This is a genomic window from Pseudoalteromonas sp., from assembly GCF_018402495.1.
Taxonomy (GTDB): domain Bacteria; phylum Pseudomonadota; class Gammaproteobacteria; order Enterobacterales; family Alteromonadaceae; genus Pseudoalteromonas.
Genome location: NZ_JAGYIU010000004.1, coordinates 230,687 through 288,357 on the forward strand (window position 1 = coordinate 230,687; position 57,671 = coordinate 288,357).

The following is a 57,671-nucleotide window of genomic DNA, read 5'->3' on the forward strand; positions in this document are numbered from 1 at the left end:
CACTGGGTTTGCCATGCTTGAGCTGGCAGCAAATAGTGTACTTATTGTTAGCGCAACAGCGCCTTTTTTAAATAAATTATTAGAAGTCATAATTACCCTTAGTTTTATTATTATTTGTGAAAACTCACAAAGCGGGTACAAAGGTAAATGATCTGTTAACTATTTTGAAATATTAAATATATATGTACCTCTTTCATTTAGTTATAACCGCGTATTTAGTGTGTTTACAGTGATATTTTAATTGTTTTGTATTTACTTTTTTGTTTTTAACCACCTTAATGGGTTGTTTTTTTTGGGTTGTTGTTTTTCTATTATTTAATCTTTATTGAAAAATTAAAAACAATTAAGTAGCTATCTTGTTGTTATTGAAACTTTGTTATAATTGGCAAAAGTTTTAAAGAGATAACTAAATGACTCACGTTGATGTGATAGTGATCGGTGCCGGGGCGGCTGGTTTAATGTGTGCAGCGCAAGCAGGGTATCGTGGCCGAAGCGTAACAGTTCTTGATATGGGGAAAAAACCAGGGCGCAAGATTTTAATTAGTGGTGGCGGACGTTGTAATTTTACCAACGAAAACGCAAGCCCTAGTAATTATTTATGTTCGAACCCTCATTTTGTAAAATCGTGCTTAAGTCGTTATACGCAGCATGACTTTGTAGAGCTTGTAGAACGACATGGTTTGGCGTATCACCATAAAACATTGGGGCAATTATTTTGTGATAATAGCGCACAAGACATTGTAGATATTTTACTAACTGAGTGTGAGTGGGCAGGCGTTACTATTAAACTGCGCAATGAAGTGTTAAATGTCGCTAAAACAGCCACCGGCTATAGTGTCACAACAGAACAAGAAACATTTACTTGTGAGTCGCTTGTGGTTGCATCGGGTGGGTTAACCATGCCTAAACTTGGCGCTACGCCAATAGGTTATAAAATTGCAGAGCAATTTGGTTTAAAAGTATTGCCGACGATGGCTGCTTTGGTTCCCTTTACCTTACATCAGCACGATAAAGACCGTTTTGAAGGGCTTTCGGGTATTAGTATTCCTTGTGAAGTGACCAGCGAAGATGGCACTGTATTTAAAGAAAATATTTTATTTACCCATCGAGGGCTATCTGGGCCTGCTATATTGCAAATAAGCTCATTTTGGCGAGCAGGTCAGGTAGTCACAATCAATTTATTGCCTGAACTAGATTTAAAGCAACAGCTGGCTGATTGGCGAGAAACGCAAGCGCAAAAATCGTTGAAAAATAGCCTCGCGACTATTCTTCCTAAGCGCTTTGTAGAAATACTTCACGCCAGTAACGCCATTCCCGATTGTAATATTAATCAACTTACGCATGGTCAAATAGATGCACTGGCTGATTATATTCATGCGTGGCAAATTAAACCCAATGGTACTGAAGGTTATAGAACCGCAGAGGTTACTCTAGGCGGAGTCGATACCGACGAGTTAAGCTCAAAAACATTTGAGGCTAAAAAAGCCAAAGGCCTCTATTTTATTGGCGAAGTAACCGATGTAACAGGTTGGTTAGGAGGCTATAATTTTCAATACGCGTGGAGCTGTGGATTTGCCGCAGGGCAGTATGTTTAATGTTGTGTATTAACACCAATTCGCAGTGATACTTAATCATTTTAAGGGGATAAATCAGCCGCTGGCTGCGTTAAAAATTGCTCATTTAGAACAACTAAATAACGACATTTTTACTTTGCTATTGGCACAATTTTCCTTCCTTAAAATAGCTCACTTAATTGAGCGAATTGCTATAAATAAAAATTATTGAGCTATTTATCCACAATGAAAAATGATCACTCCTTAGCTATATAGAAGCTAGGGAGGTATTACTAATGCAATTATTATCATTAACAAAAACGGCATTTCGACCGCTATTTTTAGCTCTGTATAGCGCCTGATCGACTCTCTCTAAGTTGTTTGTAACTGAGTCGCTTGGGTTGATAACTGTTACCCCTATACTTATGCTTAATTTAATATTTGTGACAGGGTGGGTAAAAATATACTCTCTTAATTTATTTGCTTGCGTTATTGCCTCCGTTAACGAGGTATTTGGTAAAATAACCGTAAACTCTTCTCCCCCCCAACGTGCAATTAATGAGTGGTTGGGCATGCTACTTTTAATCAGTTTAGCAAACTCAGCTAACACTTTATCACCGACTAAATGACCATAGGCGTCGTTTATTTTCTTAAAGTGATCAATATCACAAATAAATAAGCAGTTTGTGGTTTTTGTTTCTTTGCTGCTGGTAATGACTTGCGACAATGCATAATCAAATTTTTGCCTATTATAAAGCCCTGTGAGTTTATCTGTTTCAGCGAGATGTTGAATCTCTATATTACGGGTTGTTAAATGCGCATATGCAGAAAAACGTGTTTTTTCATAAAATCTGAAAATTAAGATATGGGCAATGCTGACCTCAATGATGTTAAATAAAGAGCCCAGCCCTATAGTGACGGTTAGCTGTTGTTGCTTATAAGTTAGGTAAGCACAAATACAAAAAGCAATGGCGCTAAAAATGCTCCCCCAATTTCTACCCACTAAAAAAAACGCAAAAGGGGGAATAAGTGTTGCCCAAAATAAAGAGTGAGCAAGGCCACCTACAGAGATAACAAATGTCATTATTAAACTAACGACCATAAATGTAACTGCCCATGCCGCAGCACTGACATTTGCAGTTTTACTAAACCAGCCATAAATAGCTAATGATATAACTAAGCCTAATGCATCAATGGCGGCAATATCGTAACTGTGAAAGTAGAACAGGTTGAGCAGGGTTAAAACTAAAAAGTAGCAGGTTGCCGTTAATAATGAATGAGCAATTAAGCGTGTGCGCCAAAAGTCTTTATGATCTTTTGGATACTGTGGTAGTCCTTTGTACCAAAAATCTAGCATGCTCTACTTCTCTTAGACTGTGTCTTTTTTATTGACTGATTATTACTCATAACCCGCTCATATAAAAGTACCGAGTAAATAACTACAAAAATAAAGGGTTATCTAGCTTGCGCTATTTTTGTGTTCAAACGGCAGCTCAATGTTTGCTATGAAGATTTTGGTTTAAGTTGTGGTTGGTAAATTATTTGATGTTAAAAGCTAAAAACCCCATAGCCTATCAGTGTATAGGGTTTTTAGCTTCAAGAGAGGAGTTATTCTTCTACAAACGCTTCGCCCTCAGTGATCCACTTAGCGGCCGGTTTGCCTTTTAGATGATGATCAAAGTACTGCATCATGCGCACGGAGAAGTCCACTTGATTTGGGAATTGCTTTAAGTGATGCGGTTCACCTTCATATTGTAAAAAGGTGGCATCTTTACCTGCACGGCGCAATGCTAAATAGTACTGAACGCCTTCGTGCCATGGCACCGCATCATCTTTGTCGCCAAACATAATTAAGATAGGCGTGTTTACTTTATCTGCAAAAAATACTGGCGAGTTTTCAATATACAGCTCAGGGGCTTCAAATAAATTTTTACCAATACGGCTTTGCCCTGTTTCATACTGAAATTGGCGTGCAAGCCCAGATTTTAAGCGAATGCCACTGTAAGCACTGGTCATGTTAGACACTGGCGCGCCCGATACCACTGCTTTAAACATATCAGTTTGGGTGATCATAAATGCACTTTGATAACCCGCCCAAGAGTGGCCTTGTAAGCCTATTTTATTAGCATCGGCAATGCCTAAATCAATTAGCTTTTGGGTGGCGTTGATCATGGTTTGAGTTGAAGACTTACCAGGGTGACCTATTTCAAAGCGAATGTCAGGTAAAAAAATGGCGTAGCCATTTGAGGTAAACATCGGGAAATTAGGGCGATGATTTAATTCCATTTTTGGAAAGTCATACATGCGCTGGCTCATGTAGCGGTAAAAGTACACTACAACAGGCACTTTATCGCCTTTTTTATAACCGGCAGGCTTGATTAATACCCCTTGTAAATCTTCACCATCAAAGCCTTTATAGCTAATGAGTTCAGGTGCTTGTCCCCAAGCAAAGTTGCTTATCTGAGGGTTAAGGTTAGTTACGCGTTGTGGTTGTTTAAAGCTAAAGTCTGTTTGGTAAATATCTGGAAATTGCTGATAGGTTTGCTCAGTAAATAAGTATTTATCGGCATTTTTGGCCTTTTTAACTACATCAAAGCGCTTATTACCTGTAAGTAATTTAGTGACTTCAAGGGTTGCTAAATTAAGTTTAGCCACTTCACTTTGCTTGCTTTGTAAATTAATCGCAGAAAGCAGGAGCGTATCATTGTTGTTAAAGCCTACTTGGTTTTTATCAAGTTTGATCACCCTGTACTGCGTGTTATTTTGCTTGCCATTCGTTAAACGCTTGGCTTGCTTGGTATTGACGTTAAATGACCAAATATCGTATTTGCTATAAACCAGTATTTCGCTGCTATCGCTTAGCCAGCCTGCAAAACCATAGCCAGGCTGCTTGGATGGATAGTCGTGTTTGTCATCGGCAAATGTGGCGTTAATCGCTTTGCTGAGTACGCTCACTTTGTTATTACCTAAGTTTTTAAGCTGTACTTGGTTATTATCAAAGTAAGCAGCAAACTGCCCATTAGGCGCAAGGCTCGGCCTAAATGGATAGTCGTTAATAATAGGAGTTTGTTTACCCGTGTTTATATCAACAGCAAAGTAGTCAGCAAAAAAACCGCCATACATTACTTTTTCAAGATGCGCTAAATTTGAGTAGCCTAACAATGAAGTGGCACGCTCAGTATTAAGCGACAGCTCAGGCATATTTGGCGTGCTTAACTGAACGACTTGCTGTGAGTTTACATGGTATACCGCAGTGTAATGACGGTTTTTATTATTTTCATTCCATTGCTGCTCTTCGCGCGGTTTAATTTGCGCGTCATTGTTGTGCCATACATTTAACCCTTTATGGTCGCGAATTACTTCAAAGTCATACAGTGATGACTCATCTGTGTATTCTTTTTGTTTAATTTTTGCTGCGAGTTTTGGGCGGTTTTCAAAGTATAAACGTGTACCATCTTCGGCCCAAGTTAATGTCGCGGTTTTGCCCATTAACCATTCTGGGTTAGGTGATTGCAAAGTGGTTAGCGTGTCGTTTTGCCACAGCGTTAATTCGTACTGGCGACGACGTTCATCTTGGTTTACATAGTTTCCTAAGGTAAACGCAACGGTTTTTTCGATTGGGTGCCATGCTATTTTGCTAGCAACCACACCAGGCTCATCAATTAATACGGTGCTGGTAAAATTATCGAGTGAAAATAAGGTAATTTGATTATTGCCGCCATCAACATAGCTTTGACTCACCAATAGCTGATCGCTGGTGGCACTAATGCCATAGGTAAACACGTTTTTAAGAGTATGAGTGCGTTTGTCACTTAAGTTAACGATAACCAGCGGATAGCTTTTATCTTTTTTGTCGGCAGTGATAGCGCTATCGTTGTCGAGCTTTTTATCGTCTTCTTCAGCGTTTTCATTTTTGCGATAGGCCAGCCACTGGCCGTTATTAGCTAGCACGTAATCTTTTACATCATTAAAGCTTTGCTGCTCACCGGTTTGGGTATTCACTAATACTAAGTTATTTTTTAAGTCGCTTTTTTTCTTCGTGGTTTCTTTTTCAAGCAGGGTAGGCACCTGCGTAAATGCGACCCAGTTTGCCATTTTATTGATGCTAGGGTGTGTACCACGCTCTACTTCTGCAATAAGTTTGTTGTTATTGAGTGAGTAGACTTGTCCAGTGGCATTACCACGATATGGCGTTGCACTAAACGATAAAACTTGGCCATCTTCCGAGAGCTGCATGCCTTTTACCGACTTAAAATCAAATACATCTTTAAATTCTAGAGGCTTATTAGCCAAAGCACTGGTACTTGCTAAGCTTGCGATAAGTGCAGAGCCTACAAGAGTGAGTTGTGTTTTCATTGTTGATTCTCGTTTTTTAATATTATTTTATTGTAACGAGTTTTAACAACAATTCGAGTAGATACGATAAGTGGTAGCAGGGCAGAGATGAGAGGTTAAAATTAAGGGTGAAAGGTGAAAGGTGAAAGGTGAAAGGTTAAATTTTCGAGCATCGGGCGATAGGAGGGAGGTGTTAGGGGGCGGTCTAAAAACACTGTAAACCCTGAACTTTAATTTTGTACTAAAGCGGCTAGGCGTTGGTAATCCGTCTTGAGTCGTTAGTTAGTCACCCTTGCTCGACTCTAATGCTAACGTTTGTACACACGCAAACTTAGGGGCTACTCATGGACACTAGAATTCAATTTCGTGTTGATGACGAAATTAAACGTTTAGCCCAACAAATGGCTGAGAGCCAAGGTCGCACACACAGGGATGCTTGCCGTGAACTTACTGAACAAATGGCTGAGCAACAAAGAAAAACATTATCTCATGACACTTGGTTAACTGAACAAATAAACCTAGCATTTGAGAAGTTTGACTCAGGAAAATCTTCATTTTTTGAACATAATTCAGCTAAAGCACGAATGGCTGAACGAAAGGCTAAAATTCGTAATCGAGGCCAGCAAAGATTAAAGGGTTTAATTTAATAATCTTGTTAACCTAACTAACAAAATTATTAAATTATCCAAAACCTAAAACCTAAAACCTAAAACCTTATAGCCAAATTTTTTGTAATTCTGGCCATTGTTTTTCAAATTGTTCACTTGGTCGTGCACTAAAATTACTGCGCACAAATTGGTTCATTTTACCCTCAACGTAGGCAAGTAAAAAGTTAGCGAGCGTAAGTTCATCGCTTTGAAAGTTTTTACCTTCACGCAATTTTCGCTCTCTTAGAATTTGTTTAAATTGGGTTTCTAGTTTTTCAAATAAGCCTTGTACACGTTCTCGAAGTCGCTCTTGTTCACCCTGAAGGGCATCGCCTGTTAAAATGCGTGTAATGCCTGGGTTTTTTTCAGCAAATGTTAGTAGCAGTAATAGGGTGTTGTATACGCGTGCTTTACTTTCTTTCTCGTTATCTAAAATAAGATTAATACGTGATAGCAGCGTGTCTTCAATAAATTCAATTAACCCTTCAAACATCCGTGCTTTACTAGGAAAGTGGCGATAAAGAGCGGCTTCAGATACGCCAACTTCTGCGGCAAGTTTGGCTGTTGTAATGCGCTGGCCTGGGCTGGTTTCTAACATTTGTGCGAGTGCTTGCAGTATTTGCTCTTTGCGATTGCTTTTTTTTGTCGCAGGCATGAACATTCCTTTTTAATAGTTATTTTTCTACATAAATGTGTGATAACACAGCTATTTGCCAAGTACTAAAGCGCGCAATATGCAGTGAAATAGTGTTTTCACATAATAAGGTAAAGTACCCGTACTGCGCAGGTGTTAAAACAGTTTAGTGCAGCAAGGTTACACTAAAAGGTCACAAGGCATTATCATGTTAATGTTTTATTCAGTTTGTTTCCAGCCTTTTTATAATCGCTTGGCAAGCTGTTCGATCACTTTAATCGCTATTTCTATTTTACTTGTTTCAGGTAAGTCGAGTTGTTCATTTTGCCAATAAAGGGTGAGTGCATTGCGCTCTGAATTAAAGCCTACATTATTCTGCGACACATCATTGGCGCAAATCATATCGAGGTTTTTATTAGTTAGTTTACCTTTTGCGTAATTAGCAACGTTCTGTGTTTCTGCGGCGAAGCCGACGGTGTAAGGGCGGTTTTGTGTGAGATTTGCGACCGCTGCTATCACATCTGGGTTTTTAACTAAGCTTAGGGTGAGTTCATCACCTTGTTTTTTCATTTTTTGCGTGGCGATATTTGCTGCGCGATAATCAGCTACCGCAGCACAGCCAATAAATGCATCACTTAAAGGGGCACACTTTAGGGATTCATGGAGTAATTGTTCAGCACTTTCTATATTAATTAAATTAACGCCTTGCGGTGCTGCAATCGTTACAGGGCCTGAAATTAAGTTAACGTGTGCGCCAAATGATAACGCAGCTTGCGCCAGTGCATAGCCCATTTTTCCTGAGCTGTGGTTTGATATAAAACGAACAGGATCGAGAGGTTCACGAGTTGGGCCAGCGGTAATGGTAATAGTTTTACCTGCCAATAGCTGCGGTTGAGTGGGTTCGGTGCATAAGCTTACTAATTCATGAGGTTCTAACATTCGCCCTGCACCTACATCACCACAGGCTTGCTCGCCTTTGCCTGGCCCCCACACAGCAATATTGCGTGCCTTTAAGGTCGCAATATTAGCTTGCGTTGCAGGATGAGCATACATTTGCTGATTCATCGCTGGGGCAATAGCTACTTTTGCGGGGGTTGCCAGTAATAATGTAGTGAGCAAGTCATCAGCAATTCCCGCGGCCATTTTAGCAATAATATTGCAAGTGGCAGGGGCAACTAAAATTAAATCAGCCCATTTTGCAAATTCTATGTGTCCCATGGCAGCTTCTGCTGAAGGGTCTAGCAATGAGTCCGACACCATTTCTCCACTCACTGCTTGCATTGTTAGTGGGGTGATAAAATGTTTTGCCGACTCTGTCATTACTACTTTAACGTCACAACCATGCTCTTTTAAGCGTCTTACGAGTTCGGCACATTTATATGCTGCAATTCCACCGCTTATGCCTAACACTATTTTTTTATTGGTTAAATTAATCATGGTTGTTCATCAACTTTATAAAATATGGTGGCTAAAATAACAAATCTTGGCCGTCACAGCTAAGATAAAATGCGTTTTATCGCGCGAAATTTTAAATTTGCATTACAGTTAATAGTAGATTTAATTTATCAAGGATGAATCATGCAATTAACATCACTTCCAACTTCTGTTCGGCCAAGAGAAAAACTGTTAGAAAAAGGTGCAAAGGCGCTGACTGATGCTGAGCTATTGGCTATTTTTTTACGTACGGGCTTACCCGGTATGAATGTGGTAGAGCTGGCACAACATTTAATAAACGAAAATAAAACCCTGCATAATTTGTTTAATGCCAGTATGGATGAGTTTTGTGCGCAAAAAGGGTTGGGAATGGCTAAATATGTACAACTACAAGCGGTACTCGAGCTTAGTCAGCGTTATATGCAGGAAGGTTTTCAACGCAACGCCGTTTTTAACTCTCCTCAAGCTGTTTATGACTATTTAACACTGCAAATGCGAGGCTTACAGCAAGAAGTATTTATGGTGCTGTATCTTGATAGTCAAAATCGATTATTAAAAGATGAAATTTTATTTTACGGCACGATTAACGCGGCCAGTGTTTACCCGCGTGAAGTGGTAAAAGCAGCCTTGAAAAACAACGCAGCAGCGGTGATTTTTTCACATAATCACCCCAGTGGTATTGCAGAACCGAGTCAGGCAGATAAGTTAATTACCAATAAATTATGCCAAGCACTACAACTGGTTGATATAAATGTGTTGGATCACATTATCATTGGTGGGGAAAAATGTGTTTCGTTTGCTGAACGAGGGCTTATTTGAATTTATTGTTCATAGATATGTGCTAAAAATGAGCGGTTTAGTGTGTTTTGGCAAATTAGTTTAATTTAAATGCAGTTTTTACTTTCCCTAAGGGCATTCGATCTTTATAATTAGCCGCTATCAAATTTACAAATGAGCTGGTTGGATAAGATCGGTATTTGATCTTTGCCTGTAAAAGCTGTATAAAGAGCGCCCTTTCGATTTATCTCTGGGGCACAAATACATGGCCTTAGGGGAAATTAAGCTCGAGCGAAGTTATTGGAGATATATAGACATGTCTAAAGTATGTCAAGTTACAGGTAAGCGTCCAGCGGTTGGTAACCACCGTTCACACGCGAGAAACGCGACTAAACGTCGTTTCCTACCTAACCTACAAACACACCGTTTTTGGGTTGAAAGTGAAAAACGTTTTGTAACATTACGCACTACTACTAAAGGTATGCGTATTATCGATAAAAAAGGCATTGACACGGTTCTTACAGAAATCCGTGCTCGTGGCGAAAAAGTTTAAGGAACTGAATTATGCGCGATAAGATCCGTTTAGTTTCAACTGCTGGTACTGGTTTTTTCTACACTACCGACAAGAACAAGCGTAACATGCCTGAAAAAATGGAAATCAAAAAATTCGATCCTAAGGCTCGTAAACACGTGATTTTCAAAGAAGCTAAAATCAAGTAATTTAGCTTTCTTTCAGAAATGTAAAAACCCAGCTTTTGCTGGGTTTTTTGTTTTTAAAATCTGAAATTATATCACTGTAATTATACCCATCGAATTAAACTGCAATTGACTTTGAATCGCTACGAGCTAAGCCGTTGGGTACTGTGTATTTAAGAGGTTATGCGCTGTTTAAGCGTGCCTGAGGCGTTTTATTGTAACTGTGCTAGGTAGAGCTGTAAGTAGCTCTAAGGCTACTTACAGCGCGATATTTATACTTTAAAGTTCTCTACTGATATTCTTAGTTCTTCGGCTAATTTAGCCACTTCTGAACTTGAAATATTAGTTTGTACAGCCCCCTCAGCTGTTTGTTCGGCAATAGCAACAATAGACTCTAAGCGCTCACTGATTTCTTGTGAAACATGTTGTTGCTCTAGTGCTGCTGTTGATATTTCTTCACTCACATTATGCGCTTGTGATACCGCCAAGGTGATAGAGTCGAGCGCACTATTGGCTAAGTCGCTTTGCTCAACACAAGATTCGGCGCGTTCTTTGCCTTTTTCCATGGCTTTAACCGCTTCTTCTGCACCAGACTGAAGGGATTCGATCATAGATTGAATTTCTTGGGTCGACTCTTGTGTTTTACTTGCAAGGGATCTTACTTCATCAGCAACAACAGCAAACCCTCGGCCTTGCTCGCCTGCACGAGCTGCTTCAATAGCTGCATTCAAGGCTAATAAATTTGTTTGCTCTGCTATGCCGCGAATAACATCTAAAATACTGCCTATTGATGCACTGTCTTTGTGTAGCTTATTAATAACACTTGATGCTTCGTCTACTTCGTGGGCTAGTTGCTCAATGGTTGCTTTATTTTGGTTAGAAATCCCTTTAACACGCTCTGCTTCTTTGTCGGCATTTTTAATTTCACTCAGTGCTTGTTGTGCACTATTACTTACTGTTTGCGACGTGCTGCTCATTTCAGTGGTAGCGGTTGCAGCTTGTTCTACTTGCGCTTGCTGGTTACTAATTGCTTTGCTTGACTCACCGGTAATTGTTGATGTTTGTTCTGAGGCTGCAGCAAGTTGCGTTGAACGTGAAATAATACCAGTAATTAAACTACGTAAGCTATCAATTAGGGTATTACAGCTTTTCGATAGCTCACCAAACTCATCTTTAGCGCTATCGTCTAAGCGTTGAGTCATATCGCCACTGGCTACAATATCTAAAATGCGGTTTACTTCCGCTAATGGTTTAGTAATACGATTAACCGTAACAATAGCAACTAGCACAGCAATAATCGTGGCGATAATCATGCCTATCCAAGTCCATAAATTAGCTGAATTTACGTCACTACGTACGCCTTTTTGCAAGCTAAATGCAACGCCACTGGCTTGTGCCACTAATTCATCAATTTGACTAAGCGCTGTTTTTGTCGCTTTTTCAGACTCTTCTAATTCTCGCTCGGTTGTGCTGATGGCATCAATAAGGCGTTTTTTATTTGCTGAGAGGCTGTCGTTACCTAGAATATTACTTTCAAGCGTATCTACATAACTTTTTAAGTCGTTAAACAAGCCGCTGTGAGTTTGCTCTATTGCAGGTTGTATAAGTGCAACGGTACGAACAACTTCTTCAAAATAATAGACTTGTTCATTTTTAATGATATCAAGGGTGTTAAGCGTTTTAACCGTTAGCATATCTGTGCTACTGGTAACGACAGACAAAAAGTTGTTTTCAAGGCTATTTGCAGCCTTATATGCGCGAGGATAGTTATCTTCTAAACCTTCAATGTCAATAATATCAAGTACGATAGAATTTGCATCTTCTGCTGCTAAATCTACAGTTTCTAACTGAGCTTTAAGCTGTTTGTTAAGGACTAACTGTGTATTTTTATCTTTAAGTAGGCTCTCTACAATACTTAAAAAGTTTTGGTAGGTTTGTTCAACTGCAAGGCTGCTTTTATTTAATTGCGGATCATCTTTAACAACCTGTTGTAATTCACGGTGTAAGTTATCAAAAGACTGCTTTTGTTCTTCTATTTGTGCTTTTATTGGCGCAAGCTCTTGAGCTGATGAAGTATGAAAGCTCGCTTGAGCGCCCTTACTCATCAAAATAAATTCAGCTTGTAATTGGGCGCTCTTGTTAAGTGCAGGAAGCGATAGTTGATTAACTTTTTGAGTTGAACGGTCTATATTTGCTATTTTTATTAAAGAGTTACCGCCAATAATTAAAAGTAATAGAGTGATAAATATAAAACCACCCCAAATGCGTTGACTCACTGTTAAATTCATATGATTTTCCATTCAAAAAATACGTCTATTAAAACTTATCGGCGTTTTCAATAATAAGTTAAGTAAATAAAAATAATTAATTTTTACTGTTAATAGTTAGTTATGCTAAAGCGCAATAATGCTTAATTACAAACCAAGCGAACTTAATATCACCTTCCAATTATGGGTTAAAATCATGGAAGTTGCCATTAGGTGTATATTATACCAATGCACAAAAACACTTAATCATCTTGAGAGGGCAAATTAGGCGCGAACTGCGTTAAAAATTTATCATTTAGAATAACTAAATGGTAAATTTTTGCCTTGCTATCGACACGATTTTTCTCTCTCAAAATAGCTAACTTAATTAAGCGAATTGGTATCATTCGATTATTAGAGTATTGCTTTTTTATATACAGCTGTGGCTTATTTGTAACCACTTGGTTTGGTGTACACTCTTAAACTTAACAGATGTATTAACTTTTTTCAGTTTATTTAGACAAAAGTTGTGATTTTTCTGAAAATGCTTGTTTAGTTTGTAGTTCTACTAAGGTCATCGAGCCACCCCATACGCACCCAGTGTCTAGTGCATATAGATGTTTATAGGGGGTTTTTCCTTTAAGTGCTGCCCAGTGGCCAAAAATTAGGTCGTGTTGAGCGTTAATAATTTTAGGATGAGCAAACCAAGGAATTAATGCTTGGCTATTTATTGTTGCTTCTTTTGCATTAAAGTCGAGCAGGTTGTCAGGGGTAATGAAGCGCATACGGGTGAAGTAATTAACGATGTAGCGAAATTTAGCCGCGTCATCAAGTTGCTCACTCCATTTTAACGGATGAGGTTGGTACATATTTTTAAAATAGAACCGGGCATTACTTTGGCTATAACAATGTTGCGCAAATTGTGCTTGTTGAATGGCGTGTGCGCACGACCAATCAGGGTTAAGCCCTGCGTGAGAAATAAAACAGCTATATTGATCCAAATAAAGAGCTAAAGGCTGAGTTCGTAAAAATGCGATGTAGCGGGAGAGTTTGCTGCTATTAAATAGCTCAGTGAGCTTATCTTTGGGGTTAGGTGCAACGTTATTTAAATAACAGGCAATCAGGTGTAAGTCATGATTGCCTAATGTGACACTTACACTGTCTTGATATTGATAAATATAATCAAGGCACGCCTTAGAGTCTGGGCCGCGAGCGACAATATCGCCCACTAAATATAAGTGATCTTTGCTAGGGTTAAAGTTGACTTGCTTTAACAATAAGCTAAATTCGTTAAAGCAGCCTTGTAAATCACCTATTGCGTAGTCGGCCATTGTTAGCTAGTTTATCAGTGTAAAATATTAGGGCAGGCTAAGCGAAATACGTTTATAGGCGCTTCAAATTCAGCACCAAACTCGTTACGTAACCTGTAATGTCCTTGCATGGTACCTACTGGAGTATCTATTATTGCTCCACTGGTATATTTGTAGCTTTCACCTGGTGCTATGTCAGGGGTTTCACCCACCACACCTTCGCCTTGCACTTCTATTTCTTTGCCGTTGGCATCAGTAATTAGCCAATAACGGCTTAGTAACTTTGCACTGCATAAGCTGTGGTTTTTAATAGTAACGGAATAAGCAAACACAAATTTATCGAGTTCAGGTTGTGATTGCTCTTCTACATAAAATGTTTCTACAGATACCTTTACAGGTGATCCAATATTACTGCTTGTTGTCATAAATCCAGTTAGCTATATCAATAAATTGTTGTAACGAAAGGCTCTCGGCACGCAAGGTAATGTCAATGCCTATGCTGGTTAATTCGTCAGCGGTTAGAAGGTTACCAAGGCTGTTACGCAAGGTCTTACGACGTTGATTAAACGCTTCTAAACACACTGTGTTTAATATTTTAACGCTTTTAGCTGTGCGCTGCTGTGCCTTTTTAGGAATTAAGCGAATAACCGCAGAATCGACTTTAGGCGCTGGTTTAAAGCATTCTGGCGGTACTTCTACCACCGGCATAGCATGGCAATAGTATTGAGTCATTACACTTAAGCGACCAAAGGTTTTACTACCTGGGCCTGCTACCATGCGCTTTACCACTTCTTTTTGCAGCATAAAGTGCATGTGCTCAATATGATCGGCAAATTCAAAAAGATGAAACAATAAAGGCGTTGAAATGTTGTACGGTAGGTTGCCGAATACTTTTAGTTTTTTGTCATCTTTAACTAGGCTTGCAAAATCAAATTTCATTGCATCGCCTTGATTTACGGTTAATTTTGGCCCTAAAAATGGGTGTTCAATTAAACGCTGGGCTAAATCTTTATCTAGCTCAACGACCGTTAAATGGCCACTTAAATCGGCAACAGGCTCGGTAATAGCGCCAAGGCCAGGGCCAATCTCTACTAAATTATCTTGCGGCTGGGGATCGATAGCGGTGACGATTTTGTCGATGATTGACTCATCGAATAAAAAGTTTTGGCCAAAACGTTTACGGGCGCGGTGTCCTAAGTGTACTTTATCGGTCATTGATTTTGTGCTTTTTCATGGGCGAGCTTAATTGCTTCGCGGATCGCTAATTCAAAACTGCCAACATCAGCATCGCCTGTACCTGCTAAATCAAGCGCAGTACCGTGATCGACTGAAGTGCGAATAAATGGAAGGCCGAGAGTTATATTCACTGACTTACCAAATCCTTTGTATTTTAGCACAGGTAATCCCTGATCGTGATACATAGCCAGCACTGCATCGGCTTCATTTAGGTATTTATCTTGAAATAGGGTATCGGCTGGTAAAGGCCCGATTAAGTTCATCCCTTGGGCTCTTAGTAGGTCGAGCGTAGGCGTAATCGTGTCGATTTCTTCGCGGCCTAAATGGCCATCTTCACCGGCATGTGGGTTTAAGCCACAGACTAAAATACGCGGTTGCTCAATGCCAAATTTAGTTTTTAAGTCATGATTAAGAATATTAGCGACTTTAACCAGTCGCTCTTGCGTAATCGCACGAGATACATAAGCAAGCGGAATATGGGTTGTTACTAATGCAACACGTAACCCTTCGGTGGCTAATAACATAACCACATCGGCAGTACCTGATTGCTGAGCAAAGTACTCAGTATGGCCACTAAAAGAAATGCCGGCTTGGTTAATAATACCCTTGTGAACAGGTCCCGTAACAACGGCATCAAATGTTCCATCCATATTCTTTTCACTGGCAATACGTAATGTATCTAGCACGTATTGGCCATTGGCATCATTCAGCACGCCCAATTCAACTGGTTCGGCTAAATCAATTTGCTTAATGTATAAGCTACCTGCAGCAGTAGGCATTGCTTTGGCTTGTTCATTAAACTCAATTAATTGAATATTTAAACCTAAGTGCTTAGCACGTTGCTTTAATAGCGATGCGTCTGCAATCGCGACGAGTTGTGCATCCCAGCTGTGCTGTGCCAGTTTTAATAGTAAATCTGGGCCAATGCCTGCAGGCTCGCCGGGGGTTATTGCAATTCTTAAGGTCATAATTATTCGTCTATTGGGAAAATTTCAACATGGGCTTGTTCACGCATTTCTTGCTGCCAGTTAAAGCTTTCTTCTTTAAATTTACGATTAAACAACATGCCATGTGCACGATTGCGTTTTGCTTGCTCGGTTTTATCGGCAACGCGTGTATCTAATAATTGTACAATGTGCCAGCCAAATTGTGTTCTAAATGGTTCGCTGATCTCGTTTTGATCAAGTGATAGTAACGTATCTCTAAACGCAGGCACATAGGTGGTTGGATCAGTCCAATCGTATTGTCCGCCTTTTAGTGCTGAGCCAGGATCTTGTGAGTGCTCTTTAGCAAGTTCCGCAAAGTCAGCATCGCCGGAGCGTAAATCTTTAACAAATCCTGCGAGCATAGTGCGGGCTTTTTCTTCACTTAAAATGATTGAAGGCTTAATGAGGATATGACGTGATTTTACTTCCGTGGTTTCTACTACTTGGCGGCCACGTACATCTTGCACTTTAATGATATGAAAGCCTGCACCAGAACGAAGTGGACCAATAATCGCATCTTTCTTTTTACCTTTTACAGCTTCTGCAAATAATGATGGCATTTCGTTAATGCCCATCCAGCCTAATTGGCCGCCCTCAAGCGCTTTTGAGCCGCTTGATGATGAAATAGCAATGCGCTTAAATTCTTGACCGTCTTGTAGTAGTTCAATTACTTTGTCTGCGCGTGTTTTTGCTGAGCTTACATCTTCTGCTGAGGCGCCACTTGGAATATCGATAAGGATGTGGCCAATATCGTACTCTTCGGCATTTTGGCCTTGGCTATCCATAATTTTTAGTAAGTTATCAATTTCTTGGTCACTTACATATATACGACGATCTACGTTTGCACGCGTGACTTGTTGCGTGGTTATTTCTTTACGAATTTCTTCGCGGTAAGCTTGAAAACTTTCACCTGAGGCTTCAATGGTGCGGCGCAAATCAGCAATGGTACCGCCTTGCTCTTTAGCCATATTTGCAAGTGTTTGGTCAAGCTGGCTATCTGAAATTTCTAAACCCATGCGCTCAGCCATTTGTATCATCAAAGCTTGGTTAACTAAGCGCTCAATGGCTTGAACACGAAGAGTTTCGTCTTTTGGTAGCTGTTGATTTTGTTCTTCTGCTTGTTTTTTTACACGCTCAACAATGGTGTCTACTTCACTTTTTAAAATAACGCCCTGGTTGACAATACCAATCACTTTATCTATTTCGACAGGAGCGGCAAATGCATTTTGGCATAAGCTAAACGTTAAAACTGCTGATGTTAATAATTTTTTTAAATTCATATTCTTTTTACTACTCTTACTAATAGTACTGTTGTAATGCTAGATGCAGCTATATAGTTATTTGTAAACGTTTACTATAAATAAAGCTACTTAGTCATTAAGAAAATACGGCCTACGATAACCAAAAATACCTTGTTGTAATAACTTTTGAGCATCGTAACGGCTTTTACTACCAAGCCCTTTTAATACAAAATTCAAACGAATGCTCGAATCAAAAGTGGCTTGGGGTTGCCCGATTGACTGATTTAAATCAGTTTCAATTTGGCGATGGCCAGTAATTTGGAACGCCCAACAGCACGATTCGTACTGTAATCCACTAAATACTTCAATACTGCGGTTATTATCAAGATCGCGATGGTAACTTGCAATAAACTGCCATTCGTCACTGATAGGGATGCTTGTAAATAAGCCCGCTTGCTCGATTGTATTTCCTGAGACATCATTTGCATAGCGATGGTTCAATTGAACCAGCTGATTATCGTCACCTTTATAGTCTAAGGTTACATTTGACTGGATAACTTGCTTGCCATCCGTGTCGTACTGAATACCACCGGATAAATACCAGCGACGGTGCCAATGTAACATGGTTTGTGCCGCAAACAAGGCATTGTAGTTACTGTCGCTGTTAAGTCCTTGCTCTGTAGGCTTGGCTGAATCGCTTAAATAAAAAATTTGCCCTGCGCTGAAATTAAACACTTCTTCATTTTTATTATCAAATAAACGAGTGGTTGCCCCAAGTGTAAACTGATTCGCTGCAGCAATTCGGTCAACACCTGAAAAACGTGCATCCCTAAATAGACCAAAAAAGTCATCTTGTAACTTAGTCGTATCGTATAAACCAATATCAGACTGGTCTTTATTAGGTGTATATAAATACTGAATTTGTGGCTCTAGGGTTTGAATACCATCGTCAATAAAAATTGAAGTATCACGTTCAAAGTTAAGCTGAGAATATAAGCGCACTTTTGGCAATGTACGCGAAACACGATCGCTATACTGAGTGCCTTGTAAATTGCCATCTTGTTTATAGTTAGTTTGCAGTAAGCTGACTTCAGACAAAAACGACCATGCATACTCTTTGTAATCAAAGCGCGCTTTAGGCTCTATGTGTACACGCGTTGCTTGGTCAATAATCGCTGAGCTGTTAGTAAAGTGGCTTAGCTCACCTGAAACACTAAAATTAAAATAATCAATTTCCCACGGTGTGGTTTGTGTAAAGCTAATTTGTGGTAACGCCGTATATGATTCTAAGTGGTCACCGAGTACTTCAAAGTTTTGTATTTTAATGTCAGTACGCCACATTTCGCCCATATGGGTTAGCAAGCCAGTACGATAAAGTTGCGTATCGGTTTTGCTTGCATAGCTAGAGTTTAAATCGGTGAGGTAGTTGTCATCACTCACGTTAGTAATATCTAGACTGGCCCGCCAGTTTTGTCCTATATAACTTTTTTGTTGCCAATGAAACAAAAAGCGTTCGTCAAGCTCAGGCTCTGAGTCATCTTTATTTAAGTACTCTACAGCCACTAAGCCTTGATGCTCTGGGGTTAAATATCTAAATTCAGTTTGTAGCTGTAACCCTTTACGCGACATATAACGCGGAGTAATGGTGGCATCGTAATTAGGAGCAATATTCCAATAGTAAGGGGTAATCGTTTCTAATCCATAGCGATCTGAACTTGAAAAGCTAGGTGTTAATAAACCAGATTTGCGACGCTCATCAAGTGGAAACGTAAAATAAGGTAAATAGAGCACTGGCGTATCTAAAATACGCAGTACGGCATTGTAGGTTTCACCCCAGCCCTCTTCACGAGATAGGTTTATTTCATCGGCTTCAATAGCCCACACTGGCGTATTGCCTGGACAGGCAGTAAAGCTTGCATTCATCAGCACTAAGCCAGACTTATCGATGGTGAGCTTTTCTGCTCCGCCTTTGCCTTGTTGTTGTGTTAGGCTATATTGTGCGCCTAATAAGCTAAATGCTGAGTTATTTAAATCGGCATTTAAGCCTGTGCTTTGAACTTTGCTTACATAATCGCGATAGGTAATTGGGCCTGTGGCATTGAGTAAGCCACGCTGTTTATCTATCAGTGCTGATTGTGCGGACAAACTCATGTTAACGGTGTTAATATCAACATTGCCAGTAAATTCTGCGCTTTGTGTGCCTAAAAGTTCAACATCATCAGCGCTGATGTCAACCGTCCCAAGCTTAAGGCCAGCAAGCGGTTGCCAAGCTCTGGTTTGCATTGAAGTGCCACAAAGTGTGTGTGTCAGTTCAGTTTCGGCAAGCGATGGTGCGCTTAGTACGCTTAGCATCAAAATGCCCCAGGTTTTGCTCATTTATCGACCTTTATGCTCTGTAATTAGTTATAAGCTATACATAATAAAGGAAAACAAAGGCAAAGTAATTAGTGAAAAAAAGATAGCTTATAAAATGACACGCTTCGAAAGTTTACAACAGTTTATTAAGGCTCACTTTAGTGAGCAATCCTTTGCACTTAATGCAATCACCGCAGACGCCAGTTTTCGCCGTTATTATCGATTAAACGCTGAAAATAATCACTTTATTGTTATGGACTCTGATCCAAAAAAAGTTAAAAACGCACCTTATGTTGCATTAAATAAAGTATTTTCTGAGCAGGGATTTTTATTGCCAAGCATTATTCACAGTGACGAGCAGCAGGGTTTTTTTATTTTAAGTGATTTAGGTAGTACGCATTTAGCTGACTTACTTGATGATACGAATCGCACCGAGTATTACCAGCAACTTATTAGTTTAAGTGCGCAATGGGCAAAAACGCCTGCAGCACCATCAATGAACCCGTATGATCGTGATTTTATTGCATTAGAACTGGATATTTTTAAAAATTGGTTGGTTAATGATTTTATTAACGCAGAGCTCAGCGCTGAGCAGCAACAGACTTGGGAAACAACCACAGCGCTGCTTATAAATACCTTGCTAGAACAACCGACAGTTACAATGCACCGCGATTATCACAGTCGTAATATTATGCGCTGTGCTCAGCAGTGGGCGATTATTGATTATCAAGACTCAGTTCAAGGCCCATTATGTTACGATTTAGTCTCACTTTTAAGAGACTGTTACTTTAAATTGCCTGAAGAGGAGCTCGCTCAGTTACTTAAGTGTGGTTACAGTGAATTTAAACGCCAAGGTTTAATAACAAACGAGTCCTTTACACAATTTAAATATTGGTTTGATTTAACTGGTTTGCAGCGTCACTTAAAAGCTGCAGGTATTTTTTGTCGTTTGTATTTACGTGATGGTAAAAAAGGGTACTTAGTAAATATACTCCCTACATTGGAGTACGTTATTGAAGTTGCGGCAGAGTATCCAGAGCTTAGCGATTTATCTGGTTGGGTAAAAAATAACGTGGTGCCAAAAGTACAGCAGCGGTTAAAAGAGGAGCAATCATGAAGGCGATGATTTTAGCCGCTGGACGTGGTAAGCGTATGATGCCGTTAACTGAGCAAATGCCAAAACCCATGTTATGCGTGGCGGGAAAACCGCTAATTGAACATCATATTATGCGCCTAAAGGCTGCAGGAATAACCCAAATTATAATTAATCTTGCTTGGCAAGGGGATAAAATAAAGACCTATTTTGCTGATGGCAGCGAATGGGGGGTGTCGATAACCTATAGCCAAGAAGTGACGGGCGGGCTTGAAACTGCAGGGGGGATTATTCAAGCCCTTCCTTTATTAGGTGAGTCATTTATTGTGATCAATGGTGATGTTTACAGCGACTATGATGTCAGTGCATTAATGCAGCTACATTTACAGCCCAAAGAGGCGCACATTGTATTGGTTGAAAACCCTGCGCATAATCCTGATGGCGATTTTGCACTGAGCCACTTACCGACAAATAGCCAGCGATATACCTTTTCAGGGATAGGGCGTTATCAAGCTGACTTTTTTGAGGGACTAGCCCCAGGCATTCGGCCATTAGGTCCTTTGCTACGTGAAAAATTAAATGAACATTTAGTCTCCACTGAACTCTATATTGGCCAATGGGACGATATAGGCACACCAGAGCGTTTATCGGCTCTTAACCAACAATTAGCACCATAAGCTAACTATAAAACACTAGAGGTAAGTTTTAAAATGTGGGGAAAAATTCTCGGTTTCTGTTTTGGTTTTATGTTTGGCAAAATAGTGGGTGCTATTTTAGGCTTATACCTAGGCCATATGTTTGATAAAAGCTTAAAAAAAGACTTTGATAAAGCTGGCGGCTTTTCTAACCTTTTTAAAGGCGATGATGTTAACGAACGCCAAGCGTTGTTTTTTTCGAGTTGCTTTGCGGTAATGGGACATATTGCCAAGTCGAATGGCCGTGTTAGCGAAACCCACATTAAAGCAGCGACGCTGTTTATGGATGAAATGGGCTTAAAAGGCGAAGAGCGCCGTGAAGCGCAGCAGGCGTTTCAATCGGGTAAAGACAGCGACTTTTCACTTAAAGACACGGTTTATGATTTTAAAGAACGTTTTGCTAAACGTTACGATTTACTGCAGTTATTTTTAGAAATTCAAATTCAAATGGCGTTTTCTGATGGCGTGCTTGCCGCACAAGAAAAGCAACTACTGCAAGAAGTAAGCAAGCAGCTAGGTGTGTCTAAAGCGCACTTTGCCTTTGTATTAAAACGTTATCAAGCAGAGTTTAACTTTAGGCAGCAACAACAGCGTTTTAAACAGCAGCAAAGTCAAAGTAGCAGCTACCGCGAAGGCTCAGGACATCATGTACCGCCAAGTAATGATATGAACCGCTCGCAAGCATTAGCTTTATTAGGGTTAAATAAGGACGCATCGCAACGCGATATTAAATTAGCTTACCGTAAGCTCATGGCTCAGCATCACCCTGATAAACTCGTATCGCAGGGATTACCTAAGCATATGATGGAAGTGGCAGTAAAAAAAAGCCAAGACATTCAAGCGGCATACGAGTATTTAAAAAAGGCGGCGTAAAAAGCCGTCTATTTCTTTACTTAGCCGAGCATGTTGCTGTGGCGCATCGCGTAAACCAAATAGTTGACGTTGGCGATAATCAAACTTTGCATTACGGTTAACCCAACGCTGACGGTTTTTAAGGTTCATTAAAATATCATTGCTGTCTGTAGCAAAATAAATATCTAACAAAGCAGGGGTAACCAAAGATGTTATTTGGCTTAATTTTGCATTGCGCTTTGTATTCGGAAGGTAGCTACTCAAACTAATGAAAGCGTTTATTGTTGAGTCTGAAAATTCAGCATAATGCTCCAATAACACCCCAGCACTAGTGCCTTGTGCAATAATGACGATATTGTCAGACTCCATCGCAGCCTGTTGATATAAAGCTTCGTAGCGCGCGATTAGTTTTAATTTATAGGTGTCCACTACCTCAGTGCTTACCTGCTCAATATAGTCAGCATGGTGAGGCTGGGTTTGTGCAGTAGAGCCAGACTGAGTGTTTTCGTCGGTAGCTTCTTCATTTGAGTCAGCGGTGCCATTATTTGTTTTTTCTTTCTCATCTTGGGTTGTTTGCCAATCAATATCAGGAACTGTCATCGCATAAGAGGTATACCCGTGGTTATTTAGTTCTTTTCGTAAAAAATTCATGCCTGCATTGTTTGTTGGCGTTGATTGCCAGTCAGGAATAAGGATCACTACACCTCTAAAGTCCGCACTCATATATTCACTGTATAAAGTTAAAAACTCAGTATCACCCGCTAAAATAGGCTTTACTTCATCACTTTGGGCTAGGCGAGAGATATCCGCATCAATATTTTTTGAAAAAGGAGGGGGAGCGATATACTCAGCACTCAGCGCTTGAAAACTGATTAACGTACAGCCAAGCACAAGAGTAGTAATAATGACTTTAAACATCTGCGTAATAAACATAATAAGCTTTTAATTTAAATCTTATTTATGTATCGGCGTTGTGCTCTTAAAGTTTAGCTATTTACTGTAAATAGCTAAAAGATTAAACCGTGTTAAAACTCGCTCTCAGCTTCAAAAGTAAGTACTTGCTCCGTTACAGGGTGTTTGAGTTGTAGCATTTGTGCATGTAGCTGTAACCGAGGAGCAGCAGCAAGTGCGTCTTTATGGGCGTATAGGCGATCGCCTAAAATAGGATGGCCTAAGCTTAGCATGTGCACGCGCAGCTGATGTGAGCGCCCTGTAATGGGAGTCAGCTCTACACGGGTTGCCTGTGCTTCACGTTCAAGGACTTTAAAATGAGTGAGCGAAGGTTTGCCATTGTCATGATCAACCATTTGCTTAGGACGATTCGGCCAGTCGCAAATAAGCGGTAAATCAACAGAGCCTGTTTCAGTTTCAAGTTGTCCGTATACTCGTGCAATGTAACGTTTTGCTGTTTCGCGCTCTTGAAATTGCATACTTAAATGACGGTGAGCGGCTTTGTTCATTGCTAAGCAAAGTATGCCTGAGGTAGCCATATCTAAACGGTGAACAATTTTAGCACTAGGAAAAACACGATTGACGCGATTGATTAAACTATCGGCATGTTTTGGGTCTTTACCTGGGACGGTGAGTAACTCGCTAGGCTTATTTATAATAAGTAAATCATCATCTTGAAACAGTATAGTTAAATACGGGCTCATAGGGGGATTGTAGTTAACTAACACGGCAGACCTCAGTGATTTTTGAAGTGCGTTATTTTAGTGGAGCGAGCGCAAAGGCTCAAGGGAAAAGGTAAAAGTTTAATTGCGTATTTTTTAATCTGGTGTAAAATTGCACCAGATTAACGTTTTGGAAATTCATTATGGCAAGACAAAGTATTTCACTTACTGAACAAAATGATTTATGGCTACGTAATCACGTTGAGAACATCGGTGATTACGCAAATAAAAGTGAATTGGTTAATGATTTAATTCGCCGTGCAAGAAGGGCTGAAGCTATAAATAGTAAGCTCGCTAACGCAGAAAAAAGCGGTTTTAGTGCTCAATCTGCCGATGAAATGTTAGCAGAATTTAAAGCAAGCACTAAATAGTGCGCACATTTAAACTTTCAAACGATGCCAAAGAAGACTTACGTCGTATTTATCAATACGGTTGCGAAGCATTTTCACAACAGCAAGCAGATATTTACTTTTATAGTTTCTTTTCTATGTTTGAAAAGCTAGCTGCAAATCCTTATTCCTATCAATCAGTTGATCATATTCGTACGGGCTATCGGCGTGCAGTTTGTGGCTCAGACAGTATTTATTACAGAATTTCAGCAACGGATGTTGAAATAATGGCTATTTTAGGCGGTCAAGATACTGATGAGTGGCTGTAATTAAATAAGTACTAATGAGTAATTGATAAAATTAAATACTGTAAGCTTAGTTTATGTAATTCAGGTGTATCTCATTGATATAAAATGAAAAAGCGCGATATAAATATCGCGCTTTTTTCAATGCACACGCTAGTTGATCTTTAACTAACGACTGACAGCTAGGTTCTCTAGTGCGAAACCACAATCAAACGAATCGCATCGAGTTTTAACTGCGCTTTTTCAATATGTGTGGTTAGCTCATTGCGTTGTTTATCGTAAAAAGTAATTTCTTCTTGGCGAATGTTTGGATTAATTTGCTTCAGTGCAACTAATCGTTGTTGCTCTTCGCTTAACGATGTTTGCATTTTTGCTAATGACTCAGCACGAATAACATCCAACTTTTGTTGCGCCATGTCTTTTGCGGTATTGATCATTGGATGAACCGCACTTTGCAATGCACCTGCTAATTTACTCGCCGTTTGACGACCTACCGCAGACAGTTGCTGATTAAAGCCGTCAAAGCCAACGTTTTCACCCAAGTTATTACAGCTTTTATCGAGCAAAATACGAATAGGTGTTGGCGGTAAAAAGCGACCCACTTGCAATGCTTTTGGTGCCATGGCTTCGGCGACAAATATTAGCTCAACAAAAAAGGTGCCTGGTGGTAACTTTTTATTTTTAAGTAACGCCACCGATGAACTACCAAAATCATCCTCACAAATCATATCCATGGTGCCTTGCACCATAGGGTGATCCCAACTAATAAAGTGCACATCTTCTTGTGAAAGCGCGGTATCGCGGTCAAAGGTTACTGTCATACCATCGTCTTTTAGCGATGGGAACGAAGCGTTAAGCATATGCTCGGTGGGCTTTAAAATAATGGTGTTTTCACCTTTATCTTCTTGGCTTACGCCAAAGGTGTCGAACACGTTGATCATATAGCTTGGCAGTTCAAACTGGTTATCGAGTTTTTCAATGTCAGCTACGAGAGAATCAGCAGCACCTTGCCCTGATGAATGCAGCTCTAATAAACGATCTCGGCCACTTTCCATTTGCTTTCGCAGTATGGCATTTTTTTGTGCCACTTGCTCAAGGAGTGGATCTAGCTCATCTTCATCGCAATTGTGAGCTGCAATATATTCAAGCAAGTCTTCGCTAAATTCTTTATATAACAACTGCCCAGTGGTTGATGTGCTTTCAAATGCATCTAAGCCTTCGTTATACCAACGCAGTAGTACTTCTTGGGCGGTGTTTTCAAAATAAGGCACGTGAATGTTCACATCTTGTGTTTGCCCAATGCGGTCTAAGCGACCAATTCGTTGCTCAAGTAAATCTGGATTCAGCGGTAAATCAAATAATACTAAGTGATGTGAGAACTGGAAGTTACGACCTTCTGAACCAATTTCTGAACACAGGAGTATTTGTGCGTTATCGTATTCATCGGCAAAGAATGCCGCAGCGCGGTCACGTTCAATAATCGACATTCCTTCGTGGAACACCGAGGCTTTAATTGCTTCACGTTCACGTAATATTTGCTCAAGGCTAATCGCTGTTTCTGCTTTAGCACAAATAAGAAGAACTTTTTCACGCTTGAGTGTTTTTAGCGTGTCAATTAACCAATCTACACGAGGATCAAACAATCCCCAACTGGCACTTTCACCTTCAAATTCTTGAAATATTTTTTCCGGGAAAAGTGCGCGTTGTGCACTGAGTTCGGCATTTTGAATGCCACTCATATTACCCAGTACGGTCATGGCTGTTTTGTATTGCTTAGGCAATGCCATTGGGTAGGCATGTAATTTACGGCTAGGGTAGCCATCAATACCACTGCGGCTATTTCTAAATAAGATGCGCCCAGTGCCATGGCGATCCAGTAGCATATTAAGTATTTCTTTACGTGCAGCAAGGTCGCCTTGTTGGGCTTGTTCAAGAATGTCGGTGATATCAGTTTCTTTTAATAGCTCAATTAATGTGGCTTTTGCGCTTTCATCGAGCGCTTGTTCTTGCAACAATTGGTTGGCCGCTTCAGCCACATCTTTGTAGTTTGCTTCTTCTTCTTTAAACACGTCATAGTCGTAAAAACGATCTGGGTCGAGTAACTGTAAACGTGCAAAGTGGCTGCGATGACCTAATTGATCAGGGGTTGCCGTTAATAAAATTAGCCCCGGAATATCTTGGCTTAGTTCTGCCATGCGCTGGTATTCTGCACTGGGTTTATTGTTGTTGATGCTTAAGTGGTGTGCTTCATCAATGACTAATAAATCCCAGTCAGCTAGCGTTGCTTGTTCAAACCAGCGTTTTTTCTTGGTTAAAAACTCAAGACTGGTAAGTACCAGTTGCTCGGTATCAAATACGTTGGGTGAATCAGCAAAGGCTTCGTCGCAGCGCTCTTCATCAAAAATAGAAAAACGTAAATTAAAACGGCGTAGCATTTCGACTAGCCATTGGTGTTGCAGGTTCTCAGGCACAACAATAAGTACACGGCTGGCACGACCGGTGATAATTTGTTGATGTAAAATCATGCCGGCTTCAATGGTTTTACCTAAGCCTACTTCATCAGACAGTAATACCCGTGGTGCAAAACGTTTACCGACTTCTTGAGCAATATAAAGCTGATGCGGAATAAGGTTAGCGCGTTGACCTATTAAGCCTTTAATAGGCGATTGCTGACGCTCAAACTGATGCAACCAGGTTTGGTAGCGCAAAGTATAGCGATCAAAACGGTCTACTTGGCCTGCGAATAGGCGATCTTGTGGCTTATTAAATTTTATAAAATGGTCTAAGAAGGTTTCTTTTAATTGTACTTTTTCGCCGTTATCAATGCGTTCGCCGTGGTAGCATAATAATTCACCCTGCACTTCTACAGACTCGACTTGTAATTCCCATTCTTCAACGCTTCGGATCACATCACCAGGATTAAATGCTACGCGGGTTACCGGCGCTTCTGCAGAAGAATAAACACGGTTTTCACCACTGGCAGGAAATAAAATGCTGACCTGTCGGCCATCAATGGCCACAACGGTGCCCAATCCTAAATCTGACTCTGTATCACTGATCCAACGCTGACCTAAGGAAAAATTCATGTATGTCTCGTCTATGAAGAAAAAGGCGGCTATGTTACCTGTTAGATAACACCACTGCAAGGCGCTATTTGCCTGACTTTTAATTAATTTTATAAGTGTGAATTATTCCCATCGTTAAGTGCTCATTCGTGCATCTATTTGGTGGAAAATTCAAACTAAATGATATTTGTCATAAAACAGACTTTTATGACAAATAGACTAAACTTAAATCATACCTAAGTAATTAATATTGATTACAAGTAATTATTAATTAGTTTATTGGGTATAGCATAAAAATCATAAAACGTAAGGAAAGTACTATGGGAAAAGCTTCAAATTTTGATAGTAAAATGTATGTGCTAGATACCAATGTATTACTTCACGAACCCCTCGCGTATTTGTCATTTCAAGAGCATCAAGTGGTTATTCCAATGACAGTACTGGAAGAGCTCGACCATATAAAAGATAGGAAACACGATGTGAGCCGCGATGCGCGAGTAGCTATTCGTGGCCTTGATGGGGTATTGAGTCAGGCAACTCCCGAACAAATGCTACAAGGTGTGGCGCTGCCAAGGAATAAACAAGGCGGATTAACAGGCAGCTTAATTATTGTAAACGATCATTTATTTGCCGATTCTATTTCTGGTTTGCCGGGCAATGAAAACGACCACCGTATTATTAATTGTGCGGTGCATTTACAAAACCAGCACAGTGATAAAAAAGTCATACTGGTGACCAAAGATATTAATATGCGTTTAAAAGCCAAAGGAGCAGGGCTTAAATATGTTGAAGACTATCGTACTGATCAATTAATTGACGATATTGCTTTACTTACCAGTGGTTATAAAAAAATTAAGGGTGACTTTTGGCAGCATGTTGGTCAGTGCAACACTGAACAGCACGGACGTGAAACAGTTCATCACATCCCTAAAGATTTAATCCCCGATGTGTTTTGCAATGAATATTTACTGGATGATGGTGATCAATTTGCCGCGCGGGTTAAATCATACGATGGTGAGCACATTACTATTAAAGATATTGGTGCAGAGCGATTAATGCATCAAAGTGCATGGGGAATAAAGCCAAAAAATATTTACCAAGCAATGGCCCTTGATGCCTTACTCGACACGTCTATTGAGCTTGTTATTTTAACCGGCCCAGCGGGATGTGGTAAAACTTTACTGGCACTTGCGTGTGCGCTGGAGATGGTGATTGAAAAAGGGATTTATGATAAAGTCATTGTAACCCGAAATACCCCTGAAATTGCTGAATCAATTGGCTTTTTGCCTGGTACCGAGGAAGAAAAAATGGCGCCTTGGTTGGCTGCCATAACCGATACCTTAGAAGTGCTGCATAAAGGTGATGAGAACCCCGTCTCTAGTCGTAATTACATTATGGAAAAAGCCAATATTCAGTTTAAGTCGGTGAACTTTATGCGCGGCCGCAGCATTCAAAATGCGGTGGTGATTTTAGATGAAAGCCAAAACTTAACCGCTTCTCAGCTAAAAACCATAATTACCCGCTGCGGAGAAGGAACAAAACTAATCTGTACAGGTAATTTAGCGCAAATAGACAGTAACTACTTAACGGCGGTTACCTCAGGGCTCACCTATATTGTTGAGCGATTTAAGCATTTTGAAGGCGGCGCTACCGTTAATCTTAATGGCGTGGTACGCAGTCGACTTGCTTCATTCGCAGAGGAAAATTTATAGCGTACGCTTACTCATATTGGCTCATTACTCCCATTGAGTTTTGAGCCAATAATTATTGGATGCTCAATGTGACTTTAACGTGTTGTCGTTTATCTACTTTTTGCCAGTATAACGCCAAAAAATTGTTGTCTAAAAAACCTATACCCATTTTATCACGCACTAACGCATAATAAACAACAAGCGGCATTAGTATTTAACTTCACCGCGGCTGTCGCTATTTTAACTGGTTGTAATTGAGCTTTGTTTATCTCCCCCCCCTAAATTTATAGCTAATGCGTTTGTTTTGACACAATGCAAAGATGATGAGAACCTACGATAAAACAGCATGCTTAACAAGCTGGTGATATTATGGGAGCTGTATTATATGGCATGTGACAGGTAATACCACATATTGAGATGGTACGCTTAGTGCATAGTTTTAAGGGTATTAAGAAACTCAAGGTTTAACTGGTTATTATGCTGTGCTCAGTACGCTGAGTAACTATTAAAAGCTGACGATAAAGTACGTAAGCTGCCATTAAGAGTTAATAATAGAGTTAAAACAAATCCATATTTATAGAAAAGTTTAAATGTAAGTCATGATAAATAAAGCAAAAATATTAATTGTAGATGACGATGCGCTTAACCGAATCATTTTAGAAAAAACCTTAAGCGATGAGCATGAGGTTTACCTAGTGGCAAGCGGCGAAGACGCGCTGGCGTTTGTTAAACACACACAAGTAGACTTAATCATTTTAGACATCATGATGCCTGACATGAATGGTTATGAAGTACTCATACAGCTAAAAGAGAGCATTATAAGTCAGGCTATCCCTGTTATTTTTATCTCCGCAAACAACCGTCATGAAGATGAAGCAAAGGGGCTAGAGCTCGGCGCAATGGATTATATTGGAAAGCCATTTAGTGCCGCTATTGTGAAAGTTAGAGTGCGGAACCAGTTATTAATTAAGCAAAAAAATGATTTGCTAGAAATGCTTGCTTCTATTGATGGCTTAACAGAAATACCCAATAGGCGTTATTTAGATGAGAACTTAGAAAGAGAGTGGCGTAGAAGTAAGCGTAACTATTCTCCTTTGTGTGTATTGCTTATCGATATTGACCACTTTAAGCGCTATAACGACTGTTACGGTCATCGTGCTGGCGATGAGTGTTTAAAAACAGTGGCGCAAACGTTAGCTGCGCAATGTGAGCGCGGCAGTGATTTTGTTGCGCGTTACGGCGGTGAAGAGTTTGTTGCGGTATTACCAAATACCAATAAGCAAGGTGCTATCGCTTTTGCCAACAAGTTACGTAACGCCGTTAATGATTTGAATATAGAACATAATGCGTCTTTAAACGCTAAACACATCACCATTAGCATCGGTATTGCTTCTAGTGAGAGCAGCCAAGCTTACACTGAAAAAGCATTGTTAGAAGAGGCTGACTCAGGCTTATATAATGCTAAGAAATTAGGGCGCAATCAAATTAGCGCCCAATAGTATTTGCGATGGCTTAATTTGTCAGCATTTGCAGTGCTGAGGCACCAATACCTACTAATTTATCATTTTTAAATACCAAGGGTGTACATTCATCTTTAGTCATTTTACCATCTGAATGGATACTGTGCGTTGCATAAAATAAGACTTGGTAAACATCCTCTTCTTTTTTGAGTAGTTCGGTGAAGTCAGGTGTTTTTAGGGCTCTTAATACCGACTGATAAGAGCTATCCATTGCCAAGCCTGAAATAATTTCACGATTATTCTTATGTGTTACCTGCCAGCTAGAAGAACTATTACCAGTCCAATGACCTTCCGCTTCGCCATCGGATACCGCAATAACACAGCCGGTTAAAAAAGGAGCGGTGAGGGCGGCGATTAAAAGTGTTTTTTTCATTTTTTATTATCCTAGATGATTAATTACAAAGTGTAACGCAAAGACTAGGCCAGTTTTTTAATCTTTAAAAATCAATACCTTGTTTTTAAAGTGATTTTTAAGTTAGTGGCTTTTTTAAGAAATAAAATTAAAAAGCCACTTTTTGGTTATTTTGACTAACTTAACTTAACGGCATTAAACCAAGCGATTACGCGACGTTTGTTGACTAAATGCGCTTATATTTAGACTCACTTCTTTTACTAAGCGCACAATAGATTCGGTACTGGCCCAGGCTATGTGCGGGGTCAGTAGTAAGTTATCACCTGTGTAATTGGCTAATGGATTATTATCCTCAGCAGGCTCTTTGGTAAGTACATCAACACCTGCACCTGCAATGATATTTGTTTTTAAGGCTTGTGCTAAGTCGGCTTCGTTGATGATCCCCCCGCGCGCGGTGTTAATAATGAGCGCAGTTGGCTTCATCATTTTTAATTCATTAAGCGTAATTAAGTTACGCGTTTCATCATTAAGTGGGCAATGTACGCTGATTATATCCGCTGTTTTTATTGCTGTTTCAAAAGGCGTACGTCCTTGGCGACACGCAGCGCCTTTGCGCTCTGCAATAATGACGTGGGCACCAAAGGCTTCAGCCACTTTAGATACGGCATTGCCCAGAGTACCACCGCCAATAATGGCTAATGTTTTGCCCTGAATGTCATTAAAGCTGTAATCAAGGCGACAAAACATTTCACTTTTTTGCCATGCGCCTTGTTGGCAGTCCGCTTGGTAGCGATGGGTATTGCCTAATAAGTTAGTAATTAACGAAAAGGTGTGCTGTACGACCGAAGGGGTTGAATAACCAGCAACATTAGTCACTGCAATACCTAAGTCTTTTGCTGCAATTAAATCAATATTATTAGTACCCGTTGCAGCAACGCAAATGAGTTTTAGTGATGTTAATTGCGTCATGGTGTCACGGTTGAGCACTACTTTATTAGTGATCAATACCTCTGCATTTTTGCTATGTGCTATCACTTGTTCTGGGCTAGTTAGCTCATGTACAGTAAGCTCCCCAAGGGCTGAAATGCAATCAAGAGAAGTATTTGCTAGTGTCGCGTTATCTAAAATGGTTATGTTCACGATATTTCCTAAAAGTGTATGTGTTAAAGAGGGGGTAAACCCTGTACGCTATTGAATTTATTTCGACTTTTTTATTATATCCAGCTTAGCAGCTGTCAAGTCGTATTTAAACGTGGTCTGCCCACTGAAGATTAATTTACATGTTATTATATTTAGCTGCCTTGCTAATAAACCAACTTGAACAAAGTGTGATTGGTAAGGTCTATCCATTTGTATTAATAATCAATAGCCATGGTTTATGCGTATGAGATGTTAGTCGTGCAACTATGCGCGGTACTAAACTATAACGCTATGAAAACATAGTAAATCGAACTTTCGTATTGCTAGTTTCGTACTTTTGATTGAGTTATAATCAAAATCAGACATAACGGAGCGTTTTAGCGCGTCGTTTTCAACTTTGTAGATGCAGTAAATGAGTGAATTAGAAGATAAGTACGCAGATATAAGACCTTACAATGACGATGAAGTTGCCGCCTCATTATCGCGATTAATTAACGATAATGCGTTTATTGATGTAATTGCAAAATATAATTTACCACGCTTTATATCTGCAGTTGGGTTTTTAGCACGCGCTATAATAAAGCATCAGTTGCGCAAAAAGTGGGGCAAAGTTAAAACGGTTGAAGATGTACAAAATGAAGTGGCACATTACTTAAATAAATTAATAAAACGTACCACCTCAAAAGTCACTTTTTCTGGCTTAGAAGACTTAGACCCTAATCAAGCCTATCTTTTTGTTTCAAACCACAGAGATATTGTACTTGACCCTGCACTGGTTAATTGGGGCTTATTCCAGCATAAAATGAAAACAGTGAGAATTGCGATTGGCGATAACTTACTGCAAATTCCTTACATTACTGAGCTTATGCGCTTAAATAAAAGTTTTATTGTGAAACGCTCAGCGAAAGCCCCAAAAGAAATGTTAAAAGCGCTGACTCAGTTATCGGCGTATATTTATGATTCGCTCAGTGGTGGGCACTCAATTTGGATTGCACAAAAAGAAGGGCGCGCTAAAGATGGTGTTGATCAAACCGATCCTGCGCTTTTAAAAATGTTGCAACTTAATGGCCGTAAACAAAAGAAAGAATTTGGCGAATACATTAAAGAGCTCAAAGTGGTGCCTGTTGCAATCTCTTACCAATACGAACCATGTGCGATTGCCAAGGCAAAAGAGCTATATCATAAACAACATCATGGCAAGTATGTTAAATCGGCGGGTGAAGATATTGCCAGTATTGTTGAAGGGTTTAGTTCAGCCAAAGGCCATGTGCATTTGTCGTTTGGTCAACCCATTGAATCAGGTTGTGACAGTGCCGATGAACTAGCAAAAACCATTGATAAGCAAATTATTGATTCGTTTTACTTACACCCAGGCAACTTTATTGCTGGTGGTTGCACTGAAGCGGTGATAAATAAAAATGATGTGGCACAGTTTGAAGCGCATTTGAACAAAGTGCCTGAAGAATTAAGGTCTTTGGTATTAGCAATGTACGCCAAGCCATATCAACGAAAAATACAAATAGATGAACAAAGCTGTGAGCATTAAGCTTAAGTGACTACGATAAAAGCAGTATTTAATCCGCTGCTTTTGTTGTACAAAAATAGCGCTATACTCAATCTAAGCGTTTAATACTTGGAGGGTGCGATGCAACAAATTGAAATATTTGATATCCCCAGCCCTTGTAAAGGTATTTGTTTGGTCAATAATCGAGGTTATTGCAAAGGGTGTTATCGCAGCCGTGATGAGCGTTTTTCTTGGAATTCGTTAACGAATACACAAAAAAAGAAAGTTTTAAGCTTATGCCAGCAGCGCTATAAACGTTATTTGCAGCAAAAAAATAAAGTAGCAAAACCATCATCGCAATCTGATCAACAAGGTTTTGACTTTTAAAAGTGTAGCTTATACTTTGATCTGAGTTTAGCAACCGTTCCATTACTGTGTAACTTATCCAGTGTTGCTTCTAGCTGTGGAACAATATCTGCGTGGTTTTCATGTAAATAATGGTAAAGCGGGTAGGTAGCAACCACTTGTTTTTCGTAGCAGCCTAAAGAGGGAGGAATGGTTTTATTTGCCATCGCAAAATCAATAAGTAACGCCCCTTGTACTTTTTGTTGGATCAGTAAGTTAAGCTGCGTATTATTATTTTTAACTTCAATTATTTGACCTTTAAAACCAATGCTATTCAAGTATCGCTGTTGAACAGGGTAACTAGTAATAATAGCAACGCTATCTATTGTTTTGCTAGAACTGGGCTCACAGCGCTTATAAAGCTCAAGGTTAAATTTAAACAATGGGTAATTAACCCGAATTAAATTTTTATAGGCACTTTCAATACTGATATCGCGAGCAAGCTGCCCATCCAACATGCCGTTATCTGCTGCGAATAATGCATTTTTACGGTTAAAGTCAATAATATTTAATTTAAAGCCCATATCTGCATAGGCTAATTGTAATAGCTCAATAGTATAGTGTGCTTGTTGGGTGTTTTGCGGGCGGTTAAATGTGTAGCTATAACTGTGCGCAAAAGACGTATTACTAAAAACTAAGCACAGTAATATCAGTAATCCGTTAAGGCGTTTGAGCACGTTAGTATTTCCAATTAATTGCGGCAAGATAATAAGCAGGTATAGTAACAAATTGCTTGTCTTTTGCACAGTTTGCATGAGTAGTTACCACTAACAATTATTGATTATGGTGGGTTATTTACAGCCGCTTATTTTTATTAGTTATAGAGTTAGTTTTTTATAATTTTAAACGTATAATCTATGCTTTATTTAGCTAAGGGCTGTTGGCCTTTGCGGATTAAAATTTGTTTAAACTAGGTGTTTAACCTAGTGGGTAGGTTAGTAAAAGCCGAGTAAAGCTTGCTCACGCCCCCACCTGTATCCGTGCAGGCAACAATGAGTTTATAGCCCCTAAAAATTGGAGTGAGTATGAGTTTTAACCTGTGTAATTTGCCGCGAGAACAAAAGTATCAAATTCAGTTAGATTACGAAGCCTCATTTTGGGCTTATCAAATTAAGCGCGGTAAGAAAACGCGTGAGCAAGTGTACGAAACCCTACATAGCCGCCCAGTGGCAGAGCAAGGTATTTTAAAGCAAAAATTTGAGCAGTATCTAGCAATTATGCTTAGCTAATATGATTGTTATTAAGCAGTTAGAATCAGTTAAAATTCCACTAGCGAATAAGTTTTATACGTTAAATAAAGCCCGCGGCCGTGCTAATAAACAAGATAAAGTATGGGTTGCTTACGATAATAATACAATTATTGCTGCGTGTCGGTTACAAAATAAGTCTACATTTTTATTTTTATCAACAGTATTAGTGGCTCCCTCTTATCGTTCGAAGGGAGTAGCTACAAGGTTATTAACTGCACTGTTAAATGAGCAAACCCAACCTATTTACACCTTTGCTTATCAACGCCTTACTGATTTTTATCAAGCACTTGGTTTTAACCAGGTGTTAACATATACTCCTGCATTATTAATACTGTTTGATGCTTATAAACACCGAAATATCATCGCATTAAAATATCAGTAGCATATAAATGAGTAATAGGACAAGTATGGGCATGAGGATCAATGAGTTTATCACAGCCATATTTGTGCTGTTTGTACTCATAAGCGTTGATGCAACAGCGCAAGTAAAGCGGCTATCTCCAAGTGAAGGCTTATCGCAAAGCTATGTTAATACCATGCTTATCGATAATAATGGCTATTTATGGCTTTCTACTGAAGGTGGGCTCAATCGTTACGATGGCTATCAGGTTGTTCCAATTAATGGCCCTAATGGAGAGTTAGAAGAGGCGGTTATCGATCGCATATATCAAGACCCTCAAGGACATATTTGGATTGCCTCTCTATTAGCTGGGCTATTTAGATACGATCCGCAAACAGACACCTACCAGCAGTTTTTAGAAAAGCCGCTTACAGAAGAGCAAATTATTCAGCAATCCGTTTTTACCATGTTAGCCACAGATGATGAAACCTTATGGATTGGGCAGGGACAAGAGTTTGCAAAACTTGATATAGACAGTGGCACCATTACGTCTTTGTTTAAGCTTCCTGAGCAATTTGACAATGCGTTTGTACGCACTTTGTTTCATCATGACGGTTATATTTTTATTGGGAGTACAGACGGTGCCTATGTTTTTAATATCGCAACGCAGCAAGTGCGCTCACTAGAGCATTTAAACGAAACTAACGTACATATTTATCAAAACAATGTAAAGTCATTTGCACTAGGTGAAAATCATCAGTTGCTTGTTGGAACGGTTAAAGGCTTATACGCTGTCGATATTAGTAATTTAGCCGCTATGTTTAACAACCGTGAGGATGTATTTAAAAATAAAAAATTACTGGCCGATTTGAATGTTTGGGATATTGATAATCAGCAAGGAGTGCTTGATTTAGCAACAGATAAAGGCTTACTAAGTTACAACTTAACCACTTCTAAAGTCGTTAAAAATACACGTATTCAGCAGAGCAAATATACTCTGGCAGATAACAGTATTATTGATATGGTGAAAGATAAATCGGGCGGAGTGTGGCTAGCAACTAAAACTGATGGTGCGTTTTATTTATCTGGTGATGAGTATAAGTTTCATAACATAGAGGGGAGTACACTAGTTGGCGATGGTTTGTCCCATCACTCGGTATGGGCAATTAAGGAATATCAAGATAAGCTATGGTTAGGTACGCACAATGGCCTAACTGCAATTGATTTAAAAATTAATAGCTCAAAGGTGTATTTAAAAGACTATAAAGCCGACTTACTGACCACAGAGTTTACAATTTTTAAAATTTTGCCTTACAAAAATAAGCTCTGGTTGCACTCAAACCGAGGGTTGTTTATTTTTGACCCGCAAACTGAGCAACTCACGCAACCAAAAACAGCAAACCCCAACAACCAAGTTTTTTTAAATGATTGGATGCATGGCATCACATTATTACCGAACGGGGATTTATATTTTGTTCACCCTGATCACGGTATGTTTAAATATAATATCGATCGTCGGCGATTAGTTCACTTAAAAGGCGAGTTAGCTCAATTTGATCCTTTTTTAGTGTATGGCTTTTTGCCACCACTATCAGATAAACCCCAATGGCCATTATTTTTTAGTGGTGGTGTTTTGTATCAATTTAATCCTAACGATTTAAGTTTAAACACTATTTATAAAGTGCCTAAGCACCATGATAATGTGGCTGTTAACATCCTTTCGTATATTGAAGATAAACAAGGCATATTGTGGCTATCTTTATCTAATTTTGGGCTGATTGGTATTGATGCGACTACCTATGAGTTAGTGCATACCATTGATTTAGATAAAAATAATTTAGGTACTTTATTATACGATATGGTACTCGATGAAGAGGGCATGATCTGGATGAGTAGCCATAAAGGTATATGGCGATTAAATCCTAAAACAATTCATTTTCAGCAGTTTACAACATCAGATGGGGTGCTCTCAGCTGAGTTTAACAATGGCGCTATGGCTAAATTGGCTGATGGCAAGATTGCTTATGGTAGCCTCAAAGGTATTACCTATTTCGACCCTAAAGACAATAAAAATAGTCATGGTTTGTTAGATCACGTTAATATCACACGCATTAATTTAATGTCTCGAAACTTGTCGATTAATTTACAGCAGCCATTAGAAAATATAACTTTAAATCATGATGATATAGGACTTGAAATTGCCTTTTCAGCCATGTCATTTAGCTTTCAAGAGCGCATTATTTATGAATATCAGCTCGATAAAGGCAAAAAAAGTTATACCCGAAATAATCGGGTGGTATTTCCTAAATTAAACCCAGGCAGCTACCAGTTAAAGGTGTGGGCAAAAGACCCTCTAAATGGTAAACATACTCCTCCAGCAACATTACATATTAAAGTGAAATACCCCTTATGGCGTGCTCCTTATTTTTTAGCGCTTTATGCTATTTTATTGTTCTTGATAGTGGCTGCATGGGTGATGAGGCGCAATAAAATACAGCGTATGCTATTAGCAGCTCATAAAGAAAGCCAAGATAGCGAGGCGCGTTTAAAGCTTGCGCTAGAAGGAAGTGAGTCGGGTGTATGGGATTGGCAGGCGAATCAATTAACTATATATCAGCCTAGGTTGGTCAACGAATTAGGCTTTGAAGATGACTCGGTAAGTTTAGATGACTACTTAGAAAAAATTCATCCACATGAGCGCGCTATTTTTAGATTAGAGTGGTTAGAATTTTTATCAACAGATAAGGGGTATTTTAACTGTACCTATCGATTACGCCATGCCGAAGGTCATTGGCGCTGGTACAAAGATTTTGGCAAGGTGGTTGAGTGGAATAAAAAAATACCGCAAAAAGTGGCGGGTACATATACCAACATGACACGCGAAATGGTATTAGAAGAACATGCTCGGTTATTTACTGCCGCGTTTGAACAAACCCGAGACTGGGTGTTTATCTTAGATAAAAACTTTAATATACGCGCCTCAAATAAATCGCTACAAAGTGCTTTTGGTTTGTCTGAAAACCCAAAGTCAACCCGCTCGCTTAATTTAGGAATAACGCGTAGCAGCTGTTTTGATTATTTACGCATTATGCAAAAGCTTGAAGTGGGTGAGCATTTCTCATGCGAAGACACTGTTGTGTTAGCTAATAAAGAACAGCGTCACGTACTGGTTGAAATAAGTGTTGTGGCTGATGAAAGCCAAAGGCTGAGTAGTTATGTCATTATTTTAACAGATATTCATGCGCAAAAGTCGGCCGAAAACCAGTTGCATATCTTGGCTAATTTCGACTCTCTCACTGGGCTACCAAATAGAACTTTGTTTAAAGACCGAGCTATGCACGCTATAGACCAAGCGCGTCGTCATCATTGTAAAGTCGCTTTGTTACACGTTAACATAAAACGGTTTAAGTATTTTAATGATTCGTTTGGTACGTTAAGCGCTGATGAAATAATTAAGTGGGTTGCAAATCGTTTAAAAACAGTATTGCGCCCCTGTGACAGTGTTGCGCGTTTAGGTGGTGATGAGTTTGCTATTTTAGTTGAAGATATTCAGCAAATAGAAGAAGTATTACTCATATGCAACAAGTTAATAGAGTGCGTTAGTGAAGGTATTGTCATAAATAAGCAGAGCGTTACTGTTCACTTAAGTGCTGGCGTGGCAATTTTCCCTGATGACGCAGTGCACTTTAAAGCGCTACAAAAAGCGTCAAATGTTGCACTTTATTACGCTAAAGAAAGCTTAGAGGGCAGCTATAAGTTTTACAAACAAGAAATGAATCAGCGAGTTGAAAGGGCGCTGCATTTAGAATCGCAATTGTTTAAAGCGTATCACGAGCATGAGTTTTGTAACTACTATCAACCCATTATAAATGCGACTACGCAAAAAACAGTGGGGTTTGAAGTGTTACTGCGTTGGCCTGATAATCCTTTAGCAAATACGCAAGCATTCTCTAGTATGGCTGAAAATATTGGCTTGATCACTAAAATAATGTTGCAAACCTTGAAGCGAGCATTAGACCAATTAGGTAGCTGGCGTGTCGTTTGCCCTGATTTATACCTATCAATTAACCTTTCCGCACTGGATTTTGAGTTTTCAGGGCTAGTGCCTGAAATTCGTCAAGCGTTGAGTAATGCTGCACTGCCACCAGAGGCAATTGTGTTTGAAATAACGGAGTCTATTCTAATGCAAGACTCAGCACATGCACTTAAAAATATGAACTTATTAAAGCAACTGGGCTGTAAGTTGTATATGGATGATTTTGGAACGGGCTATGCTTCATTAACCTATTTAAAGCGCTTTCCGATTGATGTATTAAAAATAGATCGCAGCTTTGTGCAAGGGATTGGTATTGATTCGGATAACGAGGCGATTATTCAATCTACACTGACTTTAGCGAGCCGCCTAGGTAAAGAGTGTATAGCAGAGGGTGTTGAAAGTGCACATCAGCTGGCCTTTTTAAAAGCCCAAGGCTGTAACTACTTTCAAGGCTATTTATTCAGTAAAGCGGTGCCAAAAGAGCAGGTACTCAAACTTATTGAGCTCGATTGGCAGCCGGTGTTTTCTCACTCTTAGTCATACAGCTATTGGCATAGTTAGTTAAGGGCGATTTCCACAATGGCGACAATATAAGTGTGAGCTGCGTTTATTAAGCTCATCTTTTATCGCTTTATTGGCTTCAAGTTTGCTTAGCCCTAGCTTATAGCGTAGTAGCTCAAGATGATGAAGTTGTTCATCAGTGAGCTTACCGTCTGTTATTTTCTCGTGGGTGGCATCTTCAAATAGCTGGCGACGTTTACGAACTTGCTCTGAGAAACTTGACGCTAATAAACCGGTTGGTATTGCAACCATCCCCATACTCACTAATGTTATTACTCCGCCAAATAGTTTACCCATGGGGGTTATAGGCACAACATCACCATAACCTACAGTAGTAAGAGTGGCCATTGCCCACCACATGGCAGCAGGAATAGAGCCAAACTTGTCTGGTTGAATGTCATGCTCTAATAAATAAATACCGCAAGAAGCTAAAATAAGCACCACAAACATAATAAAAAAAGCGGCTAGGAGTGAACTTGACTCATTAATAAATGCTTGTAATAACAACTGCATAGCTCGCGAGTAACGAGTGAGTTTAAAGACGCGTAATAATCGCAACACGCGTAAAAAGCGTAAATCAATGGTAAAGAAAAACATCAATAAGCTTGGTAAAATAGCAATTAAATCAACAATTGCTAGCGGTGATAAAATATAGCGAATCCGTTTTTGTGTATTTGAGCAGTTCATTGCGGCATACTTTGTTCTGTCTACACAAGTCCAGGCACGTATTAGATACTCAACGCTAAATATGGCAACGGATGTCAGTTCCAGCATTAAAAACTCACTACGGTACTCAATGGCAATACTACGCACTGACTCAAGTACTATTGCCACCACATTCACTATAATAATACTGATGAGTATCACATCCAAAATACGCCCCGCTCGTTGATATTTACCTGAGGCTTCAAATACTTGGTTTATGGTTTTTCTTAGTTTTCGCATAATATTTATTACAATGTGAGCAGCATGTTGATACTGCCTTCTTCAAAATCACGACTAATTTTAAACCCGAGTTTACGAGCTAGCTCAATCATACCTGTGTTTTCAGGTAGGGTGATCCCCTCAACGGTTTTTACTCCTTGGCGCCTGCAGTGAGAAATCGCCGCGTTCATTAAAATACGCCCTAATCCTAGCCCTTGGCAGTCAGAACGTACCACAATAGCAAACTCTGCCTGTAAGTTATCGGGATCCATAATTACCCGTGATACTCCTAGAGTACGCTGTTGCTCGTCTTGTGGTTGGGTAACAATAAACGCCATTTCGCGGTCGTAATCAATTTGCGTCATTTTAGCGAGTTGATCATGGTTAAATTGTGGTAACTCACCAAAAAAGCGTTTATATCTATCTTCTTTTGTTAATGAACGATCAAACGCTTGGTGTGCTTGCTCATCCTCAGGTTTGATAGGTCTGAGCGTTGCTAAAGAATTATTTTTAAGGGTCACTGTTTCAACCAGCTCTATAGGGTAAGGTCGTATAGATAAACGTTTTCGGTGCGGCTGAACCTGATACTGATTTAAATTCATAGTGGCATCAAGCACCAAAAATTGCCCATTGCTCGCTAAAATAGGGTTAAGCTCTAATGAGGTGATATCGGGTTGATCGACAACCAATTGGGAAATTCGGGTCAGTAGGGCGCACAAACGATATTTATCAACTTTTTCTGGCAGAACGCGATCTTTAAGCACACCTTTATCGTGGGCTGCGGCAATTAAATATTTAGCTAGGTTCATATTCAGTGGTGGCAATGCCACCGCGGCTTGAGCGTATTCAAGTCCTGTTCCTGCCTCACCTAATAAAATAACCGGGCCAAAGTTAGGCTCTGTTTTAATCGCTATGCGCAGCTCATTTGCGCCTGCCCTAGGTGCCATTTTTTGTAATGAAAAGCCATCAATAATGGCATCAGGGTAGGTGTTTTTTATTCTAAGTAACATGGCAAATGCGGTTTGCTCTACCTCTTGTGCATCATTAAGGTTGAGTACTACACCTCCGACTTCAGACTTAGAAGGAATGCTCGGGCTCATTAGCTTTAATGCTACCGGAAACCCCAGCTCTATTGCTTGCTCTTTTGCTTCGGTTGGCGTGTAGGCAACTTCTGTTTGGATGCAGTCTATGCCGTAGTGACTTAAAATTTGACTTGCTTGATGGGTTGATAGGTAGCGTTGCTCATCATCTAAAAACTCTTTAATCGCTACTTTTGCTGCTGCTTTATTAATTGTCGCATCATCGGTGTTTGATTCTGGCGTTTGGGTTAAATGTTTTTGGTTACGACGATAGCTCACTAAATGCATAAAGGCGCCTACGGCACCTTCTGGTGTTCGGTAGGTGGGGATAGCGTTATTGGCACAGATTCGTCTGGCTGCAAAGGCGGCATCTTCTCCCATGAAATTAGTCATCACATAAGGGCGAGCCATTTTTGGTAATTTATTTAGGGCTTCAACTATCACTTGAGCATAACTTTCACTCGCAGCCAAAGCTGATGGAGTATGGATGATCAGTAAGTTTTTAACTTCTTTAGCGTTTAGTAATATCTCAAGTGCATACTTGTAACGAACGGGGGCTGAGTCACCAAATATATCAATCGGGTTGCTTACTGTGTCTGAATGTGGGATCACTTTATTGAGTGCGTCGCGCGTTTCATCACTAAGCTGAGTAAGTTTACCTGAACTTTGAATGAGTTCATCAACGGCCATTACTCCAGGGCCGCCACCGTTGGTTAATATGGTTAGTTGTTCTACTTGCAGGAGTTTAGGGTGCATTGCTAAGGTTTGAGTGGCGGCAAAAAGTTCGCGTAAATCATTTACTCTTAACATCCCTGCGCGTTGAAACATAGCATCATATACCGCATCTGAGCTTTGTTTTCCGCCAGTGTGTATTTCTGCAGCGAGCGCACCAGCGCTGGTTCTTCCGGTTTTAATGGCAATGACAGGCTTAGAAAATGCCGCTGCACGCGCGGCAGAAATAAAGCTGCGAATATCATTAATATTATCAATATAAAGGAGAATGGCTTTGGTTTTGGCATCGCGTCCTAAAAAGTCGAGTATTTCGTCAAACTCAATATCTAAGCAATCCCCCATAGATATAAAGTATGAAAAGCCAATTTCTTTATTTTTCGCCCAATCAAGAATCGTTGAGCAAACAGCCGCTGATTGCGACACAAAAGCCAGTTTCCCTGAAGTGGCAACGGTGTGAGAAAAACTCGCGTTTAAACCTATATGCGGAATAAGTAACCCTAAACAATTTGATCCAAGCAGAGTGACTTTATGTTTGCCAGCGCTTTCTTTAAGTGCCTGTTTTTGTATACTTGTTAGGCCATCAGCAATAATAATAGCGCTATGACATCCCAGCGTACCGAGTTGCTCAATAATGTTCATTAAGGTGTTTTTATTGGTACAGATAACGGCTAGATCAGGAACTTTTGGTAGGGCTTCAATGCTAGGGTAAGCCAAAACGCCATGCACCGCGCTATGATTAGGCGTAACAGGCATGATAGGCCCTTTAAACCCGCCTTGTAATAGATTGCGCATCACTACATTACCAGCTCGAGTGGGGGTGTTTGATGCCCCAATAACAGCGACTGAGCTTGGGTTAAAAAACTGGCTAATACGTTTTAGACTCATTGCGTTTCCTTGGCTGATTAAGTTTTGCTATCTGCATCTTCTCAATGTAACCTGTTTATTGTGTTTTTTCGAGCGTGAACATGTTAATTGTTGATATTGGTCAAGGAGAAAAAGGTGAATAAAATATCGAATCTAGCCGTTGTTATGGCAGCGGTGTGTTTAAGTATTGGCTTAATTACTTTGGGGTTTATTTTAAAAGGAGCTGCGCTTGATATTAAAGGAATGGAGCGTACAGTTCAGGTAAAAGGGTTGGCTGAGCGTGAAGTTGTGGCTGATACCGTTATCTGGCCTTTACAGTTTAATGATGCCGACAATGATCTTGAAAAGTTGGTTGAGCGAGTTGAACAAAAAAATGATGCGGTGATTGCCTTTTTAAAGTTACATGGCTTTGATGATGAAGAGATATCGACAGGCACGCAATCTATTATTGATAAGCAAGCGCGTGAATACGCCAATGATAATCAAAAATTTAGGTATGTTATTAGCTCAAATATTATTGTTTATTCCAACGCCCCAGATAAAGTCAAAAACGCACTCAGTAAAGTGAGTCAGTTGGCTAAACAAAATATTGCCATTGTCCAAGATAACTACCAGACCCGTATTGAGTATATGTTTACAGGACTTAACGATATAAAACCTGCGATGGTTCAACAAGCTACAGAAAAAGCCCGTGAAGTGGCAGATAAATTTGCTAAAGATTCAAATTCACGTTTAGGTAAAATTAAAACGGCTCGCCAAGGGCAGTTTAGCATTAGCGATCGTGATTCAAATACGCCACAAATCAAAAATGTCCGTGTTGTTACCAGCGTAGAATATTACTTATCAGATTAATACTGCCACTTGCTCAGTAGAGCGCTGTAAATAAGCAGCGCTTAATAATAAGGTTATTTCGCTTGGAGGATTATTTTTTAATACCTCAAGCAATTTTAGCTTTGCTGCTGAGTTTTGCTTTTGCTCTATTTCCATTAATGCCAGTAGGGCAGAAAACTCATGTTTTACTGGTATATTTGGCTTATGTGCGTACGCAATATAACAGGCAACGGGAGTGAGCCCTTGCTGATTAGTTTGCGCTAATGCATGCAGTAACGCCTCGTTAGATTCAAATAACATCAGCGAGCGAATATAGTTAAAAGGCAATTGGGTTGGCGATGCATGTTTAAAAGCATTATGTAATACGTTATTGCCGCCGTTATCTATGCTTATAAATCCTTTATTTAATTTAAGCGCAGGGGTAAAAAAGCTCAGTGCGTCTAAGCTGGTTAGTTGCTCAATAAATTGTGCAGGTGGGGTATTAGTCGTTAAAATACGCACGGCAATGTTTTGCATAAAATCGTACTTAATACTCATGCGTAACGCGCTTTCAAATAAGTAATTAAGCTGCATCACTTGTTGCGCCTCAGTGAGCTTTTTAAAGTCGTTATTTAGCTCATCAAACTGTTGTTGTTTAATGCGCGCATTGAGTAACTGTATGCTTAGATCCATTTTGTTCTCCTTGAATAGCCACTTTATCCTAGCTTAATTTTTTGCTTTATAAAACAAAAGGCCGCAATTGCGACCTTTTATATGTTGAAGCAATGACTTAAAAATTAAGCTTGTTTACTTGCAACCCATTCGTTTACAAAACCCTCTAGTACATTTAATGGTACAGGGCCATTTTTAAGAACTACATCGTGGAACTGACGAATATCAAACTTATCGCCAAGTTGCTTTTTAGCATCTTCGCGTAGTTCTAAAATTTTCAGCATACCTACTTTATAAGCCGTTGCTTGAGATGGCATTACAATGTGACGCTCAACCATTTTTACGGCGTCAGAAGTGGCGTTAGGGGTGTTGTTAACGTAGTAATCAATACCTTGTTGGCGAGTCCACTTCATGTCGTGAATGCCGGTATCAACAACTAAACGACACGCACGCCATAATTCCATAGCTAAGCGACCAAAATCTGAATAGGGGTCTTCGTAAAGGCCCATTTCTTTAGGTAGTAATTCTGAGTATAACCCCCATCCTTCGATGTAAGCCGTGGAACGGCCAAATTTACGGAACTTAGGTACACCTTCTAGCTCTTGTGAAATAGCAATTTGCATGTGATGCCCAGGGAGCCCCTCATGATAAGCCAAGGCTTCCATTTGGTATGTTGGCATTGCCTCCATGTCGTAAAGGTTCGCATAGTATACACCTGGGCGTGAACCATCTGGTGCAGGTTGTTGATAAAATGCTTTACCTGCGGCTTTTTCACGGAATGCTTCAACACGTTTTACAATCATGTCAGCCTTTGGCTTTACAATAAACAGCTCATCTAAGCGTGTTTTCATGTTATCAATTAAACCTTTGGCTTCGCTGAGGTACTGCGCCTTACCAGCTTCAGTATTAGGTAGATAAAATTGCTTGTCTGTTTTCATAAACTGCATAAAGGCGTTTAAATCGCCTTTAAAACCGACTTTCTCTTTAATGGCACGCATTTCATCATGAATACGTGACACTTCAGCAAGGCCAATGGCATGAATTTCTTTTGCTGTAAGGTCTGTCGTGGTGGTACGTTTCAGTGCGTTATTGTAAAACGCTTCGCCATCAGGGAATTTCCAAGCACCGTCACGCTCATCAGCACGTTTTTCTAACTGTGCAATGTAGTTAATAAGCTTAGAGTAGGCAGGTTTCACTGCTGTTTTTAATGCGTCAGTCGCTTTACTAATAAGTGCATCTTTTTCAGCTTGATCTATTTCTAAGGCATTAACTTTGCGTTTAAAGTCAGCTAAAAGCGTTGAATCGTCACCTTGTTCAAACGGTGCACCTTTAATGATGTTTTTGCTTGAATCAATCACGTGTGGAAATACAAATTTAGGCGCGATGATGTTTTTATCGGCGCGAATTTCTAAGCCAGTAATAAGCTGATCAAATACACCGGGCACCCCATTTAAACGAGCAATGTAATCGTTGGCTTCTTTTACGTTGCTAATTTGATGCTGGTTAATTAAAAAAGCTGGCACCATAGAGTGAGTACCATACATTTGGTTTACTGGGTAGGTATGATAGCGCCATTTAAAATCAGCAATGCTGGCTTCTAAAGCTTGTTTTTTTAAATCATAACTAACTTGAGTTGCCGTATCTAACTGAGCACGCTTAATACTGTTTAACCTAGCAAGGTCATCTTTCGCCTGTGCTAGATCTTTACGTGCTTTTTCTTCGCTGTTGTCATCCCATTTATCGTAATCTTTTTTGATACCCATGTAGGTTTGATAAACTGGGCTACTCATTACATCACGATTAAAAGTGTCTTCAAAAAACGCATTCGCTTTATCAATTTCACTTTGTACAGGTTGTGCTTGAACCGCAGGTGCAGGCATTGATTGTTGTGTTGCTTGTTGGCAACCTGCAAGCAGTGCCACGCTTACCGTGGCAGCAATTAGAGTAAGTTTACGCATTCGTTTCCCTTTTGTTGTTAGAAACCCATTAGGGTATTTTAATTTTTCATGTATTTACTTTACATGCGCATAACGGCAAAAGCGTTATACGAACAATTCTAGCAGGTCATTTAAAAAGCGATGGCCTTTAAGGCTTACTTGCCAATGGCCGTCCTTTTCTATTAATAAACCTGTGTTAATAGCTTTATTTAAAGCCGCTTGTTGGCTTTGTAATGGCTGATTAGTCAGTGCACTGTAGTCTTCAATCGGGCATGGCTCTGTTAAACGAAAGCGATTCATAAAAAACTCAAACGCTAAGTCGTCTTGTTCTACTTGCCAGCTTTTGTACAAGTAGGGCTTAATAATGTCCATGTAGCCCCGAGGGTGTTTTACCTTTTCAGTGCGTGTTATCACCCCCGTTTTCGCATCAGTGACCTTACCATGAGCGCCGCAGCCAATGCCAAGATAATCGCCAAACCGCCAATAATTCAAGTTATGTTGGCATTGATAGCCAGGTTTTGCATACCCTGATATTTCATATTGCTGATAGCCTGCTTGTGCTAACAATGTTTGACCTTGCTCTTGAATATCCCACAAGGTTTCGTCTTGTGGCAAAGTCGGCGGTTTTGAAGCAAATTGCGTATTTGGTTCAATCGTGAGCTGATACCACGAAATATGTGGTGGATTAAGCGCAATAATTTGCTTTAAATCACTGAGCGCGTCATCAAGAGACTGCCCTGGTAAGCCATGCATTAAATCAAGATTAAAGCTATTTAATCCTGCTTCACTGGCTTGTTGTGCTGCATAGTTGGCTTCATCGGCACCATGAATTCGGCCTAAGGCTTTTAATTTGTCGTTTTGCATGCTTTGCACGCCAATAGAGATACGGTTAATGCCTGCTTTTACATAGTCTTTAAAACGACCAGTTTCGACTGTGCCAGGATTTGCTTCGAGCGTTATTTCACAGTTATCGCTTAAGCCGATTAGGCTATCTACTTCTTTGAGCAAGCGTGTGTATGCCGCACCAGTTAGTAAGCTTGGTGTGCCGCCGCCAATAAAAATACTGTGAATCTTACGCCCTTGTACTAAGTGTAAATCAGCTTTTAAATCGTCGATTAAATGCTGCACATATTCAGCTTCAGGGATGTCACCTTTTTGCCCGTGGCTATTAAAATCGCAATAAGGGCATTTTTGCACGCACCATGGCACGTGCACATATAAACTCAGTGGAGGAAGGTTCACAGGCCGCCTTTATGCTGTAGCGCTTGCAGTAACATTTTAAGTGCTTGCCCACGATGACTTAGGGCATTTTTTTGCGCTTTTGTCAGCTCTGCACTGGTGCAATTTTCTGATGGCACAAAAAAGATAGGATCGTAACCAAAGCCACCTTCACCGTGTTGGGTTAGGGTAATTTCGCCCTCCCAGCTAGCACTGCAAATAAGTGGGGTAGGGTCGTCGGCGTGACGCATCAGTACCAATACACACCAAAAACGAGCACGGCGATTAGGGTTATCGCCTAAATCAGCGAGTAATTTATCGATATTATCTTGATCACTTGCGCCTTTACCTGCAAAGCGAGCAGAGTAAACACCGGGTGCGCCATTTAAGCTATCAACTTCTAATCCCGAATCATCAGCAATAGCCGGTAATCCGGTTATTTTAGCTGCATGACGCGCTTTAATTATCGCGTTTTCTACAAACGTTGTGCCCGTTTCGGCCACGTCGCCCACATTAAAGTCGCTTTGTGGTACTACGTTAATGTTAAGCGAGCTGAGCATGTTAGCCAGCTCATTTACTTTGCCGGGGTTGCCGGTTGCAAGTACTAAGGTATTGGTCATAGTTAATCTACATAAAATTTTTGCTGAAACTTTAACGTTTGAAACTTGTTACCTTGCTCAATTGCAATGTCAAAACGTAAAATTTCTTCGTTGGTGTAATCTACTTGGGCTAGGTAATAAATAGAGTCTCCCTCAATCACTTCTTTAAAGTTAAGAGTTTGTTTATTGCCTAGTAAATTTTTAGCTGTGCCTTGTAATACTGCTTTTTGCGCAGTTTTATCGGCATTATTTTTTAAGATAGAAATATTTACGATGCCTTTATAACCACTACGCTCAAGGCCGTAGGTTTTGGCTATTTGTGGCTGAATAAACGTGGATGGAAAGGCGATATAGTGAACTTGCCAAGGGCCTAGTTCTTTATATTGGGCACCTTGCTCTTGTGCGCTATGGGCATTAAACGCCAAAGCGAAAAAAGCAATAATACAAAACTTTATTAAACCTTGCATGGTTAACTCCTAATTAGGTATGAAAGAGGCGCTAGGCCTCTTTTATATTACGAACTGCTTAAGCTAAAAGGTCCATCAGCAGCATTTGTAAAAACTGAATACCGATGATCAGTACCAATACCGATAAATCTAATCCCCCTAATGGCGGTAAAATTTTACGGATGGGCTTTAACATTGGCTCAGTAAGCTGATGGAATACCGCTTCAATTGGGTTATAGCCTTGGCTTACCCAGCTTAAAATAGCGCGGATGATTAACACCCAAAAGACTAAATTTAAACCTTCTTTTAAAACAGTTATTAGCGCCTGTATAAGCACAGGCTGAATAGCCCAAGAGCTGTAAATAAGCCACATTAGGGTACTTATTTTTGCCACAGCCACTATAAATGCCAGCAACAAAGAGGCTAAGTCAAGCCCGCCTAATCCCGGAATTATTTTTCTAAGCGGGTTAACTGCAAACGAAGTGGCTTTGACCACAAATTGGCTCATTGGGTTGTAAAAGTCGGCTTTTGCCCACTGTAGCCAAAAACGCAGTAGTACCACCATTAAAAATAGATCAAACAAGGTGCTAATTAAAAATTGCATGGCATTCATAGTATAACCTTCAATAAAAAATGGTTTTAAAGTTCTTGTTCCATTTGCACTGCACGCGCAATACACGCATCCATTGCATCACCCACAGTTTGGGTTAAACCTTGCGCTTTTAAATGCTCAACGGCTGCATGCGTGGTACCACCTTTTGACGTTACATTTGCACGTAGTTGTGAAATAGTAATGTCTGGCTGGCTAAGTGCCATTTCAGCTGCGCCAAGGGCGGTTTGCTGCACTAAGCGGCGTGCATCTTCATCACTAAATCCAAGCGCTTTGGCTTTTTCTTCAATCGCTTCCATAAACAAGAAAAAGTAAGCCGGTGAAGAGCCGGTAACAGCAATAATATCGTTTATTTGTGACTCTTGTTCAACCCATACTACAATTCCTGTACATTCAAATACTCGTTGTACAAATTCATGCTCGCTTTGGGTTTCGCCAGCACCATATAAGCCAGATACACCACGGCCAAGTAATGATGGCGTATTTGGCATACAACGCACCATTTTCACATCTTGGCCAAGCATTTCACGTAAGCGTTTTACGGTTAAACCCGCAGCAACTGAGATAAATAATTTATCACTAAAGTCGATGCCTGAATCTTGAAATGATTGGCATAAATCGCCCATCATTTGTGGTTTAACAGACAAAACAATGACATCGGCATCGCGCATAGCTTCGTTATTGTCACTGGTGGTTTGCACCTTAAAGTCGGCAGCTACCTTAGCTAGTTTTTCTTGGTTGCGGTTAGTCGCAATAATGTTGTTTGCGTTAAAGCCGTTTTTTACCATGCCACCAATGATGGCGTAGCTCATATTACCTGTGCCTATAAATGCGATTTTTTTATCTGACATATGTCTGTTATCACCTTTTAAGTTCGTGTTCCAAAAATATCTGTGCCAATCCTCACCATGGTTGAACCTGCCGCTATGGCAGCTTCTACATCGTTACTCATCCCCATCGACAACGTGTCTATATAAGGATATTGGATCTGTAGTTTATCAAAGCAAGTTTGTAATTGCTCAAAATATTGAACTTGCGTGTTTTCATCGTCACTTTTTGCGGGAATAGTCATCAGTCCACGCAGCCTTAAATGCGTGCATTGGTCTATATATTGTGCCAGCTCAGCGATTTCATCTGGGTGACAACCAGACTTTGCTTCTTCTTCGCTAATATTGACTTGAATAAGTACATTCAGTGGCGGCATTGTCTCAGGGCGTTGGCTGTTTAATCGCTTGGCTATTTTAAGCCTGTCTACACTTTGCACCCAAGCAAAATTGGCAGCCACTAAGGCACTTTTATTTGACTGAATAGGGCCAATGAAATGCCAAACAATATCGCTAAATGTGTCTAGTTGCGCTATTTTATCTACAGCCTCTTGAACATAAGATTCACCAAATTGGCGTTGCCCTTGCTCATAAGCTGCCATAATATCAGAGACAGGTTTGGTTTTAGATACTGCAAGTAACGTAACATCGTTACTATTACGCTGCGCATTTTGCGTTGCCTCTGCAATTCTAGCGTAGGCGGATGTGAGTCGTTCTGCTATTGTAACCATATATTTATCAGTTAGTTGTGGAGTCATAAATGGATATCACCGAATTATTGGCATTTAGTGTGCAACATAAAGCATCAGATTTGCACTTATCATCAGGGGTATCACCTATGATACGTGTTGATGGCGATGTGCGACGTATTAATATACCAGCACTTGGAGATAAAGAAGTCAGCAGTCTGGTTTATGACATTATGAACGATAACCAGCGTAAGGACTATGAACAAAATCTCGAAGTAGATTTTTCTTTTGAAGTTCCTAATTTAGCACGTTTTCGTGTAAATGCCTTTAACTCTAACCGTGGCCCTGCGGCTGTATTTCGTACCATCCCGAGTGACGTACTCACTCTCGAGGATTTAGGCGCACCTGAAATATTTAAACAAATTTCAGATAATCCACGCGGCTTAGTACTTGTTACAGGCCCTACAGGTTCTGGTAAGTCGACTACACTTGCAGCCATGGTCGATTATATAAACCAAAACAAACATCACCATGTGCTGACTATAGAAGATCCTATTGAATTTGTTCACGACAATAAACTCAGCTTAATTAACCAGCGTGAGGTTCATCGTGATACTCATAGTTTTTCTAACGCCTTACGAAGTGCATTGCGTGAAGACCCTGATGTTATTTTGGTCGGTGAATTACGAGATTTAGAAACTATTCGCCTTGCTATGACTGCTGCTGAAACTGGTCACTTGGTGTTTGGCACTTTGCATACCACGTCGGCCCCTAAAACCATTGACCGTATCATTGATGTATTCCCTGGTGAAGAAAAAGACATGATCCGCTCTATGCTTTCTGAGTCATTACGTGCGGTAATCTCACAAACATTGATAAAAAAAGTAGGGGGTGGGCGAGTGGCTGCACACGAAATTATGTTGGCGACACCGGCTATTCGTAACTTAATTCGTGAAGATAAAATTGCTCAAATGTACTCATCAATTCAAACCGGTGCGTCGCAGGGCATGCAAACTATGGATCAATGTTTAACAAATCTTGTTAACCGTGGCATCATCACTCATATTGCGGCGCATGCAAAAGCACAAGATAAGACGCAGTTTAGCGCTTAAGGAATTATTATGACTTTATCTTTAAATCACTTTTTACAAATAATGATCGACAAAAAAGGCTCTGATTTATTTGTATCGAGCCAGCTCCCTATCAGCGCTAAAATTAACGGCGAGCTAACTCCTCTTAATGACGATAAATTAACCGATGAGCAAGCGCTAGAGCTGGTGGAATCAGCAATGAGTGAAAAGCAAAAAACAGAGTTTCATAACACTAAAGAGTGTAATTTTGCAATTGCAACCAGCGAAGGGCGTTTTCGTATTTCGGCTTTTTGGCAACGCGACAGAGCGGGCATGGTTATTCGCCGAATCGTCACTAAAATTCCCGATGTTAATGAACTTGGTTTACCCTCTGCACTGACTGATGTGATTATGTCAAAGCGGGGCTTAGTGCTATTTGTAGGTGGTACAGGAACCGGTAAATCAACATCTTTGGCGGCACTTATTGGTTACAGAAATCGCAATCAACGCGGGCATATTTTAACCATAGAAGATCCGATTGAATTTGTGCATGAACATAAAAAAAGTATCATTACCCAACGTGAAGTAGGCCTAGACACTGAAAGCTTTGAATCCGCACTTAAAAGCTCTTTGCGCCAAGCGCCTGATGTTATTTTAATTGGTGAAATTCGCTCACAAGAAACCATGGAATATGCGTTGAGCTTTGCAGAAACTGGGCACTTATGTGTTGCTACTTTGCATGCCAACAATGCTAACCAAGCCATTGACCGCATTATGCACTTAGTACCAAAAGAAAAGCACGATAAGCTTAAATATGACTTAGCATTAAATTTACGCGCTATCATTGCTCAGCAACTTATTCCGACCTCTGATGGGGAAGGGCGTGTTGCTGCCATTGAGGTATTACTTAATACGCCAATGGTCAGTGAGCTAATTAAAAACGGTAATATTGGTGGCATTAAAGAAACCATGGCTAAATCAACAGAGATGGGCATGCAAACCTTTGACCAAGCGCTGTTTGAGCTTTACAGACAGCAACGTATTAATTATGCCGATGCGCTGCATCATGCGGATTCGCCAAATGACTTACGCTTGATGATTAAACTACGTAATAACGAGCAACAAGGCGCAGGCTTCTTACAAGGTGTGACCATTGATGGCCTTGATGACAAAGGCAATATGACCTAGATACACACAAAAAAAGCGCCTTAGGCGCTTTTTTTATGTGTGTTTAAGTACTTTATTCACCATAACTGGCTTCAAAAAAACTCTCTAGAATGATCACCGCAGACATATTATCTACGTTACCTTTACCTAAATTTTTATAGCCACCACGTTCAAACAGCCGTGCCTTTGCATCTGCAGTCGTTAAGCGTTCATCTTGAGTATGAACTGCAATGCCGTAATGGTTGTGCAAACGATTAGCAAATTTTTTAGCTTTAAAGGTCACCTCTTGCGAGGTGCCATCCATATTTAGCGGTAAACCGACCACCATTAAATCGGGTTGCCATTCTTTTACTTGCACAGCAATGTCGTCCCAATTAGGGATGCCATCTTGGGCTTTCACCGCCTTTAAGCTGGTCGCACTGCCAGTGAGCTCTTGACCAATAGCAATACCAATACTCTTAGTACCAAAGTCAAATCCCATAACGGTGCGCTCACCCTGCGGTTTTAGTGTTTTTTTAGTCATATGTGTCTTTTTAAGCATGCCCAGCTTCGGGGCTTAGTTGACTAACATCAAAACCAAGCATAGAAACGGCCATTTCCCAGCGTTTTTCTACTGGAGTATCAAATATTATTTTAGGATCGGCTTTAATGATCAGCCAGCTATTGTCTAATAGCTCTTGCTCTAATTGGCCTTGTTCCCAACCGGAGTAGCCTAAAGTAATAATAAATTGCTCGGGTGCTTGGGCTGTGGTTAACGTGGCTAACACATCTTTTGAGGTGGTGATCATAATATCACTGCTCAACTTTTGGCTTGCCGAGTACCCAGGTTTAGGTGAATGTAGCACAAAGCCACGGTCTGTTTTTACCGGCCCGCCAGCAAACACGGTCACTTGAGCGGCATGTTGAGATTTATCGTTATCAATATCAATTTTGTCGAGTAACTCACCTACGGTGACATCAATCGGCTGATTGATCACCAATCCCATAGCGCCTTCTTCGTTGTGTTCACAAATATAAGTGACGGCACGTTTAAAAAAAGGGTCTTGCATTGATGGCATTGCGATTAAAAAGTGATTTTCTAATGACTGCATAAGTTTTACCCTTTTAGTTATTGAATCTTGAGTATGGCATAGTCCCATGTTTTAACACTAAAGATTTATTCGAGTTTTCAGCGATGACACGATAAGCGTCATCGCTTTATATCTTAGAACTGGTTCAGTGATAATTTATTTATTAAGCTTTTTCTCTATTGCATCAAATAAAATGCCGGTAATTGAAATATCGTAAGCGGCTTCAATTTCTTTTACGCAGGTTGGCGCCGTTACGTTAATCTCAGTTAACTTATCACCAATAATATCTAAACCTACAAATATTAAGCCTTTTTCTTTCAAAGTAGGGGCGACCGCCTTTGCAATCTTAAGATCTGATTCGCTAATTGGGCGGGCTTCACCACGACCGCCTGCGGCTAAATTACCGCGTGTTTCGCCATTTTGTGGAATACGCGCTAAGCAATAAGGAATCACTTCACCATCAACAACCAATACGCGCTTATCGCCTTGGGTGATCTCTGGGATATAATTTTGCGCCATGGCAAAGCGGCTACCATGCTCGGTTAAGGTTTCGCATATTACGCCTATATTAGCATCATCAGCTTTTACTCTAAAAATAGAGGCGCCACCCATGCCATCAAGCGGTTTTAAAATAATATCTTTATGCTGGGCTAAAAACTCACGAATTTGCTTTTGACTGCGCGTAACTAGCGTATCAGGTGTGTGCTCACTAAACCAAGCGGTAAAGAGTTTTTCATTGGCGTCGCGCAAGCTTTGTGGTTTATTAATCACTAATGTGCCCGCTTGTTCTGCACGTTCTAAAATATAGGTTGCGTAAATATATTCAGTATCAAAAGGCGGATCTTTACGCATTAAAATAACGTCTAAATCAGCCAGCGCAATGGTGGTTTTTTCTTCAAGCTCATACCATTTTTCTGTGTTATCAAAAACCTTCGCTTTGGCTGCAGTGGCGTAGGCATTACCTTGACGCAGCGATAAATCATCCATTTCCATATAGTAAATTTCGTAGCCACGGGTTTGCGCTTGCATCATCATTGCAAAACCGGTGTCTTTTTTAATGTTAAATCCACTAATAGGATCTGAAATAATACCTAACTTAATTGCCATGCGCTGTGCCTTAATTTATGTGTTTTTTACAACTGTAATCTTGATATGTGGGTGCTTTTAGTTATTTCAATTAGCTAAATCGCCAAATTGTAATTGCAGTGCACTTAAAACAGTTAAAGCTGCTGTTTCTGTGCGAAGTACTCGCGGGCCTAAGCGAATACCTACAAATTCTTGTTGTTTAGTTTGCGCTATTTCATCATCGGTAAATCCCCCTTCAGGGCCAACTAAAAAGCGCACGCCACCATCAGGAACGGTAATGGTTTTAATACTGTGCTCGGCGCGTGGGTGTAACGTTAATTTAATTGCATCGGTTTGCTGTTCAAGCCAGTGTTTTAAATCTACGGGAGGATTAATGGTTGGTACAAAGTTGCGTCCGGATTGCTCTGCAGCAGCAATGGCTATTTTTTGCCATTGCTGGTGTTTTTTTTCTAGGCGATCACCGCTGAGCTTGACGCCGCAGCGCTGACTAAAAATAGGCGTTATTTCAGTGATCCCTAATTCAACCGACTTTTGAATAGTAAAATCCATTTTATCACCACGGGATACACACTGGCCTAAATGAATCTTTAATGGCGATTCAACGTCATGAGGATTAAATTCAAGGGGCATAACAACAACGTTTTTTTTACTCACGTCAATAATTTCACTGAGAAATTCACCCCCTTCACCATTAAAAATAGAAACCTGTTCGCCCACTTTCATACGTAACACACGACCGACATGGCCTGCAGCGTCATCGTCTAGGTTTAAAGGGGTATTAAGGGTAATTGGTGATGATTGATAAATATGAGGCACTCGCATGACGAATCACTTTTTACATAGAAGTTATATCCCTCTATGGTAAGTAAGCTAAGGCTTGGGTGCAATTATTTATTTTTCATCTTCGCAAGTTAAACGGGCTGTTAACTCCTGTGCGGTTTGGGCTATATCGCTATCACAGGATAAATGGTTTGAATGGCATTCATCTTTTATGGGCTTAATGTCATACCCCTGGTCTGTTTGAATAATCGTATAGCGCTTTTCATGTAGTGAGTTATAAATAAAGCGCTGTGTATCATCAGCGAGTAAGTAATCTGTTTGGTTAAACAGTACACCTTGAATATTGTGATGTTGGTGAAGGTAGCTGGCAAGCTCTGAGACGCTTATTTCGTTTCCAATATCGCAATAGCAATAATCTTTAACAAGCCCATCAAACATCATTTTAACCAGTTTTTGGGTATTCTCTCCGGCTACTATTATGTCTAATTTAGCACAGGCCTTGGTATTTAAATAATGTATGGCAAACGCACGACTAAACTCGTTGTCTATATCAATTAATAGATAACTTGCTGTTTTAATTCTCATATGCCCAAATACCCATTAGTTTTACCAGACTGTTAAATAAGGGGATTTGTTAACGACTCAGATTAACAAGCCCAGTACTAAATTGAAAACATACTTATCAATAAATATCCCGAAGCACAAAATACAGTAAACTCAATACATGCAATACCAATATTATCTTGATGATCGACTTCAAGGGCAGTGTCAATATTAGGCATTGAGATAATCTTTATAATATATGTTAAGCAGTATAGTAACAGCCACATCAC

General features: G+C 40.0%; 54 protein-coding genes (2 of these 54 running past the window's edge). 20 read left to right on the plus strand and 34 right to left on the minus strand.

What is annotated here, in order from left to right:
• Positions 1–90 carry the beginning of a S8 family peptidase gene (locus KG708_RS13415; protein ID WP_213610534.1) on the minus strand. 2,034 nt of this gene lie to the left of the window's left edge, so the window shows 90 of its 2,124 coding nt (coding positions 1–90); it begins with the start codon at positions 88–90; its stop codon lies beyond the left edge, outside the window.
• Positions 91–410: 320 nt separating this feature from the next.
• On the opposite strand from KG708_RS13415, the gene KG708_RS13420 reads away from it, so the two are divergent.
• Positions 411–1,595, plus strand: a complete 1,185-nt coding sequence (locus KG708_RS13420) for an NAD(P)/FAD-dependent oxidoreductase (RefSeq protein ID WP_213610535.1) — start codon at positions 411–413, stop codon at positions 1,593–1,595.
• 226 nt (positions 1,596–1,821) lie between these two features.
• Here KG708_RS13420 and KG708_RS13425 read toward each other — a convergent pair whose 3' ends face one another.
• Complete coding sequence (locus KG708_RS13425; RefSeq protein WP_213610536.1) at positions 1,822–2,910, minus strand: GGDEF domain-containing protein; 1,089 nt, start codon at positions 2,908–2,910, stop codon at positions 1,822–1,824.
• Positions 2,911–3,161: 251 nt separating this feature from the next.
• On the minus strand, positions 3,162–5,909 hold the full coding sequence (locus KG708_RS13430; protein ID WP_213610537.1) for a prolyl oligopeptidase family serine peptidase: 2,748 nt from the start codon (positions 5,907–5,909) through the stop codon (positions 3,162–3,164).
• Positions 5,910–6,232: 323 nt separating this feature from the next.
• On the opposite strand from KG708_RS13430, the gene KG708_RS13435 reads away from it, so the two are divergent.
• Entirely contained in the window at positions 6,233–6,535 is a 303-nt protein-coding gene (locus KG708_RS13435) for a damage-inducible protein J (protein WP_213610538.1), read from the plus strand.
• Positions 6,536–6,602: 67 nt separating this feature from the next.
• On the opposite strand, the gene slmA is transcribed toward KG708_RS13435, so the two are convergent.
• The gene (gene slmA / locus KG708_RS13440; RefSeq protein ID WP_008113236.1) at positions 6,603–7,190 is read right to left on the minus strand and encodes a nucleoid occlusion factor SlmA; all 588 of its coding nucleotides are present in this window, start codon (positions 7,188–7,190) and stop codon (positions 6,603–6,605) included.
• A gap of 222 nt (positions 7,191–7,412) precedes the next feature.
• Positions 7,413–8,606 (minus strand): bifunctional phosphopantothenoylcysteine decarboxylase/phosphopantothenate--cysteine ligase CoaBC, encoded by a 1,194-nt coding sequence (coaBC, locus tag KG708_RS13445; RefSeq protein WP_213610539.1) that lies wholly within the window; start codon positions 8,604–8,606, stop codon positions 7,413–7,415.
• 141 nt (positions 8,607–8,747) lie between these two features.
• Here coaBC and radC point away from each other — a divergent pair, with 141 nt between their 5' ends.
• From radC to rpmG, 3 genes are all read left to right on the plus strand, one after another.
• Positions 8,748–9,422, plus strand: a complete 675-nt coding sequence (gene radC, locus KG708_RS13450; RefSeq protein WP_213610540.1) for a DNA repair protein RadC — start codon at positions 8,748–8,750, stop codon at positions 9,420–9,422.
• A 274-nt stretch (positions 9,423–9,696) separates the two neighbouring features.
• Complete coding sequence (gene rpmB / locus KG708_RS13455; RefSeq protein WP_008464111.1) at positions 9,697–9,933, plus strand: 50S ribosomal protein L28; 237 nt, start codon at positions 9,697–9,699, stop codon at positions 9,931–9,933.
• Between the two features lie 11 nt (positions 9,934–9,944).
• Positions 9,945–10,100 (plus strand): 50S ribosomal protein L33, encoded by a 156-nt coding sequence (rpmG, locus tag KG708_RS13460; RefSeq protein ID WP_004587947.1) that lies wholly within the window; start codon positions 9,945–9,947, stop codon positions 10,098–10,100.
• Between the two features lie 248 nt (positions 10,101–10,348).
• Here rpmG and KG708_RS13465 read toward each other — a convergent pair whose 3' ends face one another.
• The 7 genes from KG708_RS13465 to lptD form a co-directional block, all read right to left on the minus strand.
• Complete coding sequence (locus KG708_RS13465; protein ID WP_213610541.1) at positions 10,349–12,364, minus strand: methyl-accepting chemotaxis protein; 2,016 nt, start codon at positions 12,362–12,364, stop codon at positions 10,349–10,351.
• A 470-nt stretch (positions 12,365–12,834) separates the two neighbouring features.
• Entirely contained in the window at positions 12,835–13,653 is an 819-nt protein-coding gene (locus KG708_RS13470; protein WP_213610542.1) for a symmetrical bis(5'-nucleosyl)-tetraphosphatase, read from the minus strand.
• A gap of 14 nt (positions 13,654–13,667) precedes the next feature.
• A complete protein-coding gene (apaG, locus tag KG708_RS13475) occupies positions 13,668–14,057 on the minus strand; it encodes a Co2+/Mg2+ efflux protein ApaG (RefSeq protein ID WP_213610543.1) in 390 nt (129 codons plus the stop codon).
• Entirely contained in the window at positions 14,041–14,847 is an 807-nt protein-coding gene (gene rsmA, locus KG708_RS13480) for a 16S rRNA (adenine(1518)-N(6)/adenine(1519)-N(6))-dimethyltransferase RsmA (RefSeq protein WP_213610544.1), read from the minus strand. Before rsmA ends, apaG begins: the two co-directional genes overlap by 17 nt.
• On the minus strand, positions 14,844–15,836 hold the full coding sequence (pdxA, locus tag KG708_RS13485) for a 4-hydroxythreonine-4-phosphate dehydrogenase PdxA (protein ID WP_213610545.1): 993 nt from the start codon (positions 15,834–15,836) through the stop codon (positions 14,844–14,846). Before pdxA ends, rsmA begins: the two co-directional genes overlap by 4 nt.
• Positions 15,837–15,838: 2 nt before the next feature.
• Complete coding sequence (gene surA / locus KG708_RS13490) at positions 15,839–17,134, minus strand: peptidylprolyl isomerase SurA (RefSeq protein ID WP_213610546.1); 1,296 nt, start codon at positions 17,132–17,134, stop codon at positions 15,839–15,841.
• A 90-nt stretch (positions 17,135–17,224) separates the two neighbouring features.
• Complete coding sequence (gene lptD, locus KG708_RS13495) at positions 17,225–19,471, minus strand: LPS assembly protein LptD (RefSeq protein WP_213610547.1); 2,247 nt, start codon at positions 19,469–19,471, stop codon at positions 17,225–17,227.
• Positions 19,472–19,565: 94 nt separating this feature from the next.
• Between lptD and KG708_RS13500 the strand changes: the two genes are divergently transcribed.
• From KG708_RS13500 to djlA, 3 genes are read left to right on the plus strand one after another with little or no spacing between them, the layout of a single operon-like run.
• A complete protein-coding gene (locus KG708_RS13500) occupies positions 19,566–20,567 on the plus strand; it encodes a phosphotransferase (protein ID WP_213610548.1) in 1,002 nt (333 codons plus the stop codon).
• Positions 20,564–21,220, plus strand: a complete 657-nt coding sequence (murU, locus tag KG708_RS13505) for an N-acetylmuramate alpha-1-phosphate uridylyltransferase MurU (RefSeq protein ID WP_213610550.1) — start codon at positions 20,564–20,566, stop codon at positions 21,218–21,220. The genes KG708_RS13500 and murU overlap by 4 nt, the downstream gene beginning before the upstream one ends.
• Before the next feature lie 33 nt (positions 21,221–21,253).
• A complete protein-coding gene (djlA, locus tag KG708_RS13510) occupies positions 21,254–22,111 on the plus strand; it encodes a co-chaperone DjlA (RefSeq protein ID WP_213610552.1) in 858 nt (285 codons plus the stop codon).
• On the opposite strand, the gene KG708_RS13515 is transcribed toward djlA, so the two are convergent.
• Positions 22,094–23,023 (minus strand): DUF3530 family protein, encoded by a 930-nt coding sequence (locus tag KG708_RS13515; RefSeq protein WP_213610554.1) that lies wholly within the window; start codon positions 23,021–23,023, stop codon positions 22,094–22,096. The two genes, djlA and KG708_RS13515, sit on opposite strands and share 18 nt — an antisense overlap.
• Before the next feature lie 92 nt (positions 23,024–23,115).
• Positions 23,116–23,769 carry a bifunctional tRNA pseudouridine(32) synthase/23S rRNA pseudouridine(746) synthase RluA gene (gene rluA / locus KG708_RS13520; RefSeq protein WP_213610556.1) on the minus strand — a complete coding sequence of 218 codons (654 nt, stop codon included), beginning with the start codon at positions 23,767–23,769 and terminating at the stop codon, positions 23,116–23,118.
• Between the two features lie 137 nt (positions 23,770–23,906).
• Here rluA and KG708_RS13525 point away from each other — a divergent pair, with 137 nt between their 5' ends.
• Entirely contained in the window at positions 23,907–24,134 is a 228-nt protein-coding gene (locus tag KG708_RS13525; RefSeq protein WP_213610558.1) for a CopG family transcriptional regulator, read from the plus strand.
• On the plus strand, positions 24,134–24,421 hold the full coding sequence (locus KG708_RS13530; protein WP_213610560.1) for a type II toxin-antitoxin system RelE/ParE family toxin: 288 nt from the start codon (positions 24,134–24,136) through the stop codon (positions 24,419–24,421). Before KG708_RS13525 ends, KG708_RS13530 begins: the two co-directional genes overlap by 1 nt.
• A gap of 167 nt (positions 24,422–24,588) precedes the next feature.
• Here KG708_RS13530 and rapA read toward each other — a convergent pair whose 3' ends face one another.
• Positions 24,589–27,483: an RNA polymerase-associated protein RapA gene (gene rapA, locus KG708_RS13535; protein WP_213610562.1), complete on the minus strand. Its 2,895-nt coding sequence runs from the start codon at positions 27,481–27,483 to the stop codon at positions 24,589–24,591.
• A gap of 299 nt (positions 27,484–27,782) precedes the next feature.
• Here rapA and KG708_RS13540 point away from each other — a divergent pair, with 299 nt between their 5' ends.
• Positions 27,783–29,174 carry a PhoH family protein gene (locus KG708_RS13540; RefSeq protein WP_213610564.1) on the plus strand — a complete coding sequence of 464 codons (1,392 nt, stop codon included), beginning with the start codon at positions 27,783–27,785 and terminating at the stop codon, positions 29,172–29,174.
• A gap of 578 nt (positions 29,175–29,752) precedes the next feature.
• Positions 29,753–30,652, plus strand: a complete 900-nt coding sequence (locus KG708_RS13545; protein WP_213610566.1) for a diguanylate cyclase — start codon at positions 29,753–29,755, stop codon at positions 30,650–30,652.
• A 13-nt stretch (positions 30,653–30,665) separates the two neighbouring features.
• On the opposite strand, the gene KG708_RS13550 is transcribed toward KG708_RS13545, so the two are convergent.
• The gene (locus KG708_RS13550) at positions 30,666–31,046 is read right to left on the minus strand and encodes a DUF3192 domain-containing protein (protein WP_213610577.1); all 381 of its coding nucleotides are present in this window, start codon (positions 31,044–31,046) and stop codon (positions 30,666–30,668) included.
• 174 nt (positions 31,047–31,220) lie between these two features.
• Positions 31,221–32,165, minus strand: a complete 945-nt coding sequence (locus KG708_RS13555; protein ID WP_213610579.1) for a D-2-hydroxyacid dehydrogenase — start codon at positions 32,163–32,165, stop codon at positions 31,221–31,223.
• Between the two features lie 412 nt (positions 32,166–32,577).
• Between KG708_RS13555 and KG708_RS13560 the strand changes: the two genes are divergently transcribed.
• Together KG708_RS13560 and KG708_RS13565 are read left to right on the plus strand one after the other, a co-directional pair.
• Positions 32,578–33,711 carry a 1-acyl-sn-glycerol-3-phosphate acyltransferase gene (locus KG708_RS13560; RefSeq protein WP_213610581.1) on the plus strand — a complete coding sequence of 378 codons (1,134 nt, stop codon included), beginning with the start codon at positions 32,578–32,580 and terminating at the stop codon, positions 33,709–33,711.
• A gap of 99 nt (positions 33,712–33,810) precedes the next feature.
• A complete protein-coding gene (locus tag KG708_RS13565) occupies positions 33,811–34,056 on the plus strand; it encodes a DUF1289 domain-containing protein (RefSeq protein ID WP_213610583.1) in 246 nt (81 codons plus the stop codon).
• Here KG708_RS13565 and KG708_RS13570 read toward each other — a convergent pair.
• Positions 34,053–34,829 carry a transporter substrate-binding domain-containing protein gene (locus KG708_RS13570; RefSeq protein ID WP_301003430.1) on the minus strand — a complete coding sequence of 259 codons (777 nt, stop codon included), beginning with the start codon at positions 34,827–34,829 and terminating at the stop codon, positions 34,053–34,055. The two genes, KG708_RS13565 and KG708_RS13570, sit on opposite strands and share 4 nt — an antisense overlap.
• Positions 34,830–35,099: 270 nt before the next feature.
• On the opposite strand from KG708_RS13570, the gene KG708_RS13575 reads away from it, so the two are divergent.
• The 3 genes from KG708_RS13575 to KG708_RS13585 are packed head-to-tail and all read left to right on the plus strand — an operon-like array spanning position 35,100 to position 40,237.
• The gene (locus KG708_RS13575; protein WP_213610585.1) at positions 35,100–35,303 is read left to right on the plus strand and encodes a DUF3283 family protein; all 204 of its coding nucleotides are present in this window, start codon (positions 35,100–35,102) and stop codon (positions 35,301–35,303) included.
• A 1-nt stretch (position 35,304) separates the two neighbouring features.
• Positions 35,305–35,706, plus strand: a complete 402-nt coding sequence (locus tag KG708_RS13580) for a GNAT family N-acetyltransferase (RefSeq protein ID WP_213610587.1) — start codon at positions 35,305–35,307, stop codon at positions 35,704–35,706.
• Between the two features lie 25 nt (positions 35,707–35,731).
• A complete protein-coding gene (locus tag KG708_RS13585) occupies positions 35,732–40,237 on the plus strand; it encodes an EAL domain-containing protein (protein WP_213611105.1) in 4,506 nt (1,501 codons plus the stop codon).
• A 24-nt stretch (positions 40,238–40,261) separates the two neighbouring features.
• On the opposite strand, the gene KG708_RS13590 is transcribed toward KG708_RS13585, so the two are convergent.
• Both KG708_RS13590 and KG708_RS13595 read right to left on the minus strand, forming a co-directional pair.
• Positions 40,262–41,206 (minus strand): ion transporter, encoded by a 945-nt coding sequence (locus KG708_RS13590; RefSeq protein WP_213610589.1) that lies wholly within the window; start codon positions 41,204–41,206, stop codon positions 40,262–40,264.
• Between the two features lie 8 nt (positions 41,207–41,214).
• Positions 41,215–43,881 carry a bifunctional acetate--CoA ligase family protein/GNAT family N-acetyltransferase gene (locus KG708_RS13595; protein ID WP_213610591.1) on the minus strand — a complete coding sequence of 889 codons (2,667 nt, stop codon included), beginning with the start codon at positions 43,879–43,881 and terminating at the stop codon, positions 41,215–41,217.
• A gap of 114 nt (positions 43,882–43,995) precedes the next feature.
• On the opposite strand from KG708_RS13595, the gene KG708_RS13600 reads away from it, so the two are divergent.
• Complete coding sequence (locus KG708_RS13600) at positions 43,996–44,712, plus strand: SIMPL domain-containing protein (RefSeq protein ID WP_213610593.1); 717 nt, start codon at positions 43,996–43,998, stop codon at positions 44,710–44,712.
• On the opposite strand, the gene KG708_RS13605 is transcribed toward KG708_RS13600, so the two are convergent.
• From KG708_RS13605 to KG708_RS13640, 8 genes are all read right to left on the minus strand, one after another.
• Complete coding sequence (locus tag KG708_RS13605; protein WP_213610595.1) at positions 44,704–45,363, minus strand: hypothetical protein; 660 nt, start codon at positions 45,361–45,363, stop codon at positions 44,704–44,706. The two genes, KG708_RS13600 and KG708_RS13605, sit on opposite strands and share 9 nt — an antisense overlap.
• Before the next feature lie 104 nt (positions 45,364–45,467).
• The gene (locus KG708_RS13610) at positions 45,468–47,300 is read right to left on the minus strand and encodes a DUF885 family protein (protein WP_213610597.1); all 1,833 of its coding nucleotides are present in this window, start codon (positions 47,298–47,300) and stop codon (positions 45,468–45,470) included.
• A gap of 84 nt (positions 47,301–47,384) precedes the next feature.
• Positions 47,385–48,521, minus strand: a complete 1,137-nt coding sequence (hemW, locus tag KG708_RS13615) for a radical SAM family heme chaperone HemW (protein ID WP_213610599.1) — start codon at positions 48,519–48,521, stop codon at positions 47,385–47,387.
• Positions 48,518–49,117, minus strand: a complete 600-nt coding sequence (locus tag KG708_RS13620; protein ID WP_213610601.1) for an XTP/dITP diphosphatase — start codon at positions 49,115–49,117, stop codon at positions 48,518–48,520. Before KG708_RS13620 ends, hemW begins: the two co-directional genes overlap by 4 nt.
• A gap of 2 nt (positions 49,118–49,119) precedes the next feature.
• Positions 49,120–49,563, minus strand: a complete 444-nt coding sequence (locus KG708_RS13625) for a DUF4426 domain-containing protein (protein ID WP_213610603.1) — start codon at positions 49,561–49,563, stop codon at positions 49,120–49,122.
• A gap of 58 nt (positions 49,564–49,621) precedes the next feature.
• Complete coding sequence (locus tag KG708_RS13630) at positions 49,622–50,155, minus strand: YggT family protein (RefSeq protein WP_213610605.1); 534 nt, start codon at positions 50,153–50,155, stop codon at positions 49,622–49,624.
• Positions 50,156–50,181: 26 nt separating this feature from the next.
• A complete protein-coding gene (proC, locus tag KG708_RS13635; protein ID WP_213610607.1) occupies positions 50,182–51,003 on the minus strand; it encodes a pyrroline-5-carboxylate reductase in 822 nt (273 codons plus the stop codon).
• 17 nt (positions 51,004–51,020) lie between these two features.
• Positions 51,021–51,734 carry a YggS family pyridoxal phosphate-dependent enzyme gene (locus KG708_RS13640; RefSeq protein ID WP_213610609.1) on the minus strand — a complete coding sequence of 238 codons (714 nt, stop codon included), beginning with the start codon at positions 51,732–51,734 and terminating at the stop codon, positions 51,021–51,023.
• A gap of 2 nt (positions 51,735–51,736) precedes the next feature.
• On the opposite strand from KG708_RS13640, the gene KG708_RS13645 reads away from it, so the two are divergent.
• A complete protein-coding gene (locus tag KG708_RS13645; protein WP_213610611.1) occupies positions 51,737–52,777 on the plus strand; it encodes a type IV pilus twitching motility protein PilT in 1,041 nt (346 codons plus the stop codon).
• A gap of 9 nt (positions 52,778–52,786) precedes the next feature.
• Complete coding sequence (locus KG708_RS13650; protein WP_213610613.1) at positions 52,787–53,923, plus strand: PilT/PilU family type 4a pilus ATPase; 1,137 nt, start codon at positions 52,787–52,789, stop codon at positions 53,921–53,923.
• 52 nt (positions 53,924–53,975) lie between these two features.
• On the opposite strand, the gene ruvX is transcribed toward KG708_RS13650, so the two are convergent.
• The 6 genes from ruvX to KG708_RS13680 form a co-directional block, all read right to left on the minus strand.
• The gene (gene ruvX, locus KG708_RS13655) at positions 53,976–54,425 is read right to left on the minus strand and encodes a Holliday junction resolvase RuvX (RefSeq protein WP_008113324.1); all 450 of its coding nucleotides are present in this window, start codon (positions 54,423–54,425) and stop codon (positions 53,976–53,978) included.
• Between the two features lie 10 nt (positions 54,426–54,435).
• Entirely contained in the window at positions 54,436–54,993 is a 558-nt protein-coding gene (locus tag KG708_RS13660; protein ID WP_024600819.1) for a YqgE/AlgH family protein, read from the minus strand.
• Positions 54,994–55,128: 135 nt separating this feature from the next.
• A complete protein-coding gene (gene gshB, locus KG708_RS13665) occupies positions 55,129–56,079 on the minus strand; it encodes a glutathione synthase (RefSeq protein ID WP_213610615.1) in 951 nt (316 codons plus the stop codon).
• A 66-nt stretch (positions 56,080–56,145) separates the two neighbouring features.
• The gene (gene rsmE / locus KG708_RS13670; RefSeq protein ID WP_213610617.1) at positions 56,146–56,880 is read right to left on the minus strand and encodes a 16S rRNA (uracil(1498)-N(3))-methyltransferase; all 735 of its coding nucleotides are present in this window, start codon (positions 56,878–56,880) and stop codon (positions 56,146–56,148) included.
• Positions 56,881–56,949: 69 nt separating this feature from the next.
• Entirely contained in the window at positions 56,950–57,423 is a 474-nt protein-coding gene (locus tag KG708_RS13675) for a hypothetical protein (protein WP_213610619.1), read from the minus strand.
• Between the two features lie 77 nt (positions 57,424–57,500).
• On the minus strand, positions 57,501–57,671 hold the end of the coding sequence (locus KG708_RS13680; RefSeq protein WP_213610621.1) for a hypothetical protein. 723 nt of this gene lie beyond the right edge of the window; only the last 171 of its 894 coding nucleotides appear in the window; its start codon lies beyond the right edge, outside the window; its stop codon occupies positions 57,501–57,503.

Bases quoted from the DNA above. Each gene is read 5' to 3' on its own strand.
- KG708_RS13585 (WP_213611105.1), top strand. From the start codon at position 35,732: ATGGGCATGAGGATCAATGAGTTTATCACAGCCATATTTGTGCTGTTT.
- djlA (WP_213610552.1), top strand. From the start codon at position 21,254: ATGTGGGGAAAAATTCTCGGTTTCTGTTTTGGTTTTATGTTTGGCAAA.
- KG708_RS13470 (WP_213610542.1), bottom strand. From the start codon at position 13,653: ATGGCCGACTACGCAATAGGTGATTTACAAGGCTGCTTTAACGAATTT.
- ruvX (WP_008113324.1), bottom strand. From the start codon at position 54,425: ATGACTAAAAAAACACTAAAACCGCAGGGTGAGCGCACCGTTATGGGA.
- KG708_RS13540 (WP_213610564.1), top strand. From the start codon at position 27,783: ATGGGAAAAGCTTCAAATTTTGATAGTAAAATGTATGTGCTAGATACC.
- KG708_RS13575 (WP_213610585.1), top strand. From the start codon at position 35,100: ATGAGTTTTAACCTGTGTAATTTGCCGCGAGAACAAAAGTATCAAATT.
- proC (WP_213610607.1), bottom strand. From the start codon at position 51,003: ATGTCAGATAAAAAAATCGCATTTATAGGCACAGGTAATATGAGCTAC.
- KG708_RS13560 (WP_213610581.1), top strand. From the start codon at position 32,578: ATGAGTGAATTAGAAGATAAGTACGCAGATATAAGACCTTACAATGAC.
- KG708_RS13660 (WP_024600819.1), bottom strand. From the start codon at position 54,993: ATGCAGTCATTAGAAAATCACTTTTTAATCGCAATGCCATCAATGCAA.
- KG708_RS13425 (WP_213610536.1), bottom strand. From the start codon at position 2,910: ATGCTAGATTTTTGGTACAAAGGACTACCACAGTATCCAAAAGATCAT.
- KG708_RS13420 (WP_213610535.1), top strand. From the start codon at position 411: ATGACTCACGTTGATGTGATAGTGATCGGTGCCGGGGCGGCTGGTTTA.
- KG708_RS13570 (WP_301003430.1), bottom strand. From the start codon at position 34,829: ATGCAAACTGTGCAAAAGACAAGCAATTTGTTACTATACCTGCTTATT.
- coaBC (WP_213610539.1), bottom strand. From the start codon at position 8,606: ATGATTAATTTAACCAATAAAAAAATAGTGTTAGGCATAAGCGGTGGA.
- KG708_RS13610 (WP_213610597.1), bottom strand. From the start codon at position 47,300: ATGCGTAAACTTACTCTAATTGCTGCCACGGTAAGCGTGGCACTGCTT.
- KG708_RS13675 (WP_213610619.1), bottom strand. From the start codon at position 57,423: ATGAGAATTAAAACAGCAAGTTATCTATTAATTGATATAGACAACGAG.
- rpmB (WP_008464111.1), top strand. From the start codon at position 9,697: ATGTCTAAAGTATGTCAAGTTACAGGTAAGCGTCCAGCGGTTGGTAAC.
- KG708_RS13515 (WP_213610554.1), bottom strand. From the start codon at position 23,023: ATGTTTATTACGCAGATGTTTAAAGTCATTATTACTACTCTTGTGCTT.
- rsmE (WP_213610617.1), bottom strand. From the start codon at position 56,880: ATGCGAGTGCCTCATATTTATCAATCATCACCAATTACCCTTAATACC.
- KG708_RS13650 (WP_213610613.1), top strand. From the start codon at position 52,787: ATGACTTTATCTTTAAATCACTTTTTACAAATAATGATCGACAAAAAA.
- gshB (WP_213610615.1), bottom strand. From the start codon at position 56,079: ATGGCAATTAAGTTAGGTATTATTTCAGATCCTATTAGTGGATTTAAC.
- KG708_RS13645 (WP_213610611.1), top strand. From the start codon at position 51,737: ATGGATATCACCGAATTATTGGCATTTAGTGTGCAACATAAAGCATCA.
- KG708_RS13620 (WP_213610601.1), bottom strand. From the start codon at position 49,117: ATGACCAATACCTTAGTACTTGCAACCGGCAACCCCGGCAAAGTAAAT.
- radC (WP_213610540.1), top strand. From the start codon at position 8,748: ATGCAATTAACATCACTTCCAACTTCTGTTCGGCCAAGAGAAAAACTG.
- KG708_RS13640 (WP_213610609.1), bottom strand. From the start codon at position 51,734: ATGACTCCACAACTAACTGATAAATATATGGTTACAATAGCAGAACGA.
- KG708_RS13565 (WP_213610583.1), top strand. From the start codon at position 33,811: ATGCAACAAATTGAAATATTTGATATCCCCAGCCCTTGTAAAGGTATT.
- KG708_RS13435 (WP_213610538.1), top strand. From the start codon at position 6,233: ATGGACACTAGAATTCAATTTCGTGTTGATGACGAAATTAAACGTTTA.
- KG708_RS13605 (WP_213610595.1), bottom strand. From the start codon at position 45,363: ATGGATCTAAGCATACAGTTACTCAATGCGCGCATTAAACAACAACAG.
- pdxA (WP_213610545.1), bottom strand. From the start codon at position 15,836: ATGACCTTAAGAATTGCAATAACCCCCGGCGAGCCTGCAGGCATTGGC.
- KG708_RS13580 (WP_213610587.1), top strand. From the start codon at position 35,305: ATGATTGTTATTAAGCAGTTAGAATCAGTTAAAATTCCACTAGCGAAT.
- KG708_RS13430 (WP_213610537.1), bottom strand. From the start codon at position 5,909: ATGAAAACACAACTCACTCTTGTAGGCTCTGCACTTATCGCAAGCTTA.
- rsmA (WP_213610544.1), bottom strand. From the start codon at position 14,847: ATGACCGATAAAGTACACTTAGGACACCGCGCCCGTAAACGTTTTGGC.
- KG708_RS13545 (WP_213610566.1), top strand. From the start codon at position 29,753: ATGATAAATAAAGCAAAAATATTAATTGTAGATGACGATGCGCTTAAC.
- KG708_RS13500 (WP_213610548.1), top strand. From the start codon at position 19,566: ATGACACGCTTCGAAAGTTTACAACAGTTTATTAAGGCTCACTTTAGT.
- KG708_RS13550 (WP_213610577.1), bottom strand. From the start codon at position 31,046: ATGAAAAAAACACTTTTAATCGCCGCCCTCACCGCTCCTTTTTTAACC.
- KG708_RS13630 (WP_213610605.1), bottom strand. From the start codon at position 50,155: ATGAATGCCATGCAATTTTTAATTAGCACCTTGTTTGATCTATTTTTA.
- apaG (WP_213610543.1), bottom strand. From the start codon at position 14,057: ATGACAACAAGCAGTAATATTGGATCACCTGTAAAGGTATCTGTAGAA.
- lptD (WP_213610547.1), bottom strand. From the start codon at position 19,471: ATGAGCAAAACCTGGGGCATTTTGATGCTAAGCGTACTAAGCGCACCA.
- KG708_RS13595 (WP_213610591.1), bottom strand. From the start codon at position 43,881: ATGAGTCTAAAACGTATTAGCCAGTTTTTTAACCCAAGCTCAGTCGCT.
- KG708_RS13525 (WP_213610558.1), top strand. From the start codon at position 23,907: ATGGCAAGACAAAGTATTTCACTTACTGAACAAAATGATTTATGGCTA.
- surA (WP_213610546.1), bottom strand. From the start codon at position 17,134: ATGAATTTAAAAAAATTATTAACATCAGCAGTTTTAACGTTTAGCTTA.
- slmA (WP_008113236.1), bottom strand. From the start codon at position 7,190: ATGCCTGCGACAAAAAAAAGCAATCGCAAAGAGCAAATACTGCAAGCA.
- KG708_RS13590 (WP_213610589.1), bottom strand. From the start codon at position 41,206: ATGCGAAAACTAAGAAAAACCATAAACCAAGTATTTGAAGCCTCAGGT.
- KG708_RS13465 (WP_213610541.1), bottom strand. From the start codon at position 12,364: ATGAATTTAACAGTGAGTCAACGCATTTGGGGTGGTTTTATATTTATC.
- murU (WP_213610550.1), top strand. From the start codon at position 20,564: ATGAAGGCGATGATTTTAGCCGCTGGACGTGGTAAGCGTATGATGCCG.
- KG708_RS13625 (WP_213610603.1), bottom strand. From the start codon at position 49,563: ATGCAAGGTTTAATAAAGTTTTGTATTATTGCTTTTTTCGCTTTGGCG.
- rpmG (WP_004587947.1), top strand. From the start codon at position 9,945: ATGCGCGATAAGATCCGTTTAGTTTCAACTGCTGGTACTGGTTTTTTC.
- rapA (WP_213610562.1), bottom strand. From the start codon at position 27,483: ATGAATTTTTCCTTAGGTCAGCGTTGGATCAGTGATACAGAGTCAGAT.